Annotated in this window: 61 protein-coding genes and 1 pseudogene (1 of these 62 cut by a window edge); 43 read left to right on the top strand and 19 right to left on the bottom strand. The window is 54.8% G+C overall.

Annotated elements, in window-relative coordinates:
• The 4 genes from ACE4QZ_RS02030 to ACE4QZ_RS02015 all read right to left on the bottom strand — a co-directional run.
• On the bottom strand, positions 1-1,915 hold the 5' portion of the coding sequence (locus tag ACE4QZ_RS02030) for a DDE-type integrase/transposase/recombinase (protein ID WP_011953078.1). 44 nt of this gene lie to the left of the window's left edge; the window shows 1,915 of its 1,959 coding nt (coding positions 1-1,915); its start codon is at positions 1,913-1,915; its stop codon lies off the left edge, out of view.
• Positions 1,896-2,534 (bottom strand): TnsA endonuclease N-terminal domain-containing protein, encoded by a 639-nt coding sequence (locus ACE4QZ_RS02025; protein WP_011953077.1) that lies wholly within the window; start codon positions 2,532-2,534, stop codon positions 1,896-1,898. The genes ACE4QZ_RS02030 and ACE4QZ_RS02025 overlap by 20 nt, the downstream gene beginning before the upstream one ends.
• 1,654 nt (positions 2,535-4,188) lie before the next feature.
• Positions 4,189-4,413: a hypothetical protein gene (locus tag ACE4QZ_RS02020; protein ID WP_186595176.1), complete on the bottom strand. Its 225-nt coding sequence runs from the start codon at positions 4,411-4,413 to the stop codon at positions 4,189-4,191.
• A gap of 130 nt (positions 4,414-4,543) precedes the next feature.
• Entirely contained in the window at positions 4,544-5,569 is a 1,026-nt protein-coding gene (locus ACE4QZ_RS02015) for a hypothetical protein (RefSeq protein WP_410480280.1), read from the bottom strand.
• A 1,187-nt stretch (positions 5,570-6,756) separates the two neighbouring features.
• Here ACE4QZ_RS02015 and ACE4QZ_RS02010 point away from each other — a divergent pair.
• The 4 genes from ACE4QZ_RS02010 (at position 6,757) to ACE4QZ_RS01995 (ending at position 11,351) form a co-directional block, all read left to right on the top strand.
• Positions 6,757-7,158, top strand: a complete 402-nt coding sequence (locus ACE4QZ_RS02010) for a hypothetical protein (protein ID WP_410480279.1) — start codon at positions 6,757-6,759, stop codon at positions 7,156-7,158.
• A 520-nt stretch (positions 7,159-7,678) separates the two neighbouring features.
• Positions 7,679-8,602: a hypothetical protein gene (locus tag ACE4QZ_RS02005; RefSeq protein ID WP_186595170.1), complete on the top strand. Its 924-nt coding sequence runs from the start codon at positions 7,679-7,681 to the stop codon at positions 8,600-8,602.
• A gap of 838 nt (positions 8,603-9,440) precedes the next feature.
• Entirely contained in the window at positions 9,441-9,800 is a 360-nt protein-coding gene (gene tnpB / locus ACE4QZ_RS02000) for an IS66 family insertion sequence element accessory protein TnpB (RefSeq protein WP_009687920.1), read from the top strand.
• Positions 9,801-9,818: 18 nt separating this feature from the next.
• Positions 9,819-11,351 carry an IS66-like element ISPpu15 family transposase gene (locus ACE4QZ_RS01995; protein ID WP_410480278.1) on the top strand — a complete coding sequence of 511 codons (1,533 nt, stop codon included), beginning with the start codon at positions 9,819-9,821 and terminating at the stop codon, positions 11,349-11,351.
• Positions 11,352-11,392: 41 nt separating this feature from the next.
• Here ACE4QZ_RS01995 and ACE4QZ_RS01990 read toward each other — a convergent pair whose 3' ends face one another.
• The 3 genes from ACE4QZ_RS01990 to ACE4QZ_RS01980 form a co-directional block, all read right to left on the bottom strand.
• A complete protein-coding gene (locus tag ACE4QZ_RS01990; RefSeq protein ID WP_410480392.1) occupies positions 11,393-12,235 on the bottom strand; it encodes a hypothetical protein in 843 nt (280 codons plus the stop codon).
• A 125-nt stretch (positions 12,236-12,360) separates the two neighbouring features.
• Positions 12,361-13,140: a hypothetical protein gene (locus ACE4QZ_RS01985; protein ID WP_186595166.1), complete on the bottom strand. Its 780-nt coding sequence runs from the start codon at positions 13,138-13,140 to the stop codon at positions 12,361-12,363.
• Between the two features lie 3 nt (positions 13,141-13,143).
• Complete coding sequence (locus ACE4QZ_RS01980; protein ID WP_410480276.1) at positions 13,144-13,296, bottom strand: hypothetical protein; 153 nt, start codon at positions 13,294-13,296, stop codon at positions 13,144-13,146.
• 76 nt (positions 13,297-13,372) lie between these two features.
• Here ACE4QZ_RS01980 and ACE4QZ_RS01975 point away from each other — a divergent pair, with 76 nt between their 5' ends.
• The 5 genes from ACE4QZ_RS01975 (at position 13,373) to tnpC (ending at position 16,743) form a co-directional block, all read left to right on the top strand.
• Positions 13,373-13,810, top strand: a complete 438-nt coding sequence (locus ACE4QZ_RS01975) for a hypothetical protein (RefSeq protein WP_410480275.1) — start codon at positions 13,373-13,375, stop codon at positions 13,808-13,810.
• Positions 13,811-14,005: 195 nt separating this feature from the next.
• Entirely contained in the window at positions 14,006-14,317 is a 312-nt protein-coding gene (locus tag ACE4QZ_RS01970) for a hypothetical protein (protein ID WP_186595164.1), read from the top strand.
• Positions 14,318-14,481: 164 nt separating this feature from the next.
• Entirely contained in the window at positions 14,482-14,814 is a 333-nt protein-coding gene (tnpA, locus tag ACE4QZ_RS01965) for an IS66-like element accessory protein TnpA (protein ID WP_009684096.1), read from the top strand.
• Entirely contained in the window at positions 14,811-15,146 is a 336-nt protein-coding gene (tnpB, locus tag ACE4QZ_RS01960; protein ID WP_009684097.1) for an IS66 family insertion sequence element accessory protein TnpB, read from the top strand. The genes tnpA and tnpB (ACE4QZ_RS01960) overlap by 4 nt, the downstream gene beginning before the upstream one ends.
• A gap of 61 nt (positions 15,147-15,207) precedes the next feature.
• Positions 15,208-16,743 (top strand): IS66 family transposase, encoded by a 1,536-nt coding sequence (gene tnpC, locus ACE4QZ_RS01955; RefSeq protein WP_009684098.1) that lies wholly within the window; start codon positions 15,208-15,210, stop codon positions 16,741-16,743.
• 33 nt (positions 16,744-16,776) lie between these two features.
• On the opposite strand, the gene ACE4QZ_RS01950 is transcribed toward tnpC, so the two are convergent.
• From ACE4QZ_RS01950 to ACE4QZ_RS01935, 4 genes are all read right to left on the bottom strand, one after another.
• Positions 16,777-17,310: an NUDIX hydrolase gene (locus ACE4QZ_RS01950; RefSeq protein ID WP_009684099.1), complete on the bottom strand. Its 534-nt coding sequence runs from the start codon at positions 17,308-17,310 to the stop codon at positions 16,777-16,779.
• 92 nt (positions 17,311-17,402) lie between these two features.
• A complete protein-coding gene (locus ACE4QZ_RS01945; protein ID WP_012316922.1) occupies positions 17,403-18,254 on the bottom strand; it encodes a universal stress protein in 852 nt (283 codons plus the stop codon).
• 11 nt (positions 18,255-18,265) lie between these two features.
• Entirely contained in the window at positions 18,266-19,753 is a 1,488-nt protein-coding gene (locus ACE4QZ_RS01940; protein ID WP_009684101.1) for a SulP family inorganic anion transporter, read from the bottom strand.
• A gap of 488 nt (positions 19,754-20,241) precedes the next feature.
• Positions 20,242-21,783, bottom strand: coding sequence for an RES family NAD+ phosphorylase (locus ACE4QZ_RS01935; protein WP_410480274.1), 1,542 nt, complete (start codon positions 21,781-21,783; stop codon positions 20,242-20,244).
• A gap of 79 nt (positions 21,784-21,862) precedes the next feature.
• Here ACE4QZ_RS01935 and ACE4QZ_RS01930 point away from each other — a divergent pair, with 79 nt between their 5' ends.
• The 4 genes from ACE4QZ_RS01930 (at position 21,863) to ACE4QZ_RS01915 (ending at position 24,785) form a co-directional block, all read left to right on the top strand.
• Complete coding sequence (locus ACE4QZ_RS01930) at positions 21,863-22,696, top strand: TIGR04255 family protein (protein ID WP_060514600.1); 834 nt, start codon at positions 21,863-21,865, stop codon at positions 22,694-22,696.
• Positions 22,697-22,699: 3 nt separating this feature from the next.
• Entirely contained in the window at positions 22,700-23,380 is a 681-nt protein-coding gene (locus ACE4QZ_RS01925) for a Cro/Cl family transcriptional regulator (RefSeq protein ID WP_186595160.1), read from the top strand.
• Positions 23,381-23,391: 11 nt separating this feature from the next.
• Positions 23,392-24,255, top strand: a complete 864-nt coding sequence (locus ACE4QZ_RS01920; RefSeq protein WP_410480273.1) for a hypothetical protein — start codon at positions 23,392-23,394, stop codon at positions 24,253-24,255.
• A 344-nt stretch (positions 24,256-24,599) separates the two neighbouring features.
• Positions 24,600-24,785 carry a hypothetical protein gene (locus ACE4QZ_RS01915; protein ID WP_186595156.1) on the top strand — a complete coding sequence of 62 codons (186 nt, stop codon included), beginning with the start codon at positions 24,600-24,602 and terminating at the stop codon, positions 24,783-24,785.
• A 78-nt stretch (positions 24,786-24,863) separates the two neighbouring features.
• On the opposite strand, the gene ACE4QZ_RS01910 is transcribed toward ACE4QZ_RS01915, so the two are convergent.
• The 6 genes and pseudogenes from ACE4QZ_RS01910 to ACE4QZ_RS01885 form a co-directional block, all read right to left on the bottom strand.
• Entirely contained in the window at positions 24,864-25,052 is a 189-nt protein-coding gene (locus tag ACE4QZ_RS01910) for a hypothetical protein (protein WP_186595154.1), read from the bottom strand.
• Positions 25,053-25,199: 147 nt separating this feature from the next.
• Positions 25,200-26,690, bottom strand: coding sequence for a helix-turn-helix domain-containing protein (locus tag ACE4QZ_RS01905; protein ID WP_410480472.1), 1,491 nt, complete (start codon positions 26,688-26,690; stop codon positions 25,200-25,202).
• A gap of 105 nt (positions 26,691-26,795) precedes the next feature.
• Positions 26,796-27,077 (bottom strand): annotated as a pseudogene (locus ACE4QZ_RS01900) (TniQ family protein); the annotation flags it as partial.
• Positions 27,078-27,154: 77 nt separating this feature from the next.
• Entirely contained in the window at positions 27,155-28,090 is a 936-nt protein-coding gene (locus ACE4QZ_RS01895; RefSeq protein WP_410480272.1) for a TniB family NTP-binding protein, read from the bottom strand.
• Positions 28,087-30,048: a Mu transposase C-terminal domain-containing protein gene (locus ACE4QZ_RS01890; RefSeq protein ID WP_410480271.1), complete on the bottom strand. Its 1,962-nt coding sequence runs from the start codon at positions 30,046-30,048 to the stop codon at positions 28,087-28,089. Before ACE4QZ_RS01890 ends, ACE4QZ_RS01895 begins: the two co-directional genes overlap by 4 nt.
• Positions 30,029-30,667: a TnsA endonuclease N-terminal domain-containing protein gene (locus ACE4QZ_RS01885; protein ID WP_186595131.1), complete on the bottom strand. Its 639-nt coding sequence runs from the start codon at positions 30,665-30,667 to the stop codon at positions 30,029-30,031. Before ACE4QZ_RS01885 ends, ACE4QZ_RS01890 begins: the two co-directional genes overlap by 20 nt.
• Positions 30,668-31,618: 951 nt before the next feature.
• Between ACE4QZ_RS01885 and ACE4QZ_RS01880 the strand changes: the two genes are divergently transcribed.
• From ACE4QZ_RS01880 to ACE4QZ_RS01755, 26 genes are all read left to right on the top strand, one after another.
• Entirely contained in the window at positions 31,619-31,918 is a 300-nt protein-coding gene (locus ACE4QZ_RS01880) for a hypothetical protein (RefSeq protein WP_225786317.1), read from the top strand.
• Between the two features lie 372 nt (positions 31,919-32,290).
• Positions 32,291-32,665 carry a hypothetical protein gene (locus ACE4QZ_RS01875; protein WP_225786318.1) on the top strand — a complete coding sequence of 125 codons (375 nt, stop codon included), beginning with the start codon at positions 32,291-32,293 and terminating at the stop codon, positions 32,663-32,665.
• Positions 32,666-32,697: 32 nt separating this feature from the next.
• On the top strand, positions 32,698-33,033 hold the full coding sequence (locus ACE4QZ_RS01870) for a hypothetical protein (protein ID WP_181718358.1): 336 nt from the start codon (positions 32,698-32,700) through the stop codon (positions 33,031-33,033).
• A gap of 45 nt (positions 33,034-33,078) precedes the next feature.
• Positions 33,079-33,258: a hypothetical protein gene (locus tag ACE4QZ_RS01865; RefSeq protein ID WP_181718359.1), complete on the top strand. Its 180-nt coding sequence runs from the start codon at positions 33,079-33,081 to the stop codon at positions 33,256-33,258.
• 201 nt (positions 33,259-33,459) lie between these two features.
• The gene (locus tag ACE4QZ_RS01860; protein WP_181718360.1) at positions 33,460-33,990 is read left to right on the top strand and encodes a hypothetical protein; all 531 of its coding nucleotides are present in this window, start codon (positions 33,460-33,462) and stop codon (positions 33,988-33,990) included.
• 220 nt (positions 33,991-34,210) lie between these two features.
• Positions 34,211-34,465 (top strand): hypothetical protein, encoded by a 255-nt coding sequence (locus ACE4QZ_RS01855; RefSeq protein ID WP_181718361.1) that lies wholly within the window; start codon positions 34,211-34,213, stop codon positions 34,463-34,465.
• Between the two features lie 162 nt (positions 34,466-34,627).
• A complete protein-coding gene (dnaB, locus tag ACE4QZ_RS01850) occupies positions 34,628-36,157 on the top strand; it encodes a replicative DNA helicase (RefSeq protein WP_181718362.1) in 1,530 nt (509 codons plus the stop codon).
• A gap of 58 nt (positions 36,158-36,215) precedes the next feature.
• On the top strand, positions 36,216-37,613 hold the full coding sequence (dnaB, locus tag ACE4QZ_RS01845; protein WP_110765360.1) for a replicative DNA helicase: 1,398 nt from the start codon (positions 36,216-36,218) through the stop codon (positions 37,611-37,613).
• A 166-nt stretch (positions 37,614-37,779) separates the two neighbouring features.
• A complete protein-coding gene (locus tag ACE4QZ_RS01840) occupies positions 37,780-38,031 on the top strand; it encodes a hypothetical protein (RefSeq protein WP_110765361.1) in 252 nt (83 codons plus the stop codon).
• A gap of 507 nt (positions 38,032-38,538) precedes the next feature.
• A complete protein-coding gene (locus tag ACE4QZ_RS01835) occupies positions 38,539-38,838 on the top strand; it encodes a hypothetical protein (RefSeq protein WP_110765362.1) in 300 nt (99 codons plus the stop codon).
• A 69-nt stretch (positions 38,839-38,907) separates the two neighbouring features.
• Positions 38,908-39,225 carry a hypothetical protein gene (locus ACE4QZ_RS01830; protein ID WP_232858945.1) on the top strand — a complete coding sequence of 106 codons (318 nt, stop codon included), beginning with the start codon at positions 38,908-38,910 and terminating at the stop codon, positions 39,223-39,225.
• A gap of 101 nt (positions 39,226-39,326) precedes the next feature.
• Entirely contained in the window at positions 39,327-39,692 is a 366-nt protein-coding gene (locus ACE4QZ_RS01825; protein WP_110765364.1) for a hypothetical protein, read from the top strand.
• 13 nt (positions 39,693-39,705) lie between these two features.
• A complete protein-coding gene (locus tag ACE4QZ_RS01820; RefSeq protein ID WP_110765365.1) occupies positions 39,706-40,182 on the top strand; it encodes a hypothetical protein in 477 nt (158 codons plus the stop codon).
• Positions 40,183-40,738: 556 nt separating this feature from the next.
• Positions 40,739-41,767 carry an IS30-like element ISPsp7 family transposase gene (locus tag ACE4QZ_RS01815; protein ID WP_011911495.1) on the top strand — a complete coding sequence of 343 codons (1,029 nt, stop codon included), beginning with the start codon at positions 40,739-40,741 and terminating at the stop codon, positions 41,765-41,767.
• Positions 41,768-41,996: 229 nt separating this feature from the next.
• Complete coding sequence (locus ACE4QZ_RS01810; protein ID WP_110765367.1) at positions 41,997-42,503, top strand: hypothetical protein; 507 nt, start codon at positions 41,997-41,999, stop codon at positions 42,501-42,503.
• Positions 42,504-42,568: 65 nt separating this feature from the next.
• Positions 42,569-42,946, top strand: a complete 378-nt coding sequence (locus ACE4QZ_RS01805) for a hypothetical protein (protein ID WP_110765368.1) — start codon at positions 42,569-42,571, stop codon at positions 42,944-42,946.
• Between the two features lie 107 nt (positions 42,947-43,053).
• Positions 43,054-43,680: a hypothetical protein gene (locus ACE4QZ_RS01800; RefSeq protein ID WP_110765369.1), complete on the top strand. Its 627-nt coding sequence runs from the start codon at positions 43,054-43,056 to the stop codon at positions 43,678-43,680.
• Positions 43,681-43,755: 75 nt separating this feature from the next.
• Positions 43,756-44,169: a hypothetical protein gene (locus ACE4QZ_RS01795; protein ID WP_146226901.1), complete on the top strand. Its 414-nt coding sequence runs from the start codon at positions 43,756-43,758 to the stop codon at positions 44,167-44,169.
• Positions 44,170-44,183: 14 nt separating this feature from the next.
• Positions 44,184-44,420, top strand: coding sequence for a hypothetical protein (locus tag ACE4QZ_RS01790; protein ID WP_110765371.1), 237 nt, complete (start codon positions 44,184-44,186; stop codon positions 44,418-44,420).
• Positions 44,421-44,731: 311 nt separating this feature from the next.
• A complete protein-coding gene (locus tag ACE4QZ_RS01785) occupies positions 44,732-44,962 on the top strand; it encodes a hypothetical protein (protein ID WP_225786320.1) in 231 nt (76 codons plus the stop codon).
• Positions 44,963-45,183: 221 nt separating this feature from the next.
• The gene (locus ACE4QZ_RS01780) at positions 45,184-45,747 is read left to right on the top strand and encodes a hypothetical protein (protein ID WP_181426709.1); all 564 of its coding nucleotides are present in this window, start codon (positions 45,184-45,186) and stop codon (positions 45,745-45,747) included.
• A gap of 263 nt (positions 45,748-46,010) precedes the next feature.
• A complete protein-coding gene (locus tag ACE4QZ_RS01775; RefSeq protein ID WP_410480391.1) occupies positions 46,011-46,487 on the top strand; it encodes a hypothetical protein in 477 nt (158 codons plus the stop codon).
• Positions 46,488-46,538: 51 nt separating this feature from the next.
• A protein-coding gene (locus ACE4QZ_RS01770; protein WP_096010314.1) for an IS3 family transposase occupies positions 46,539-47,701 on the top strand; the annotation gives its coding sequence in 2 pieces (ribosomal slippage) (positions 46,539-46,794 and positions 46,794-47,701; 1,164 coding nt in all).
• Complete coding sequence (locus ACE4QZ_RS01765) at positions 47,643-49,136, top strand: hypothetical protein (RefSeq protein ID WP_410480390.1); 1,494 nt, start codon at positions 47,643-47,645, stop codon at positions 49,134-49,136. The genes ACE4QZ_RS01770 and ACE4QZ_RS01765 overlap by 59 nt, the downstream gene beginning before the upstream one ends.
• A 297-nt stretch (positions 49,137-49,433) precedes the next feature.
• Entirely contained in the window at positions 49,434-50,075 is a 642-nt protein-coding gene (locus ACE4QZ_RS01760) for a hypothetical protein (protein ID WP_225786321.1), read from the top strand.
• Positions 50,072-51,133, top strand: coding sequence for a hypothetical protein (locus tag ACE4QZ_RS01755; protein WP_220037631.1), 1,062 nt, complete (start codon positions 50,072-50,074; stop codon positions 51,131-51,133). The genes ACE4QZ_RS01760 and ACE4QZ_RS01755 overlap by 4 nt, the downstream gene beginning before the upstream one ends.
• Positions 51,134-51,466: 333 nt before the next feature.
• Here the strand turns inward: ACE4QZ_RS01755 and ACE4QZ_RS01750 are convergent, their stop codons facing one another.
• Positions 51,467-52,495: an IS30-like element ISPsp7 family transposase gene (locus ACE4QZ_RS01750; RefSeq protein WP_011911495.1), complete on the bottom strand. Its 1,029-nt coding sequence runs from the start codon at positions 52,493-52,495 to the stop codon at positions 51,467-51,469.
• Between the two features lie 137 nt (positions 52,496-52,632).
• Here ACE4QZ_RS01750 and ACE4QZ_RS01745 point away from each other — a divergent pair, with 137 nt between their 5' ends.
• The 4 genes from ACE4QZ_RS01745 (at position 52,633) to ACE4QZ_RS01730 (ending at position 54,621) form a co-directional block, all read left to right on the top strand.
• Positions 52,633-53,205 (top strand): hypothetical protein, encoded by a 573-nt coding sequence (locus ACE4QZ_RS01745; RefSeq protein WP_410480389.1) that lies wholly within the window; start codon positions 52,633-52,635, stop codon positions 53,203-53,205.
• Between the two features lie 175 nt (positions 53,206-53,380).
• Positions 53,381-53,701: a hypothetical protein gene (locus ACE4QZ_RS01740; RefSeq protein ID WP_110765384.1), complete on the top strand. Its 321-nt coding sequence runs from the start codon at positions 53,381-53,383 to the stop codon at positions 53,699-53,701.
• Positions 53,702-53,736: 35 nt separating this feature from the next.
• Positions 53,737-54,246, top strand: a complete 510-nt coding sequence (locus ACE4QZ_RS01735; protein WP_410480388.1) for a hypothetical protein — start codon at positions 53,737-53,739, stop codon at positions 54,244-54,246.
• A gap of 6 nt (positions 54,247-54,252) precedes the next feature.
• A complete protein-coding gene (locus ACE4QZ_RS01730; RefSeq protein WP_410480387.1) occupies positions 54,253-54,621 on the top strand; it encodes a hypothetical protein in 369 nt (122 codons plus the stop codon).
• A gap of 47 nt (positions 54,622-54,668) precedes the next feature.
• On the opposite strand, the gene ACE4QZ_RS01725 is transcribed toward ACE4QZ_RS01730, so the two are convergent.
• Entirely contained in the window at positions 54,669-55,247 is a 579-nt protein-coding gene (locus ACE4QZ_RS01725) for an N-acetyltransferase (protein ID WP_410480386.1), read from the bottom strand.
• Between the last annotated feature and the right edge of the window lie 252 nt (positions 55,248-55,499).

Here is a 55,499-nt window from a genome sequence, read left to right as displayed (position 1 = left end):
AGGCTGCTGGCGGAATGTTAGGAATAGAGTCACCGGTCCATTCCACTTCAGCGAGTACCTTGGGTGGAGGCGTGCTTTCGGTCACTCGACCCTCCTTGTCGATTTTCGCTATGGCAGCTGCGCGTCGTTTTCTGAGCGTCTGCGAACGGCGGGCCTCGTCTGCATCTTCCATAATTTCCTGGTAGCACCTGTGCGTAGCCTCGAAGCTAGGCTGCTCATTATATTTTTCTCGCAGCGCTTTCTCGGCAGCCTTCCACACCTCCCTGCTCTTACCGGCCATTCGCTCATCTTTGGCGGGCACTTTGAAGAACAAGTTTCTGAAGCGGTCGTGAACCCAAACGTGCCCGGCTTCGTCTCGATAGCGGACGTTTACCTTTTCTCCGTCTGCCAAACGCATACGGAGCTCAGCAAGTTCCGTAGAGTGGTAGCCCACTTTGGCAACCTCGATGCCGTAATGGTGAACCTTCACCGAGGCCCGCTTGGCCAGAATGCACTCCAACGAGTCCAGGTCGACGGGAAGGCTGATGACATGGTTCGCCTCGCTAGTCCCCCAGACTTGAGCCGGTGTTCTGTTGTCCAGCCCCCGATGAGGAGTCTGGTGGTAACCATCGACGATCCATTTCACTACCACCGCCTCCAATTGAGGGAGCGTGAAACATGCATTCTTCTCCGAGTCGTAATCGCCACGCTGCTGGATATTCGAGAAGGTGGTACCCGGGAGGTTGTGGATAAGCCCCAGGTTCTGTGTGCTGAAAAAGCGTTCGACGGCACCTTTCCTTTGAGGGGCCCTTGAAGCGGGATACATGATCTCGATACCCAACTCGTTGAATCCCATGATGAGATCGCCCGCGTGAAATTCCGCTGCGTTGTCTGGGACTATTCGAGCCGGCAGCCCACGTGCCCACCATTCATTTCTCACTTTCGGAAAGCGCTTCAGCAATTCGGCTTTTGGACGGATTGAGCGTTCGATCACACGAAGCACGGTTTCCGTATTTGGCGCCGACAGGTGGAGCAAATATCCCATCACCATTCGAGAGAAGCGGTCGAGGACGATCGTCAGATAGGGGCGCCCAATGCACAGCCCCGAGGTTTCATCCACAAGCTGGACGTCCAACAAGGTGTGATCAATTTCCCAACGTTCCAAAATCTCATGGACACGTAGGACACCCGCCGCAACACGGTGCTTCTTGTCTGCTGCGTGTTTTCCGAGCCTCTCCTTATCCACAAGGTACGGATCCAGCTTGGCGATGTACCTTCGGACAGTCATTCCGCTTGGGATCTTGAGCTGATCCGAAGGCAAACGACTTTTGTTCCTCTCTTTTATCTGATCCTCGAATTCTGAAACGACCACGCTGACCGCTGGAATCGTATCCTGCAGGTAGGTTTTATTAATCACCCCTTCAAGAATAACTTCGAGCTCTCCCTGTATCGCGGCAGCCCGACCCTTTTTGGCATGCTGAGGGATAAGCTTTACTACGTTCTGGCCAATGTATTTGGCTGCCCAACGTCGAATAGTGGAAACCGAGGGTGCGCACGCATCCCCAATCTTTTTGGCGATATCTCTAAGCTTCTTGATCATGTCTTCGTCACCCGGTAGCTTGTATTTACCGCGCTTAGTTAGGTCGTCCAGATACTTGCGTCGACGCAATGCCTCATCTCCATGTTTTTTGGGGAAGCATGAAATATCTGGAGGGACGTTCCGCACATACGGAACCCTCCCAAGGTATGGCTGATCAGCGGAGATCTCGATCTCGCGCTTCTCGTAGGCCTCATAGAACTCCTTCTCGGATAGCTTCGTGGGCTCACCAAGCTCATCGAAAAAGAGCAGCTTCCGGTCAATAAGCCTCTTCTCAAGCACCATCAGTACGCCACGAACGATGACGACCAATTTCACCCTAAGGGAAAAGGTTTGCATGACGGTGCCCCCCTTGCAGGAAGACCGGGGAGTCAGTGTCAATTGACCTATCAAGGTCAATGCCCACCACCCCAAGGCCTAACAAGCGCCAGGCTTTCCCCTCACCAACCACGTAGAGCAGATCTGCAACGGTCATAGGCGGCCATTCGTTGAAGGTCGCCATTACCTCCTCCAACGCCTGATGCGAAAGCTCTGGACCGCGCCGGTGATACATCAGCCTTCTAAGATTGGTAGCCAGGGGTTCAGCTTCAATTAACTTTTCAGTGATCACCGAAAAGTTACGGGCAGTGGCGTTGAAGTAGCGCTCAGCGGCATCCAGTCGCTGCCTGACGCTGGCAATCTTCAGTCGGTCGTGAGGCTTCACTTCAAACCACCACTCGCGCCCATCCGCGAGGAAAACCTGTACGTCTGGGTAATATTTGAAGTAGCCCTGGAGCGATGGAACACGTTCCTCACTGGGCTGCGGGACGTAGCCGATGACCGCAGGAGACAGCTCAAGAAGCCGAAAAAGAGCGCCTTCGAGCTGGGACTCCCAGGGCACAGGCTTTTTATTTTTGAGCGATGGGAAGTAGCCGCGGTAATGGTTGGACCGCCGCGTGACCACCTTTCGTACTGTCATGAAACACCTCCGAAAATCTCGAAACGAGCGCCGACGCTGCGCCAAAAAATCAAGGCGCAGGGCGGGCGAAGTGAGGCCTTTCGACAGGCAACACTGTGCCGTCGAGTAACCTCGCTAAGGTCGAAAAAATGGGAGAGGATTGACAGTCGCTTCGAAAAAGCAGACATTGCGGGTTCTGAGGACGCAAGTCTGCTTCGCTAAGCGCGGTCAGTCCTCTCGGGATTGATCGCGTTTTTCTACATTTTCAGGTCTCCTTTTCTCTCATTGGTCATGACTCTCATGACTGATCAGAATCTAAAGCAATCGGCTTGCTCTCTTTATTTCTAAACGGCCACTTCGTGATCGCTGGAGCAATTTGGATCAGGTCTGAAGCTCTCGCTTCAAACAGCTGATTTGGCTGAAAATCTTCAGTGCAAAGCGGAAAAGTTGGTCATAGATCTTATTCCAACATCCCTTCGAAATCTACAAAAAATCCAAAATGGCAACTTCCACCAAATTCCATTTCCATACTAAATTGTTCAAATTAATACTTAACACGTACGCTTAATTAACTATTAAGGTGTTCAAATATTAGTTTTAAAGTCCTCTCAATCTCTCTGCTGCTCAGATCCGCCCGCCGACCCTCTCAGCACTTCCAGCGCCCCATCAAATCACTTCCTCAAATCCCCCCATCTGCATCATTTTCCAATGAGCGGAGTAGGGCGCCCCGGCAGGAATTCCAGGCAAAAAAAAGCCCGCGAAGGCGGGCTTGATGGTGACCGACAGGGGCCATGGTTGAAGCCCGGCCGGTCATCTATTTGTGAAAGCGTGCAGCTTTTCTGTGAACCTACAACCGGTGTAGGCTCACAAAAAAGCTGACATCTGCGGTCCAGTGTTTTCAGCTAAAGCTGCATCTTTTCTGTGACTCATCAGTAGAAATTTCACAGAAAAAATGAGAATTGCCTAACGCATTCACAAATAAGCTGATGCATCCAAAACGGCGGATCGTCATCTGCAACCTCAGCGTCGATTCTACCTAGCTTGGTACTGGCAGCACTGGCAACAACGAGCGCAAAAAAAGGCACCCGCGGGTGCCCTTCGATATGTCCGAGGAGTAGTCGCAGCGATCCTTTAGCTCCCAGTCTAATGACCTTGGGTTCAGAATCCGACAGGCTAGGCCTGTCGTCACTACTTCAGAGAAACCAGCTTTCTCTGCTGCCAAAAATGCCGGGGGGCCTTTGCTGGTACCCAGTCACGACGAATGCGCGGTTGCAGTCCTCCGCTACGACGTTACCCGAGGAGGTAAGTTCGTTCAATCACATGCGATGAAAGGCTCAGATTCGACAATCCACTGCTCCTATTCAACGACTCACTGACGTTCTCGGAAGGAGACAAAATCATCCGAGTTTTCCCAGGCGGGTCTGAGGTGGCCTAGACGCCATTTCTAGCGGGCCTTAGATGAAGATGTCTCAGCTCACCTCCGATCGCGCTCGACCTAAAGCGCATCGTTTCTACGAGTCCTTGGGCTTAGTGCCCAGCCAGACAGGCTTTAAAAAGAAGCTCCGATCTGAAGCGCAGACTCCAAAAAGCAATGCGGTTTTCGCCACTGGGCAGCGCTATTTCAGCTCATTAGAAGTACGGGCCGTGCGCACAGCGCACGCCCCGTACACTTTATTCACCCGTCGATCCCGATACGCTTGAGGCTTTCCAAGGCCTTGCCGCACTCGGGCGATCCATGCCGCACTCCACTGGACAGGGCGCTTTTGAGGCTCAAGACGCCGGCGACAAAGCCAACTTGCTTACCGACATCAAGCCCATCGGCAAACCCGCCGTCGTACGCTATTTCAGCGAGCGTGCTGATAAGCGACATTGTTTCTTGTTTCTTGGTTGTTGTTCCCATTGTTAACTCCGCGAGCGTTGAGCTCATTTCGCTTGGTTTGATGGCGAAGCCTTCAGGTTTGGGGTAAGCGAAATCCCGCTCCCATAGCCAATCCCTAAAGGGGGGGCATGGCCCCGCCACCGAAGGAAAATCAGCTATTGAGAGCAGGTGTTTCTTCGTCGCCGCTCGTGCTCGACTCTCCGCACAAGCACTGAGTGGGTACCTCCGGATGGGCGCTGTGTTTCTCGATGAACAGCGTTCGGCAGGTGGCGCATCCGTGGATCCGCGGCAGTGACTTCAGTCCCCCCGGCAGCACGTCGTTCAGGGGTTCATCACTCCAGGGAGCACCGTCGAGGATGCTGGAGCGAAGGATATTCCCCAGTCGCCAGGTGTTCCCTTGTGCACGCCAAGACCACATAGGGGCAGAAAGCGAATACTGGGTAAAGGTCTCTACCGACTGCTTGTAGAGCGCCGGGTACTTGGGGCGTGCCCACCCGGAATCGATGATGCTAAACCCCATACCCATCTCTGCGCTTGGATGTCTCTGGTCACCGAAAAAGCGGTCGTGCGTCGCTTGACCGGTAGCTGGGTGGTCACTCGGTGGGAATACCCACAGATAGCACTCACTTCGAGTCACCATACTGACGAGCTCGCTTTCCCCACGCATAGGGAAGCCCGCAGCCAATGCGAAGCGATCCTTCCAGGACATCTTGGGAGGCGGCGCTATACCGGCAGCGATGGCCAGCGTGGCCGTCTTTGGGGCGAATCTATCGCCGGACTCGTTCAGATCCAGATTCTTGCAAAGCGCGTTGAAGGCCTTCTTTCGAATCTTCGAGGTGAAGGACGGATCGAGGAGCAAGCGAACCTGGTTCACTCCGATCTTCGCCGCTCGTAGCACCTCGATGACTTCTTCAGCGACACCGAGCGCTTGCAGATCGGTCAGCCCCAAGCACTTTTTCGCCCGCTCAATCGTCGCGTAGAGGTTGTACTGCCGAGTGTCATTGTCACGGCAGACCTCGATGGGCAGGTTGTCTTTGGACGCGACTTCAGGAGCAACGGAGCCGATGGCAGCGTGGAGGAGCTGGTGGATGACTCGGTGATCGTATAGGCGACCAGAGGCGGAGAACGATGCGTGCAGCTGAGCAGCAAGAGGTTGGAGCAGGTTTTTTGCAGACATGACTATCCCCTAATCATCGACGTTGGGGTTAGCTGCGCTTGTAGGGCCGTTAGACGCGAAGCTGGACGTCGAATCAGGTTCAATCATGAGTAGAAGTCAGGCTTGATTTGCTTGCACGGCCACCATGCAAAGCCTGACACGCCAATGACACCAGAATCGCAGAGTTTTGGCAAGACAATCCACTAGATGAGCGGATGCAATTAGAGGGAGAGGCAAGCTCGCCGATAAGCCACAACAACATATTCCACATGACGGTGGGGATGATGAACCTCCGCCATGTATCGCCCCGCTGCGAATTCTTCTGCCGCGTGCAGCCAGTGACCGGTAGCACCTACTCTGGACTTTAATGCCGGAGGGCTAGATTCACAGGGCTGCCAGGGCTCCTGAGCCGTACTAATTTGACAGTTTTAAGAAGCTGGGCTAACTACATTGCAGTACCCAACGACCCAAGCCATAAAGGGAATCTCGTATGAGCATCAAGCCAGGCCCAAAACGAACGAACGAAGATGGTACTCCGGACAAAAGGCAGCGTGTCACGCCTGAAAAGCAAAAGGATCACCCGGACCTGAAGCCCCATAGGCATAAAAAGGGGGAATAACACATAAAGCAGCTCGGAGGAGCTGCTTTTTATTGTAGAAACAGCGGGCCGGCGCATCGAAGGGAACGTTTCACTAGAAAGCTGAGTAATACCGACCGCTCTCCCTCGATAAATGCCCGTTAGCAAAAGCGTTCGCTATTCTTCAAGTTCGCGCTATGAGCGTTGTTCAGGCTGATTGAATCCGCTGTGAATATGGCTCAAAGAAGAGGCTCCCGTGAGGGGCCTTTTTTATGCCTTGGAAATGACATCGTGAATACTTTGAGCGCATTCGATTAGTTAGCGGCGATTTTACGAAATGGTTTTTAAGCCAATCCAGGCTGCATGATTAACTCTGGGCGTGAGAGAACACATTAAGTAGAGCAAGGCATTTAATTACCGAGTTAACCTGAAACCCGAACGAAAAGGTCATTTATTTAAACCCATCTCAAGGATTCAGAAAGAACGATTCGGTGGTTGAACTGTGTTCTTAAAAGGCCCGTTGACACGCTTAAAACCACCGACTTTCAAAACTGTAAATAATCTTTGCAAAGCGTCGCTTTGTCATTGGCCGCCAAAACAGGCCATACAACATGCAAAGAGAATCCTACCAATGACCACCTACACAAAGAAATCAGCTTCGAAAACCACCCAGCCTTATTGGACTGCGACAAAGTTCCGAAATCTGCTTATCCTTCTGATGGCGCTTCCACGCTTCAGCGTTCCTCTTATCAACATCGATCAAAGCACAGTCATTAACCAATCGTTCTACAATGTCCAAACGAAGCCATTTGCGGAAGCTCCCCCAATGAACAAGCTTGACCCAGAGACAATCCAAGAGCAGCTTGAATTGTGGGAAGCAGCAACCTCGGCGCAGCGGCGGTATGCCGAGGCTCAAGGCACGGCCTCAGCAGAGCGTTTGGAAGAGCTGCGTCAGCAAGCTGAATTTTTGACATCAGCTGCTAGCTCGTACCACCTCGATAGCATGTCGAGCGACAAAAAAATTCGACATTAACTCCACTGGCTGGCAGTGATTCGAAGGCAGCCCTTCCTAAGCCCTTAAAGTCGATGCGTCCAATTTACCTTTTCAATTGGGCGCATCCACACATTCCTTTTACGTGCGAAGAAAACGATCGCTGCGTCCCCAGTGCAGCTTACCAAAAAGGCACCATTGGGGTACCTTTGGGGTATCACGTAACGTGTGGCATCTTATAAATAGGCACCGATCACAGAAAAAATTATTCTATAATGGAGATGATAAAAAACAGGCTCTGCAGAAACGTAAATACGAATGAACGAACCGGCCCTTTGCCTGGCCGTTTTGGCTCAAGCAAACTATGTAAGGCCTATCGGCTGTCGAGAAGCTATCGATCACTGAATGGGAAAGAGTGAGTATCCGGCACCTCAACATCGAGGCCTGCCATTCAATCGCGGCGAGCTTCATCGCTCGAAAATAGACGATAGGCCCAGATCTCAACCGTTTTGACATATTGATAGTGCTCAATTTTTCTAATTTGACAAATCAGGGAAAAGAAATGCCAGCATTCAAAGGAAAAAACCTGCGCTCCGGCGACTTAGCCGAGCAACTGGGAACATTACTTCTGCAAAACCTTGCGCTGGTAGCACCTGTTCCACGTACAGAAGATGTAGGCGTGGATGTGGTCGCTACACTACTCGAAGACTTTGACAACCTCCGGTTCAAAGCAACGAACAGCTTCTATGTCCAAATTAAATCGAGTTCCGTTGACTCAATCGAGTACAAAAACGAAGAAATTGAATGGCTCTTTGCTCTGGAGCTGCCGTTTTTCATTGCAAGGGTGAATAAAAGCCAACTGCGGATCGAGTTATATTGCTGTCACGCCCTGCATGAGGCGTTCGTGGTCAATCAAGGTCGTAAGACTCTGCGAATCGAATTCGGAAATGGCTCGAAAGCCGACGAAATCATGGCCCCGGACGCCGTGGTGAATGTCGGGCCACCAGTGTTCTCTTGGTCCATGGATGACGTCGACAAGGTCACCGATCTACGTAGCAAATTCAGCGCAGTATGCAAGGCCCACATAGAGGTTGCGAAGCTATCCATGGAGTTGCGTCGCGTCGGACGTGTAGAGACTCTTATCTGGAAAGAGAAAGAAATGCCGGTGGTGATGGGGTTCAGGTCAATTGATCCACACACACGTGAAAAGATTCAAGACATCAGTAATATTGCCATCCCATATTTGGTTCCATTTCTGGATCTTTGCGTTCGGTATGAAGATGATTATTGGCTGGATGAGATACTTCGTCTGACGCAAGAGCGCAGGCTGCTGCTATATACGTCTAGAACGAAGCCGGAGTCACCAGATACCGAAGCTCCAATGCCTGAAGAGTTTCAGTTTATTTTGAAGCGCCGGGCGGAAGATGCCGTGATCATCGAACAGTACCTGAAGGAGCACGAGGTAAAGTTTGGTGAAAAGGAATGATGTACGCTCTTCGCTCTAGCTCGTTTAGCACTGAAGAAGGAATTTCTTGAGCACGACTGGCGAACCCGTGCATTGCACCGTTCGCACCAACACACATCGAAGCATGAGAAGCACGGAGAGACTACAGCAGGCTGAAGCTCGCTACCGCGCTGCAACTGAAAGCGGCGGTCGGTACGAAGCTAGGGAGAACGGCCCGGTTATGCGTGCGGTAACAGCCGAGATCAGACTCACCGACCAGAAGCGTGGCGGTGGCGAAACGGCTAGCGCCTCGGGTCAGGTCAACCATGGCCGTCTGGCCAGCGGTTATTTTTTCATTACAGGTCGGTACCACCACGGCCTGAGTCTGCACCTCCCGACTGTAGAATCGGCTAAGATTCCACACAAGAATAGCCCCCGCGCGCGCCGCAGATTTTCATGATCTGCACTGCGTACATGGGGGTTAGTTTTTGTGCTCTCAAGCAGCTATTCTCCTGTCAGAATTTATCCGCCGATGACTAGATCCGCTGCCTCGCCTGCGCGGATCAACCCTGAATTGCTCTGTCGATTAGTCCAAGCACTCTCAAATCTGTGCGATGCGCTAGGCCCCTTGTAAACCACTTTTTTTCACTGTTAACCAACGTGGTTTACAGTGAAAAAAAGTGGTTTACATCGACGTCATGCTCCATGGGCTTACCGCCTTAACAGATCTCCCAGGACCTCCCTGGCAAGCTCTACCCTCGCCATATTTCGGACCGCCCGATCGGCCGGCGTATTGTAAGGGATCCATCATCCCCACATTCCAACCGTCCACCTGATTCCCGATGCTGTGCTCCCGATTTCTTTCTGGAGCCAGCCCACCATGATGCGCCCCGACAGCAAAGTCGAAAAAGTCTACCTCTACCCCAAGCCCGTGGACTTTCGAAAGTCCATCGACGGCCTCACTGCCCTGGTCGAACTGGACATCAAGGTCGCCGTGTTCGACCCGGTACTTTTCGTCTTCCTCAATAAAGCCCGTAACCGCATCAAGGTGTTGTATTGGGAGCGCAACGGCTTCTGCCTTTGGCTCAAGCGCCTCGAAGCCGAGCGTTTCAAAACTTCACCCGACGCGACCGACGAAGCTATCGTACTGACCGTCCAGGAGCTGAATTGGCTACTCGACGGTTTCGATCTCTGGCGCAACCGTCCGCATCAGGTTTTGACTCCTCGTTTCGTCGCCTGAGCGGGTATAATCCGGGCCATGATTTCAGTGCCCGATAACCTTCCTGACGACCCTGTCGCGCTCAAACTACTGCTTGCGCAGTTGTTGGCCGAGCGCACGGTCGACAAAGGTCAGATCGTCGACCTTAAGGAACAGGTCAAGCTGCTGCGTGACCGATTATTCAATCGCAAGTCCGAGCAAACCGTCGAGTCCAACACGCCCCAACTGGCGTTGTTCAATGAACCCGAAAGTCAGTGGGTACCTACCGCTGATGATGCCGACGAAGAAGTTGTTGCGCCAAGCAAGCAGCGCGGCAAACGCAAGCCACTGTCGGCTGACCTGCCACGCATTGAAGTCATTCATGACTTGCCCGAGCACGAACTGACTTGCGCCTGTGGTTGCCGCAAACACGTGATTGGCGAGCAAACCAGCGAACAGCTCGACATCGTGCCGATGCAGATCCGTGTGCTCAAACACGTACGCAAAGTCTATGGCTGCCGTGGCTGCGAAACCGCGCCGGTCACCGCTGACAAGCCGGCCCAATTGATTGAAAAGAGCATGGCCAGCCCCAGCGTGCTGGCGATGTTGCTGACCACCAAGTACGTCGATGGCCTGCCGCTGCACCGCTTCGAGACGGTGCTGAACCGACATGGTATCGAGATCCCCCGGCAAACCCTGGCCCGCTGGGTCATCCAGTGCAGCGAACACTTTCAGCCACTGCTGAACCTGATGCGTGACCGCCTGCTGGAAAGCCCGGTGATCCATTGCGATGAAACTCGCGTGCAGGTGCTCAAAGAGCCGGATCGTGATCCGACCAGTCAATCCTGGATGTGGGTGCAGGCCAGTGGCCCGCCTGATCGACAAGTCGTGCTGTTCGATTACACCACCAGCCGCGCGCAGGAGGTGCCGCTGCGCCTGCTGGAGGGCTATCGCGGTTACGTGATGACCGATGATTACGCCGGTTACAACGCGTTGGCGCTACAGCCGGGCGTTGAACGACTGGCGTGCATGGCGCATGTCCGGCGTAAATTCGTCGAAGCGCAGAAGGTGCAGCCTAAGGGCAAGACCGGTCGCGCCGATGTTGCGCTGACGATGATCAACAAACTGTATGGCATCGAACGCGACCTCAAGGATGCCAGCGATGAACAGCGATTCCTCGGTCGTCAGGAACGAAGCCTGCCGATCCTTGAGCAGTTGAAAAGTTGGCTCGACAAGACGCACTCACAGGTGACACCGCAAAGCGTACTGGGCAAGGCGGTGCTTTACCTGGCAAACAACTGGAACCGCTTGGAGCGGTATGTCGAGGCGGGCCACCTGCCGATCGACAACAACCTGGCAGAGCGGGCCATAAAGCCGTTTGTGATCGGGCGCAAAGCTTGGCTGTTCAGTGACACGCCCAAGGGAGCCACGGCTAGCGCGCAGATCTACAGCTTGGTCGAAACCGCCAAGGTCAACGGCCAAGAGCCCTATACGTGGCTGCGCCACGTCCTGGAGCGACTGCCGCACGCCTCATCGGTAGCAGACTACGAAGCGCTGCTGCCATGGAACTGTTCGCCAGAGATGCCACGGTAGCCTTGGCTTCCACCTTGTGGAAGGTGGGGTTCATGGATCGGTTACGGCGTATTGATGAGGCGCTCGAATCCATCCGGGTCGAACTGGATTTCTTGCCGATAGATTTCGACTGGGCCACTCCGTCGCTTTTGCGACAGCACTAATCTCATGCTCTCGCTCAAGCCTGATGTCTCACTGCCCCGGATGATTCGGTGCTTGATAAAGCTCATCTCAAGGTCGAGATAGCCGCCCCTGGCCCCTGCAGATGCGCATGGGAACAATCGCCCGTCCTCGTTGATCGCCGCCTCTGGCACATGGGTCTTGATAGCGTTGGCCAGTTCAAGATTCTTGCTCACCCTCTGGGCAAAAAGGGGAGTCGCGTCCGACATGTAGGCAAAAATCCAGGGAACATTGCGTAATGTCGCGCCAGTGTAGAGATACCCCTGTTCAGCCTTATAACGCTCCAGCATGCCGCCCAAAGCCTTCTTGGAAAGCACCACTTGGGTTTGCTTCTCTAGGATGTAAACGACGCGGTCAAATTGCTCAATCAAGAGGTGGACAATTTTCCGCGGAACCCCATCAAACCTTGCTTTACGGTCCGTTTTCTCGTGCTGGCGTGGATTGAAATAAGGGCAGTTGTCACGGGCCTCGGTATCAATCGGACCAATCCCATGGATACCGGACGTAGTGTGCCTCCCAAACGGATTCTTAACGTTGGGCGGTAACTGGTATAGCCCCATCAGCTGAATTGGATTGTCGCACCGAGGGCAAACCGCGAATTGCGCGAGCTTGTCGCCACTCCCTGGTTGATACCAAGGCGCCCTTCGGAGGGTATCTAACTCGAATGCATCCTTGTCGATGGGTTTACCGCCCGTGTCTTGGGCGTGGAGCTTGTACTCGTTCATTGCCGTTGGGCCTCTCTAAATCAAGCCTCCCAGATGGTACTTACCCCTGGCTCGCGTGGACAGTCCGCCGACAGCAAGCTCAGCCTGAATGGTCCTGTGGTGACGATACCGGGTAGAGGACATGATCAGCCTCTAATCGCGACGAATTCGTTAGCGGCCGCAACCTTTGCTTTGCTCGCCTTGGTAGGCTTTCCAGCTAGCCTCTCAGGGTTAAACGCTGGCCATCTATCGCCAAGCCCTCGGACCAAATAACGATTGGTCCGATCCTGTTCCGTGTTCCCAGGTTCGTAGTAATCAGCTTGTTTGTACGAAATCAGCTCCAAGTGATACAGGCGATTCAACGAGCCTGGGATCTGATGCATAGGCACGCCAGCCAACCTTGAGATGGTTGAGTAGTTGATGGTGGCGATGTTGAAATTGTCTTTGCTTCTGAACGCACAGATGACCAGGAAAACCTTCAACGCATACAGGCTCAGCGCGCTGAACTCGAACTGGTGCAGCACCAGTAGCTGAGTCTTGCTTCCATCGTAAAGCCTAGATTTGGGCAGCTTCCCATGAAAGCGCTCCTCCCAGCCTGCCATCTGCAAAATCGTCCCTTCGCGTAGAGGCTTGTCATATTTCTCAAGCAGCCCCGCTTCTACCAGGCGTTTGAGTGATCGAGCAACGATCGGCCTCGACAACCCGGATAGAGCAATCAATTTTGGGTATGTCGTTTTCACCTGCCCCGTGTAGTAGTCCGCAATCATGCACAAGCTGATGAAGAGCCTGAGGGCGCCAAGGCTCTTGTTTTGCTCCAGCTGACAGCGTTCACCATCTCCCAACCGGCTATCGAAGACGGCGACACCACCGCTTTGAATCCACTTGATGGGGAGCCGAGCAAAGTCAGCCTTGACTTGAGTCCTCATATATCAGCTCCGTTTCCATACGACGGCGACGACTGCCACCGAAAGGGTGATCACTGCACAAAGTGCCAAGTTAAGGGGATCCGCTGTGAGTGCGGCCGAAAAAATGGTGCTGAATGAATCCATGATGGTGGGCTCCGAAACCAGTTCAGAATCCATTTCACATCCTTCCCCCAACAGCATCTAGATGATCCATTATTGAAAAATCTCAAGCAAGGCCTTGTGATTCAAGGCCTTGAGCGATTTCTTATTAGTTAATTTCAGCATGCCTTACCTGCAAAAAACCGCCTTCAAAAGCGCTAAAATGAATCAAAATCGTCGAATTGAAAGGTGCTGTATGGTTGGTTTCATTGAGCAAGATCTGGGGGAGAGGCTTAGAGCTCCCAAAGCGGTTCCTTACGTCAGGCGAATAGCTGGCGGCTACTTTGTCTTGGAGATTTCAACACCTGACGGGGTGCATATCCTGCAGCGGCAACGAGGCGGTGATCGGGTCTTCAAGACTTTTGAAACGCTCCTTGGCCTACTCGCCACGCAAGGCGTCATAGAGTTCGCCATTGTGCTGGACGACGCAAAAGTCATTCCAGGAGGGCCACCGCCCCCCTGGCTGGCACGTTCCCAGCATGATCAGACGTCTCACGCATCTTGGCGGCATGATTTCGATATACCTTTTTGAGCTCTCTGCTTATTAGGCTGCGTAGAAAAGGTGTTTCAGTGCAGACAGCAGTGGAGCGTGAAAAATCATAACCTCGGGGCTCGGTCCGAAAAGCACAGCGAAAAAGGACGCACGGTTTTGGGTCGCGGCGACATCTTCGTTGTGCTTTGATGCCTAAGTGCTATGTCGCATGACTCCCGATGCAGGACCGAGACAATGGATGCAAAGGCAAGACTGGCTGTAAGCGCTGTGGGGATTTCACTCCTGATTGGATCAGTGCTGTGCGCCCACTCCACTATCAGCTTGATTCTTTTCGCTTGGGACATGACTGGTGAGCTTGGCTTCCGAGAAGTCTTTGGCTACCTGGTCGCCACTACTGTAGCGAGCGGCTTGTCATTTCTGACAATTCTCACGTTCATCGTAGTCGGCGCTTTGATAGCAGTAGCACCATGGGTTGAGCTCGATACCGGCGACGCATGCGCGGTCGCCAAGAATCAATATCCAGAGGCGTCAGCAAAGAAAATTTAGACCATCCTGCTCACCCAGGTACTGGGTCAATAGCTGTAACGCCCCCTTTCGGGGGCTTACAGTAACCGTCCGGCCAACTCACCTTCCTGACCCCGACGCCAAAGGCGATGGTGTCCACCTAATTTAAGTGGACACCATTTCTAGCCTTTTAAGCGGGTCTTTCCATGCAGTCACAACGCCGTTCCTATTCAAAATCCTTCAAGGCCCAAGTTGTCCAAGAGTGCGCCCAGCCCGGCGCATCGATTGCCAGCGTCGCGCAGAAGCACAGCCTTAACGCGAACCTCGTACATAAATGGATTAGGGTACTCACGAACAAAACTATGGCGCTGCAACCTGCTTTCATTCCAGTGCCCTTGCCGCTAGCCGGAGGACATTCGCAGGCAGCTTCATCAAGTATCTGCATTGAAATCCAGCACCCGCGTGGCACCGTCAAAGTGAACTGGCCGACCGAAAGCGCTGTCGCCTGTGCCACCTTTCTGCGAGACCTGTTGGAATGATTCGGATCGATGCCATCTGGCTTGCCACCGAGCCTATGGACATGCGCGCCGGTACCGAGACCGCGCTGGCCAGGGTGATCGCGGTGTTCGGTGTGGCGAAGCCGCACTGCGCATACCTCTTCGCTAATCGCCGTGCCAACCGAATGAAAGTCTTGGTGCATGACGGTGTGGGCATTTGGCTGGCAGCGCGACGATTGAACCAAGGCAAGTTTCATTGGCCCGGCATCCGTCACGGATCGGAAGTCGAACTCGATAACGAGCAACTTCAAGCCTTGGTACTGGGTTTGCCGTGGCAGCGGGTCGGCGCAGGCAGCGCGATCACAGTGCTTTAGCCCCTGCCATTAGCCCATCGGTTTATCGCTGTTGACGACCTGCTCTGACACAATCAGCGGCATGACTTCCTCGCCCAATCTCGACCAGATGACACCGGAACAGCTGCGCGGCTTGGCCGAACAGGCTATGCAGTTGCTGTCCCAGGTCGACTCCATGAGCCAGAAAATCCAACGCCTCGAAACGGTCAACGAGCAACTGGCTCATGAAATCGCCATCCTCAAGCGACACAAGTTCGCCAAGCGCAGCGAGCAACTGAGCCCCGACCAAGGCAGTCTGCTTGATGATCTGCTCGATACCGATATCGCAGCTATCGAAGCCGAGCTGAAGGCAGCCAATCCGCCGGCCGCACCGGCCGAGCCACGTCATAAGCCCAAGCGTGCACCACTGCCGCCGCAGTTTCCGCGAACCGTGATCCGTCACGAACCAGAGAATACTCAGTGCGTGTGCGGCTGCCAGCTTCAGCGAATCGGCGAAGACGTCAGCGAGAAGCTCGATTACACTCCGGGCGTGTTCACAGTTGAGCGGCATGTGCGTGGAAAATGGACGTGCCGTCAGTGTGAAACACTGATCCAGGCGCCTGTACCGGCCCAAGTGATCGACAAGGGCATCCCGACCGCAGGCCTTTTGGCCCACGTGATGGTGGCGAAGTTCGCCGACCATTTACCGCTGTACCGGCAGGAGAAGATTTTTGGTCGGGCCGGACTGCCCATCGCCCGTTCGACACTGGCGCAATGGATCGGACAGACCGGTGTGCAGCTCCAGCCTCTGGTCGATGCGCTGCGTGAGCATGTGTTGGCCCAGGGCGTGATCCACGCCGATGAGACCCCGGTTCAGATGCTCGCACCAGGCGAAAAGAAAACCCACCGCGCTTACGTGTGGGCCTATAGCACCACGCCTTTCTCGGCCCTAAAGGCCGTGGTCTACGACTTCAGCCCCAGCCGTGCCGGCGAACATGCGCGTAACTTCCTGGGCACGTGGAACGGTAAGCTGGTCTGCGATGACTTCGCCGGCTACAAGGCCAGCTTCGAGCTGGGCATCACCGAAATCGGCTGCATGGCCCATGCACGCCGCAAATTCTTCGACCTGCATGCAGCCAATAAAAGCCAGTTGGCGGAGCAGGCGCTTCACTCGATTGGCGGGTTGTATGAAGTCGAGCGACACGCCAAGGAAATGAGCGACGAAGCCCGCTGGCGATTACGTCAGGAAACAGCGGTGCCCATCGCTGAAAAACTGCATGAGTGGATGTTGGCCCAACGCGAACTTGTGCCCGAGGGTTCGGCCACGGCCAAGGCCCTGGATTACAGCCTTAAACGCTGGGTAGCGCTGACGCGCTACCTGGAAGATGGTGCTGTGCCCATCGACAATAACCAGATCGAGAATTTGATCCGGCCGTGGGCGCTTGGGCGCTCGAACTGGTTATTTGCCGGGTCGCTGCGCAGTGGAAAAAGGGCGGCGGCAATCATGAGCCTGATCCAGTCGGCGCGTATGAATGGGCACGATCCGTATGCCTATCTCAAGGATGTACTGATGCGGCTTCCGACACAGCGGGCGAGCGAAATCACGCAATTACTCCCGCAGCATTGGATGCTTGCCTGAGGCAGGCTAAGTGGACTTCGCCAAATAGTCAGCTCAAAGGCTGATTGGCATCAACAATTCGGAAGCGACTTTTCTCAGCATGTAGGTTTCGCGCAGAATTGACTGCCCCATCGAAGACTCGTGACGCTGCATGACGGCTTCATTGTGTGCGATGGCTTCATGCAGGTTGATCCAGACAGGCCGCATACCATTAGCGATTTCGTGGCTTTCCATTCTCACCGGCTCTAGCTGGGGCGCTACTTCGCATTGATAAAAATGCGAGGTCATGTGCATCAGATCGTACTGTGGCTTTTGGTAGGGCCGGTACTCCTCGATGTAACCGTAGTGCTGGAGCACCTGTATTTCACGAGCACCAGTCTCTTCCTCAAGCTCACGCTTCAGGCCTGCGACAATGTCCTCGTCACCATCAAGGCCGCCTCCAGGAAAGCTGAAATCGTTATAGCGCTCGGTGAACAGCAACAGGATCTGTTCACCCCGCATCACGATGCCGCGAGCTGCATGTCGACGGAATACTCTGCCCTGCTTGGATTTCAGCTCGGGGTGAACAATTTCAGTTATGAGTTGCATGTGGTCTCGTAGCGGCAAGATCAGTTAGTCATCGTCCAGGGTGGCCACGGTATTTCCTCAGTTCTGGAAATACTGTGGCCAGTGGAACTGGCTCAGCGAAGCAGCAATAAGGGTACAGTGGATGTACGCAGCATCGTCGTGGTCGTGCTGCCTATCAGAAACTGCCTGATGCGTGAGTGCCCGTACGCCCCCATGACCAAGAGGTCAATGCCGTGCTCTGCCTGATACGCATGCAGTGTGGACTCTACTTCGCCTGGGCGGATCTCGGAATGCACCAGCGAGCCGGAAGACGCAAGCGTGGTTCGTGCCTTCTCCAGCGCGTTCTGGTTGTCTTCAGAATCCGTTCCAACCATGACGATATGAATTGGCAGGCCTTCGCACAGCGGGCTTGAAGCAAGCATCTGTAAGGTCTTGTGGCCTGTTGCGCTGCCGTCAAATGCCACCATGACCGTTTCAGGTTTCCTGAAATGGCTGGTTGTAATCAGGGTGGGGCGGTGGATAGTTCGGACTATCGCTTCAATCTGGCTGCCAAGACTTTGGGCACTGCGCGTGCTGTCCTCACCGACTCTTCCAATCACCAGTAACCGAATATCGTCTTGGAGATCGCTCAGGCTCTCGACGAGATGGCCATGGCGCTGCTTCATATCAGGTGACATGGCGCCAGAGTGAACTGTTCGCTCGCGAGCTTTTTCAAGCATGTGCTGCCCATGCTCCAACGCCAGTTTTGCCCGCTGCGCATCCAGCATGGCCAACTCTTCCAGCAGATGTTCTCTGCTACCGAGACCGATATTGCCGCTGAGGTCAGCGGATGCAGGATATTTCTCCTTATCCAGCACATGAAGCAAGGTCAGGGGAGCGCTGAGTCGTTGCGAGGCCCATGCTGCGTAATCGCAGACCGCCAATGAGGATTGTGAGTTATCAATGCATGCCATTACGCGGGTCATTGTCGTTCTCCTTAGTGGCTCATGAGCTTGTCGATGGCACCGGGTTTGTCATGCACGCCGAAGCGGTCAACGATTGTCGCGCTGGCTTCATTGAGACCGAGCACTTCAACCTCAGCGCCTTCGCGTCGGAACTTGATCACGACCTTATCCAGCGCTGCGACGGCGGTGATATCCCAGAAATGCGCCTGTGTGAGATCGATGGTGACCTTGTTGAGCGCCTCCTTGAAGTCAAAAACCTCAGTGAACTTGTCCGCAGAGCTAAAGAACACCTGGCCCACGACGCGGTAAGTCCGATGCGATTTCGTCTCTTCAAGAGTGCTCTTGATATCCAGGTAGTGCCCGACCTTGTTTGCGAAGAACAGGGAGGCCAGCAGCACACCTACCAGTACGCCGTAAGCCAGATTGTGAGTGGCCACGACGACCACGACGGTCGCCACCATGACGAGGTTGGTCGACAGCGGATGCTCTTTCAGATTACGCAAGGAATCCCAGCTAAAGGTGCCGATGGACACCATGATCATCACAGCCACGAGTGCCGCCATAGGGATTTTGGAGAGCCATTCGCCAAGAAATACCACCATCAGCAGCAGGAAAACGCCGGCACACAATGTCGAGAGACGGGTGCGGCCACCAGATTTCACGTTGATGATCGACTGGCCGATCATGGCGCAACCTGCCATGCCGCCAAGCATGCCGGCAGCGATGTTGGCCACACCCTGGCCTTTGCACTCGCGGTTTTTGTTGCTGGTGGTGTCGGTAAGGTCGTCGACGATGGTCGCGGTCATCATTGATTCGAGTAGACCCACTACTGCCAACGCAGCCGAGTACGGGAAAATGATGCGCAGGGTTTCAAAATTCAGCGGAACTTCAGGCCAGAGGAAGATCGGGAGCGTATCAGGCAGTTGGCCCATGTCACCGACGGTGCGGATATCCAAACCGAGGTAAATGGCGATGGCAGTCAGCGTCAGAATGCACACCAATGGAGAGGGAATCACCTTGCCGATTTTCGGTACATACGGGAACAGGTAGATGATTCCCAGGCCCGCAGCGGTCATGGCATAGACATGCCAGGTGACATTGGTCAGCTCAGGCAATTGCGCCATAAAAATCAGAATCGCTAATGCGTTTACGAAGCCGGTGACTACCGAGCGTGAAACAAAGCGCATCAACGAGCCGAGCTTCAGGTAGCCGGCAAGGATTTGAAGTACGCCACATAGTAGCGTCGCGGCCAGCAGGTACTGGAGTCCATGCTCTTTTACCAGCGTAACCATCAGCAGTGCCATGGCGCCTGTCGCCGCCGAGATCATTCCGGGGCGCCCGCCGACAAAGGCGATGACAGCACAGATACAGAAGGAGGCGTAGAGACCGACTTTGGGATCTACCCCGGCGATGATGGAAAAGGCGATGGCTTCCGGGATCAGCGCGAGTGCGACCACCAGCCCCGCGAGCACGTCGGCACGGACGTTGGAAAACCACGTTTGTCTAAGTTTTTGCAGCATATAAATATCCAAGGCAAAGCATCGCGCACGCCAAGGGAGTGGCGAGCGAATCGATACAAATTCAAATTTTGAGGATTTTTTGCTGTGTGCTTAAGGTGTAAAACCAGGCGTACAGCAGTGAGCACCCGCGAGCGAGGCTAGCGGAAGCAGGTTGTTGCGAGGGGGCGTAGCGCTAAGGCGGCGTAGGCTGCCAGTAGATCGTTTGGAGTACAGTCATGCTGATGTTCCTGTAGCTCAAGGGGTATGCGGAGCCGAAGTATACAATGAAGCCATCGTCGATTGCGACCCGCTGGCAGGCTCTGCATGACCTACGTCAGATACAGGCTTATTCAATGGGTATACCTGCGGGCAAGGCTTTGTTTTCCACCCGTTCTTGTCCGAGCTGGTCTGTGTGCTGAGGGGTGAGTTGGCCAGACGGTTACGGCTTACAGTTCAGTCTCGCATACGAATATTTATGTGGCAGAAGCCAGCGCCTTCCGCCCTCGATTTCAATCGAAAATTGGTCCGAGCCGCTTGCGATTTAACTCGCTCATAAACAATCCATAGATGTGGTCGTATTCCTTGGCCTTCGTTTCGATCGCAGTAACCTTGTGGAACCGGAAGGATTTAGCAACGACGACGAGCCTAGCCGATGGTCCAAATGGGTTGTGAGCAAGCGTTTCCCTCCCGACAGGACCGTCTGCTGGGTCAGGATTCTCCGGAGGCACATAGGAAAGTAGGCTGGATTCGGGGAAAAGAACCACGTTTGTCCCTACCTCGCCCGTTTGGACAGAGGGGAACACCAGTCCATCCACGTACTTACCAAAACGCAACCGGAGGTATTCGAAAACAACCTGCGTGGACAGATAGCTCAACTCGTCGTTTCGTGCTTTAGGGCGAGACATCTTCTTGACCAAAGAGCCAAGGAAAGCCTTCCGATGCAGCGAGTCGCGGTATCCCTCATCCAACATCGTAAGCTCTGGAGGCTCCACTCGATCCAGTACGGTGAGGTCCAACAGCTTCAGTTCGCTAATAGGGGTCAGGGCAGCGCTGACCACGTGGTCGCCAGTGATAGAGCGGATTTCGCTGAGGCAGGTTTCCCGCTCAAACGCGCAGTACAGTGCAGAAATTCCGTTCGGGGTCATACGCTGACTGCTAGCAAGGCTCTTAGGCGTGGGGCCAAATTCTCCGGCTGGATCACCAATAATTTTCTCTGCCTGCTCCTGGTCCCGGGCAAGACGTGCCCGGTAAAGGAACTGCCCCTCAGCAATGGTGCGAATCACTGCAGGTTTGAGCTCGCCGCTGTCGGTCACCAGCAGTGAAAAGACGGAGTCGAGAAACTCGCCAGCCCCCGTATTGAAATAGCGGTGTTTGTAGTGAACATCGTTCACGAACGCCTTCCAGCGCTCCTCGTAAAAATTCTGCTCCAATGTTCCGTCATCGCTATAGAAATGCGTTTCGTTGGCTTGATCATCAATGTTGAATTCACTCGGAACACCACCACACAGATCTTCAAAGTAGGGCTCTTCACCAAGATCAAACCACTCCGACAGAACGACACCGATATCTGAAACGTTGATGAAGTCCGATCCACAGTGGTACAGCAGGCCGAGCTCGTAGTCGGATAGGTCATCCTTGGTAGCGACGTTCTCTGCGACGCGTTCATACACGTAGTCGAACAACCGCTGTGACTCGATGACTTGCCCATGACGGCTGCAGTACCTGCAGTTGGCTTCAGCCCCGGACGAGTCAAACAGCTTTTTCAGTGGAGCCGGTTTTACACAATCAACACAAATCATAGGTGCTACCTGAGCCTTCTTTTCTAAGCCGTCTGCAGCTACAGCGGCGCTTTTTATCCGGTGGCAGATGCCGTGAATCTTGACCTTTGAACCGCTGGTAGAAGCACCTTTCCGCTCTGACGCTCCCTTCAAGGTCGAAAATGAAGGCGACGAACGGTCACTCCCTGTGCTGACTGTAGCCAGATGGCGATTTGCGTGGGCATCAGCCGAATCCACGCTCTCATCAGCAGACAGCATTAGCTCGAACCGCATTTCGCAGCCCACCAGTCGTTTGCCAGTGTGTAAACCTACCTGTAAACTGTCAATCAAAGTGTCAAGCTGAGTAATCGAGATGGGAACGAAATACGCAAACGCCCCGGTCTACTTCACCATCGGCCAGGTGCGTCACAACACCCTGCTGTCGCTGAAGTCCTACCTACCGGCGATCCAGGAGCGCATGCGAAAGGCTGGTTATCCTGATTTCAACAGCGCCCAGCAGATGCAGTTCTCTTTTGGCGCAGTTACTGGTGGTGATGACACGCAACCTTTCAAGCCGGGCGTTCAGCAGATCGAAAGCTATACGTTCTCCAATCTCGAAGGCACCCAGGGCTTTCTGCTGGAACCGAGTGCGCTATCGTTCCGCTGCACCGAATACGAGACCTTTCCGGAATTCTATGCCGAGCTGGAACGAGGCCTGAAGATCTTGGAGGAAGCGGTGGATGGCCTGGCTTATTTTGAGCGCTTAGGCCTGAGATACCTTGATGCGGTTGTACCTGCAGAAGGGGAAACCTTGCAGCAGTATCTTGCTCGTGAGGTGTGGGGTACTCCTGCCTCACTTGACCTGGGACAGGTATACCAGTTCGAAGGACAGCCGCTGACGTATAACCACTCGTTTGCCGAGTCGTCGGCCACCATTCCTAACATTGGGCAGGTAGTGTCGCGGGTGATTGTCCAGAACAGCGAGCTGCGCTTCCCACCAGATCTATTGCCCGCCCCGCTCAAGATCGGTCATCGCTTCAGCGAGCTCAATGGACAGCATGCAACCGTCGACGTCGACGCCAGTTTTTCTGAGCGCCGAAAATACGATTCGGCTGAAATTAGAGATAGGTTCCAACACCTTCACGACCTCGTTAAGTTGTTCTTTAACGCGACCGTGACGGACCACGCACGGACAGCATGGAGTTAACCTATGAACACGATGTATGCACCATCCCCAAGCCCGGGGCTGGCAGAGCGATCCTTCAATGTGGCGAGTCGGCATCTCGAAGCTGAACGCGAGAAAGCCAAGAGTTCAACAGGAAGCACTGCGTTAGCTTGGGGCTATGGACTGACCGTGGCCTTCGCGTTGTGCATTGGCACCTTGGCACCGCAACCTCAGCCTCGTGAGAGCCGTGAAAGCAGGGAATTCAGAACATCAATTCAAGGCAACGCCAAGCTTGAATCCGCAGTTGCTCCGAGGACAGCTGCAGAAGCGTTGTCTTATGTGCGCACCACTTTGAAACCAGCGGTGACTGAATTGGCATCGATCTTCGGAGTTTCGAGGCAGGCTATCTACAACTGGCAAGCCGGTGAGCACATCTCAGAGGGCAACGAAGCTCTGCTCTACGAACTGGCCGCGGCCGCCGATCGTATCGTGGCCCATCCGCTCGCAGGACAAGTGAGCGCCAAGCGGAAGCTCCCTGGCGGTAGATCTCTATTTGAAGCCGTTGCCGGCGGCATGTCAGGTGTAGAGGCTGCTGGAAAACTCATCGCCATGGCTGAAAAGGAAGGCGCACAGCGCGCAGCCATGGATTCGAGACTGAAGAACCGAAATCGGGCCGCCGTAGACCTCGCGTCGGTCGGCTCGCCGCATTTGAAAGACAGAGCATGAGGTAGCAGTTGATGGTGAGCTGGAGTCGATCTACCCCGTGGCGACAAGGATACATTGTCGATAGCCAAACACTCGCCCAGCTCGGCATCATCATCGACGGCGATGGCCAGGAAAAAGTCATCGCCGTTGTTGCTACACACGACTGTGACCTTGCACAGGAAGCTGCAGGCGAGCCGGAAGTGGAACTGATCTTAGGCAGAATCCTGGCTGAGAAGCTTGATGGCAATTACACACACTGTAAAACCGCCAGGCGGCTACACCTAGAGCTGACTGGAACAGATCAGCACCTCCTCTGTGAGTTCGATGCGAGCAAACGGGTTCGAGTCTCCAAGGAGCACCAGGAGCCGTCCAAAGCCTTTGTCTCCTATGAGCCGGCTCGTACCTTTCTGATGAACGGACAGGAACGAAGCATCTTCCAGCGCTGGCTGGCTGCAAGGTATCGCCGCTCTTCATTTCCAGATGAATTTGATCGCCGCCTGAGAGACACCAAGGTAGCTGAGCGCCTCGCCAAACTTTTCAAAGACTCCGGCAACCACATCCCGGCCGTATTCTTCGACGTTGATCAAGGTATGGAGAGGACCAGAGACGGATCAGATGATCTCTACGAGCTCTCGATCCTGGTTCTCTACAAGACTGACGAAGACCCTGAGATTGCTGAAGAGGCAGCTCAAGCTGCAGTAAAAGCTATCGAGGAGCTTTTCCAGAACCGGTGCAGAACCGGGGAAGACAAGAGTTGGAAGTGGATTGAGCTCATTGAAATCGATGTGATTTCAGATGAAGCGCTGACATACAGTCAATCGCTCAATCTGACACGCTGGCAGGCTGACTATGTGAGCCTGAGAAGCGACCCGGAACAGCCAATTCTTGACGATTGAGCCACATCTCCTGATTTTTTCGGCCAAGAGACTGAAAATCAAAGGAAAAAATAGGGGGAGGGGTTGACACCAGAATGATATGACGAGATACTTATAATTGCCGATAGTTATTTCTGTCGACAAAAAAGCCCACCAATGTTTGCAGCATTGGCAGGCTCTTTGAACCGTGCACTGGATGTTTTTGCAGAACTCCAAAGCACAATTAGAAAACAAACCCGGAGGTCAGGTTTCCACACTCGGAAAGAGATTCTACGTACATCTTTATCTCTTTACAACACCTGCTTGACTAGCGGCATTTGCAGATGCCGCAGGTATCTCCGGGTTCTCTCATTAGGAGATCCCGTATGACCATGATTTGCAGACCCTTCATTACCCTCCGCAACGGCAAACGCCTCTTTGCACACGAGGTTGGTAAAACCGCGTTCTGCTTTGAGGTAGATGAAGTTCGGAAGGCTAAGCCGCCTGAAGGGGCCGGTGAGCAAGGTACGCTCGACCTTGGGGATGATGACGTACCTTCCAAGCCTCACTGATGTAACAAGAAGCCCGGTAAGCGTCAGCTTACCGGGCTTTTTTTTGCGCATCGAATTCAGCGGCTGATCGTTCGAGCGTCAATGCATTTTTATGGAGAGCTTCACAGAGAGCTCCAGGTCTGTGCTTATCTCAGCGGCAGGCGCCACCGCAGAGGGCACGGCATGATCAGCAGCATTCGGTAGCGCTTGGTTTATCCACAGAAGCACGACACCGCTGAGAATACGTGCGAGGGTGCTCTTTGAAATTGTGACGAAGGCTTTGTGCATTTGGAGGTCCATTTCAGAAGTGGACACCCATTAAATAGCTCTCGAGGCCGTGCCACCACCACCCTGCGAAAATATGCTCAAGTCCCAGACTGGGACTTGAGGATTATCCACATAGATCCATCGACATCCTTTCCAGAGCCCGAGCTATTAGGCCTGGACGGACGCCTGTGTAGCATCTGCGTCACTACCGTGAGCGGTCCTCCACACAAGGTAGTCGGCCAATTTCTTGCTTCGCGACCATACGTATTGTCGGCAGGAAGCATTCACCATTGTCGGGCCGGCAACGGGCCTGAAACGGATGTCCCATAGATGCCTGAGTGAGTCTCTCGGGGACATCCCCAAGTAAGCAGCAATCTCGGGGCCAAGGATGTACCTCTGCCTGAACGTTTCAATCGCCTTCGGAGTAACTCGGTGCTGAGTGCAACGGCCAATTTTCGCAGGATTACTTTTAAGCAGCCCCAAGCGGACACACGCGTAGGCGACCTCCTCCTTGACCCCCAGTATCGCTGCTGCTTGGGAAACCGATAATCCGGAGAATTCAAAATCGCTTTCTCGGAAACGCTCCTGCATCCACAGTGCGAGATCAGTTGACCTCACTAACAACTGACCCAAGGCCGCTGACTCATCTTTATTGCTACGATAAGCCTGTAGGGCGCCGGATTTGATTGCCTGGAGCAATTCGACGAGACCTCCGCCTGCGGGCAGATAATGTTTGGCAGTGAAATTGATCGTTAGCAACCCCGATTCAGTTACCAGGTCGACATCACCCGGCATCAACTCATCAAGCGAATCTCTAGACACCAACCATGGGCTGCGACCCACCTGGTGCTCGCCAAAGAATTCGAGAAGGCCGCCCGAAAGGAGTTGGCGGACGCGCGTCATGCTGAGACCGAGGATCTTAGAAGCCCCACTCAACGTGACCGCCGCATGTCTGTGATAAGACACCTCTTGAAGCTGCCCAAGGTGGACCACCCTCAGTAACCGCGAACCTCTCTTTTCCTCTCGGTGATCAACGAGCCCGCGCTGGCAAAGAGTCACCAGTGCGGCTCTCGATAGCCCCATCGCTTTAGCCCCGGTTTGAAGGGGTACCCATAGATGGTTTTCGACCGTCTGGTGGCTGAGGTATCGATTTCGATTCGACAACGGTGCCGCCCATTCTTCCAGCAGATAAGACTCAAATTCGTCGCGGACGAAGCTGAAGCAAGGGGAACTCAAACTATGATGGATATCTCGATAGATGGGACCAAAAGCGCTTGTCACTTTCCACTCTCCGGAACTGGAGTGAGCATGCTTGAGGTCGCCGAGCAACTGCCTGAATGCGCTGGGCCAGTCCATGAGAATCCTGGCTGCTGCATCTGCCAACGTCCTTGAGACGCCTACCGAGGAAATTTCTGGAACCTTCAGTTGCATCAAGGTTTGAGCTCGCGTGCGCCGAACAGCTAAACGCGCCGCAAGCTCATGCAGATCGTTGAAGGGTAGTCCTGAAAGTCCGCCAGCATTCGGCAAGGGCGGTGAGTAGAACGCATTCTCCAGCGCCGAGGACAGCCACTGGCACGGTTCGCTAGCTAACCGTGTGTATTCCTCAGCGCCGGGGCTAGCAAGCGAAAACCCGCATGCTTTGCATCTGTTATCGAGCATCGAGTTATGACAGGTTTTCAAACTGCAATGTGGGCAGCAGTTTAAGAGTTCCGTTCGGTGGGAAGTACACGAGGTGACCAAAGTGATTTCCCAAGTTTCCTTCCAGTAGCCTCCCTCAGCCAGGCACTGCGCGCAGAACCTGACACTGCGCACTGACCAAATCTTAAAAGGCCTGGTTATGGGTGAGCGAAGCTCCACTGCCGCCTCATGCCAACTCCGCGGTGTACCACAATGGCGGATCCACTCCTTAACGTCACAGTCATCCGCCTGCTTGAAAGCCCTGAGCGCGTCGTTACTGGTGAGCCCGTTAGCCAGGGCGAGCCGTTGCAAGTAGCCTGAGAGGCTTTCGTCGTGATGAGGTCGAGGGTTAATTAGAAGACCAAACATTCCTACACATCCATGAAATCGAAGACATAAAGATCAGAGGAGTAGGGCCGGGCTACACCCAGCCCTCATCATGAGCACTAGTCCTCTTCAACTTTCGCGAACGGCTCGTTCATCCCAATCAGTGGCTGGAAATTGAAACTCCCACTGAAGGGGTTACGTTCCTCTGTGGCTCTGCTCCATACCTCATCCTCGAACGCCTCTGCGAGTACGGGTAGCTCAATTCCTGCTAAGCCACGACTTACGGCCAGCCAGACGGCTCGATCCACGATCTTGATGAGGTAATCAATCAAGCCATAGGAGGCTAGGTGAAAGCGTTTGATCATTGTTGGCTCAGTGAAACTCACCGCAGGAACAGGCAGTTCGCCCTGAATCGCCCCAAGAAGCATCACGAACTGGACTGAGGATTTGCCGGTCAAGGTGAAGCGGTCATAATCCACCGTGGCCGAAAACCTGCGGCGCAGTTGCTCGTTCGCTTTAAGTAAACGCTCAGTACGCTTCAGACCAAGCAAAACGAACGTGATGCTCGTATCGTTCATCAAGCTCTTGATCCAGTCTGCTGTCTCATAAGCACCATGTCGGTGATAGTCGACCAGGTGCTGTACCTCATCGAGCGCTACCACCTCCACACCGAGATTCTTCAAGAGCAGGACCACACGGGCAAATTTCACCTCGCCAGAATGTCCCCGCGCTGTTGCGAATGGATCCTTAAGCGCTGTAAGCATCGCTGCCGCGAGACTCTTCTTGGTGGGCGACGAAGGTATCTCTACAAACAAAACAGTCCGCTTTTCTGAATCAATGCTGCCGGCATCCTCTAATGACCGAATGTATTCCATGATCAGAGTGCTTTTGCCTACGCCACTAGGGCCCTGGATCAGTAAACCGTTACTCGTCCCGGCGCGCCGACTATCGGCGTGCACCTCGCTGAGACGGGTCAACGCTCGTACCGCCTGGGAGCTGTGGATAAACCTGTGTCGTAGCGAGAAGGTGAGCTTTGGCGACTCAGAGACATTCATGGTTTGTTACTCCCTGCAGGCGAACGGACCGAAACTTTGAAAGCAGCAGCGGGTGGTATGTGATCAATGGAATCGTCGGTCCATTCCATTTCGCCGAGTACTTTAGGGGGAGGCGCGATCTCGCTCTTGCGGCCTTCTTTATCAATTTTGGCTCGTGCAGCTTCGCGTCTCTGCCTGAGCTTCTGCGAAAGGCGAGCCTCTTCGACATCTTCCATGATTTCCTGATAACACCGGTGAGTTGCTTCGAAGCTGGGTTGCTCACCGTTTTTTTCCCGCAGCGCATTTTCTGCAGCCCTCCACAGCTCCCGGCTCTTGCCAACCATGCGCTCGTCTTTCGCTGGTACTTGAAAGAACAAGTTTCTGAAGCGATCGTGCACCCAAACGTGTCCGGCCTCGTCGCGATAACGAACGTTAACCTTCTCACCCTCTGCCAGACGCATGCGCAGTTCCGCGAGCTCCGTGGAGTGATAGAACAACTTTCCAACCTCGACTCCGTAATGGTGAACCTTCACCGAGCTGCGCTTGGCCAAGATGCATTCCAACGAATCTAGGTCGACGGGGAGAGAGATGACGTGATTCGCCTCGCTGGTCGCCCAGACCTTGGCAGGAGTCCGCATCGCTAGTCCCCGGTGCGGCGTTTGGTGATAACCATCCACGATCCATTTCACCAGCACCGCTTCCAGTTGGGGCAGAGTGAAGCAAGCATTCTTCTCGGAGTCGTAGTCACCACGTTGTTGAATATTCGAGAAGGTGGTTCCAGGTAGGTTATGAATCAGCCCCAGGTTCTGGGTACTGAAAAAACGTTCTACCGCACCTTTCTTCTGAGGAGCCCTGGAAGCGGGATACATAATCTCAATACCCAGTTCGTTGAACCCCATGATGAGATCACCAGCGTGAAATTCAGCTGCGTTGTCCGGAACGATCCGTGTCGGTAAGCCTCGGGCCCACCATTCATTCCGCACCTTAGGAAAGCGCGTGAGCAGCTCGGCTTTGGGACGAATAGCGCGCTCAATGACCCGAAGAACGGTCTCTGTGTTCGGCGCCGAGAGGTGAAGCAGATAGCCCATCACCATCCGGGAGAATCGATCCATGACAATCGTCAGGTAGGGGCGTCCGATACAGAGTCCCGTGGTTTCATCCACCAGCTGTACGTCTAGTTGAGTGTGATCAATCTCCCACCGCTCCAAGATCTCATGAACGCGCAGCATACCTATGGCCGTGCGGTGTTTTTGCTTAGCGGCGTGTTTCCCTAGCCTAGCTTCATCAACTAAGTACGGATCCAGAGCTGCGATATACCTACGGACAGTCATCGCAGATGGAATTCTGAGCTGATTGGAGGGCAATCGGGATAAGTTTTCCTCCTCTACTTTGGTTTTGAACAGAGCCGCGACCTTACTAACGCCAGGCAGCACGTCCTTGAGGTAGCTGTCGTTGATCACACCATCGAGTATCTCCTTGAGCTCTCCCTGGATCGCAGGAGTCCGCCCTTTTTTGGCATGCTGAGGGATAAGCTTTGTGACATTGTCTCCTATGTATTTGGAAGCCCAACGTCGGATCGTTGATATGGAAGGTGCACAGGCATCCCCAATTTTCTTGGCGATTCTCTTAATATCTACAATCATGTCTTCTTCACTCGGCAGCTTGTTTTTACCGCGCTCAGTTAACGCGTTCAGATACTCGCGTCGACGCAAGGCCTCACCCCTGTGCTTTTCCGGGAAGCATGAAATGTCTGGAGGGATGTTCCGGACATACGGAACCCTCCCGAGGTAAGGCTGATCAGCAGCGACCTCAATCTCACGCCTCTCATAGCCCTGATAAAACTCTTTCTCGGACAGCTTCGTGGGTTCGCCGAGCTCATCGAAAAAGAGCAACCTCCGGTCGATGAGCCTCTTCTCAAGGACCATCAGGACGCCACGCACAATGACGACCAATTTCACCTTAAGGGAAAAGGTCTGCATGACGGTGCCCTCCCTGAAGGAAAATCGGGGAGTCAGTGTCGAGGGGCTTATTGAGTTCGATACCCACAATGCCCAACCCAAGCAGACGCCAGCCCGGCCTCTCACCCACAGCTAACAAAAGATCGGAAACAGTCTTGGGGACCTGGTCATTGAGGACCGTCAGCACCTCCTCAAGCTTCTTACCCGAAAGCACTGGACCACGCCGATGAGACATCAATCGACGAAGGTTGCTAGCAAGGGGCTCTTCTTCAATCAGCTTGTCAGTGACTACCGAAAAGTTACGGCCGGTAGATATGAAATGGCGTTCAGCTGTTTCCAGCCGATCTCTGACTCTAGCTATGTTTAGGCGTTCTTCCGGCTTCACCTCAAACCACCAGTCCCGCCCATCTGAGAGGAAAACTCGTAGGTCGGGGTAGTATTTGAAATACCCCTGAGCTGAGGGAACACGCTCCTCACTGGGCTGAACGACGTAACTGATGACGGCAGGCGACAGCTCAAGAAGCCGAAAGAAAGCTCCCTCCAGCTGGGATTCCCAGGGCACAGGCTTTTGATTTTTCAGCGATGGAAAATACCCGCGGAAATGGTTAGACCGACGTGTGACTACCTTTCTCACCGTCATGAAGCACCTCCAAAAATCTCGAAACGAGCGCCGCCGCTGCACCAAAAAACTGAGGCGCAGGGCAGGCTAAGGGAGGCCTTTCGACAGGCAACACTGTGCCGTCGAGTGGCCTCGCTAAGGTCGAAAAGATGGGAGAGGATTGACAGGGGCTTCGAAAAAGCAGACATTGCGGTTTCTCACGTCGCAAGTCCGCTTCGCTAAGCGCGGTCAGAACCTCTCAGTTTTGGTCGCGTTTTTCTACATTTGGGCCTCCATTTTCTGCTGGAGTGGTCTGGATTTGATGACTAATCAGAATTTCCAGAGATCGCCTTGATCTCTTTCTTTCTAAGCAAGACGCTTGTCACCGCACCAGCAGTTTCAATTTGATCTTAGGTTTTTGCTTCAACTGTCTGATTGGCATAAACATCCAATCTGGAAGCTAGAAAATGCGGTCCTAGATCTTATTCCAACACTCCATTGAAATCTACAGTTAATCCAACTAGCCAATTTGGTGTTTCTTACAGTCGCCTGTTATCTGTATTAAATTAATACAAGCAGATTTAATTAATCTGCTTGTATTCCGGTGCATTATTAAAACCTTTCTGGATTCGCTACTTCCTTCCAGATTCATCCGCCGAGCCCTTCGGCCTGATTCTCCTTTCCACATCCGTACGCAGACGGCCAGCCTCAGACCAGCCGTTGGGGGCAGGGTGCCCGCAGGAATTGGAAGCAAAAAAAGCCCGCTAATGCGGGCTTGATGTTGACCGGCGGAGACCAAGATTTGGGCCCGGCCGGTCATCTATTTGTGAAAGCGTGCAGCTTTTCTGTGAACCTACATCATTTCTGTTTGGTGTCCTTTCGTCTGTGGCCTTGTGGCCTGGGCGTCGGATGATATCAATACTGGTTAATTATCTGTACGCGTTGTGTGTTACTTTTCATTCCGGCAAGCGAGCCATGTCCGGGAGATCCTTGGTGAGTTCAGAAAAAAACACCCGCAAGCGTGCGGTTTTCTGGGGCGTAGCGTTGCTCGCTCTGATCGGAGGACCGCTGGCCTACAACGGCCTGGGGTTGAGCAAGCTGAGAACTGGTTTTTCCTCTGCGACACCTGATGAAATTCAGGCGGTGGCCCGTGATTCGAGATGTGCGACTCGGCTCCTGGTGAATGCCAACCGAAGTGCGCAGGACATTCGGGTTAGAGATCTGGAGTGGGTGAAGGAGCGCTGCGCGCTAGTCGAGCGTCAGGCCGAAGCTTTCGAGGGGACTGCACCATGATTTCGTCAGGCCAGCAGCCCGCCAAACAACAAATTCGGCGCAACTACGTGGTTGGCGCCATCTGCATCGCAGCTTTTTCGGCGAGCTCATTCGCATACACGTTGCCCGGGCTTACCGCTAAGGCGGCATCGCTTGTGGTCGGGTACTGGGCGGCACTGCCGTTTGTGCACCTGGCCACAGGGCATGGGTTCGGATTCAAGAAGAAGCGGACAGGAGCCACAGGCTGCTCTGGCGTTGATGTCCAGCGGTGTGATGCTGGAAGTGCAGTTGAGCAGTTCTCCCAAGCGCAAATTGAGGTTGCACCAGGCGTTGATGCGGTTTCTGCCTCGCGCACTCCCTCCAGTCCAAGCAATTAGTGCAGGTTGAGTCGATATGAAAAGAAAATACAAGAACGGTAATTCTGGCTGGAAGACAAACTGGCTCGGCGTTTGTGAGCGCCCTCGGTTCTTCACCCTTGTCACGCTCAAAGCCCTGGTAATGTTTGTTGTCCTAACTGTTTTGAGTTTATTGCGCTCTGCAGTGGTTTTATTAGTTATTGCCTTGATTGTTTCAATGGTCGGCAAGATGTTTGCATCTACTGAGGCCTTTGATGTGCGAAGGCTTGCTGTCTTGGATGGGGCGCCAGACTATTTTACTCTGATAGTCTTGATTTTGGTTTGGCACGGGATGGTGTGCGATGTATTTGCAGCGCTGCGAAAATGGCGGCAAAAGCGAATTCGGAGCCGGAACGAAATTAAAATGAGCTGATACCTGCAGCTGTGGTTAAGGAATGAGATTATATGATATTCAGAACATGGAAAGATTTAGATTATCGGGTAAGAGATACTCTGGTCATTGCTCCAGCTTTGTTGTTGGCCCTGGGGGCAGTTACAGGGGGGGTCTTCTATTTTGCTCCAGAGACCGTTACTCGGCCTGCCGGGGAGGTTAAATCACTGCTGCTGCACCATTCTTCTTTCTCGACCATTACGACCTTGGAAACTACTGAGGGTTGGTACCAGCTTGAAGGGGCAGTGTCCGGAGCTAGGGGCGACATCGTGAGTATTCAGACAACTGCCGGTTATCAGAAAGCGTGCCTTAAGTCCAAGGACAGTAAAGCTTGCTACGATTTTCGTTGACGCAAGGGTGAACGTCTGTGGTGGCACATGAATAGGAGCTCCATAATGCCAGAACAAAATACAACCCAAAGTGATAAAGGCTCCTTTGTCGGCGAGTGGGGTGGGGTAATCTTGGTTGTTTTAATGGTCAGTGCGATTCTGATTCTCAGTGTGCTCGCTTCTAAGGCCGGTTACGACAAGCCGTTCTCAAATAAGTTTGTCGCGCCCCTCGATAAACGCCTTTGAGGGAGTATCCCAGAATTGTTATTTAGAGTAGTGCTGGCAGCCTTCAAATACGAAGGGCCCTTTGCCTCTCTCTCTGGGGTGTGGCGCCCTAGGATGCGAAATCGGTAGTGAGTCTTGTGTGGTATTCAGTCAGAATTCAGCGGCATTTGCCGGGTGAGGAAGCTCGGCCCCCTACGAGAGCAGTACCAGGAGCTGAGACACTTGAACACCCAGGAGCAACTGCGTTACTACGAGGCTGCGATCATCGCTGCACCGCGGCGTGTATTGGCTGGCGATGACGACTGGAAAAAGGACATCACACGTGACGCTGGGGTTTACGTGATATGGCAGGAGAAAATTCCAATCTACGTCGGCGAAACCTCGGCACTTCGCGCCAGGATGGGTGATCTCACAGTCTTTGAGCACCATACCTTTGCGCGCAGAACCTGCGATTTGTTCGGACTTGGCGCTAGGGACAGAAAGGGCCTGATCAGCGTATATTCAAGCAACTACGAACTGTCCTTCTGCGCGGTCCCGTTTGGGCGCAAGGAGGTCGAGGAATACTTGATTTTGCGCTGGCGCTCAAGCCTGTCGAACAAAGTCGCAGCACGGCTGCTGTCGGGCCACCAATACAACTGGGTTGTGCCTGCTGCACCAGTCTTCGATACCGGTGCCGGCAGTGCTTCGGACATCCAGGGGCTGCCGGGCAACCGGGCGAAGGAACCCGATGTCGTAGCGGTCGCAGAGCTTTAGATCCTCCCTTGTTCTGTATTTCAGTCGGTCTAGAATGTCTTCATGATTTCACTGAAAATATAGGATATTCAGTAGCTTACAGGTCGTGTCCTTGACCTTATATGCCGTTTGACATTCGGTAAATCTTTCAGGATTATAGTTACGTGTTACGGTCTTGCGATCGTAATCCGCGACTGCGCATCAGCTCAGGCGGAGTCTTGGCCCCATCTGGAGAGTTTGAATGTCGATCCCAAAACCGAGTGCCGAAACTTCCGGCCAGGCCGGCGATGATGCTGGCTTGGAGGCGGCGCTGCAGGAATTCCGCGATAAGATCCAGGCCGCTACTGGTCGATCAGTGCTCCCGCTTGAGTTGGCGGCATTCCGCGCCCAGGTCGCTACTTGCATCGCTCACCGGCAGCCGCGGCTCGTGCAGTTTGGCCTTTGCGACTTTCAAACCCGCACCGGGCGGGCAACGTTGATCCAAGTGACGTTCTGATCCGGCCGGCCACCCAGCGCGTGGTAGTTGCGTTCTAGGCCCCCAAACAACGAACATCGTGACCAAACCCCAGCTGTCAGCGCAGGTCAGGACCACCTATGGGTACTGATTGCAGCTGGCAGCCCGATCCACACCAGCATTTCGACGAGTAAGGCCTGAGGCTTGAACGACCATATCCATCTAGCGGCTGAATACGATCAGACCCCCAGTCGGGAGCTGCCGCATTCTGTTGAAGCCGAGCAGGCCATTCTAGGCGGATTGCTGAACGAGCCACGTGCCTGGGTGCGTGTCTCGGACCTGGTGGTCGAATCTGATTTCTTCCGCGCAGACCACAGGCTCATTTTCAAGGCTATTGCCAGGCTGCTTGAAGAGGGGCGGGCGCTTGATGTCGTCACGGCACAGGAGGCTTTGGAACGTGCAGGTGAGCTCTCGAATGCAGGTGGCTTGGCCTATCTGAAAGAGCTTTCCGATAACACCCCGTCCGTCGCCAACATCGCGTCCTTTGCTCGCGTAGTCAGCGAGCGCTCGCAGTTCCGGAAGATCATTGGTGTGTGCGAGGAGATCGAGCAGAGCGCCAACTCCCCAGCCGGCCGCTCCGTGGAAGATCTGGTGCATGATGCCGAAGCGAAAATGCTGTCTGTGGCCGGTCAACGGCCGAAGGAGGGCGGTCCGGTTGGCATCGAAACCCTGCTCAGAAAGGCCGTCGATAAGATCGAAACCGCCCATGAGTCAGGGCTTGCGTCCCTGGGCCTATCGACAGGTTTCGTCGACCTCGATAGCAAACTGAGCCTGTTGCGTCCTGCTGACCTGGTCATCGTGGCTGGCCGGCCATCCATGGGCAAAACCACTTTTGCCATGAACATTGTGGAAGAGGCCGTTCTGCGGTCGGATAAAGTGGTCGTGGTCTACTCCATGGAGATGCCAGGCGATGCACTGCTAACGCGCATGCTCTCCTCGATGGGTAGCATTGACCAGTCGCGAGTCCGATCCGGGAAGCTGTTGAATGAGGACTGGACCAAGCTGACCAAGGCTGCCAACGCGCTCAACAAAAACGATCGCTTCTTCATTGACGACACTCCGGCGCTGAGCCCATCGGAGATGCGTAGCCGCACGCGGAGACTTCGACGTGTGCACGGCGAGATAGGACTGATCATGGTGGACTACCTGCAGCTGATGCAGATCCCCGGATACGGCGGTCTCAACCGGACCAACGAGATTTCGGCCATCTCCAGGTCACTCAAGGCTTTGGCCAAGGAATTTGATTGCCCCGTGATTGCACTCTCGCAGCTCAATCGCTCGGTGGAACAGCGCAAGGACAAGCGCCCGGTGAACTCCGATCTGCGCGAGTCCGGCGCCATCGAGCAAGACGCTGATGTGATCATGTTCGTGTACCGGGATGAGGTGTACAACCCCGACTCCCGGTTTGCTGGCACCGCCGAGATCATAATCGGCAAGCAGCGAGAAGGACCCACCGGTTTCGTCCGGCTTGGCTTCGAGGGGCGATACACACGCTTTGTTAATTTGGAGCCGGGTACCCACGACTTCACCGATCAAGAAATGGGGGTTGAGAGAATTGACCCCAACCCGCGACTTGGCCGTATGCCTGTCCAGAAGCTCGTAGAAGGGGCTGCGAAGAAGGTTGAGGGCAAGGGCAGGGGGCGGCGCCGAAAGGGCGTAAGAAAGCCCCCGTGAAGCCTCCTGTTACCTCGCCACTCGATAGCGCCCCCAACTTACGGAGTCAGATGCCCACATGAACGACGATTACGCTCCAGAGCAGCTCGACCTACAGACATCCTCGCTGAAGGTGCCACCGCACTCGATCGAGGCAGAGCAGTCCGTGCTCGGTGGTCTCATGCTCGATAACAACGCCTGGGAGCGCGTGCTCGATCAGGTCTCCGACGGCGATTTCTACCGGCATGATCACCGGCTGATTTTCCGCGCCATCGCTAAGCTGGCGGACCTGAACGAACCTTTCGACATCGTGACGCTGCACGAGCGTCTGGACAAGGAAGGCCTAAGCAGCCAGGTCGGCGGGCTGGCCTATCTGGCGGAGCTGGCAAAGAACACCCCATCCGTTGCCAACATCAAGGCCTACGCTGCGATCATCCGGGAGCGGGCGACCCTGCGCCAGCTGATCAGTATTAGCACCGACATCGCGGACAGTGCCTTCAACCCAGAAGGCAGGAACGCTGCGGAGATCCTCGACGAGGCCGAACGGCAGATTTTCCAGATCGCTGAAGCCCGGCCGAAAACCGGCGGCCCGGTGGGTGTCAAAGACCTGCTGACCATGGCCATTGACCGCATCGACACGTTATTCAATTCCGACAGCGACATTACCGGTGTGTCGACGGGCTTCACTGACCTTGATGAGAAGACCAGCGGCCTCCAGCCGGCCGATCTGATCATCGTGGCCGGCCGGCCATCGATGGGCAAGACCACCTTTGCCATGAACCTGGTGGAGAACGCGGTGCTTCGGTCCGAGAAGGCGGTGCTGGTGTTCTCGCTCGAAATGCCAGGTGAGTCGCTGATCATGCGTATGCTGTCGTCGCTCGGCCGCATCGACCAGACCAAGGTGCGATCCGGCCAGCTGGATGATGATGACTGGCCGCGGCTAACATCAGCGGTGAATCTGCTAAACAACCGCAAACTGTTCATCGACGACACCGCCGGCATCAGCCCCTCGGAAATGCGGGCACGCACACGCCGCCTGGCCCGTGAGCACGGCGAGATTGGCATGATCATGGTCGACTACCTGCAGCTGATGCAAATCCCGGGCTCTGCCGGCGACAACCGGACCAATGAAATCTCCGAGATCTCTCGTTCCCTCAAGGCCCTGGCCAAGGAATTCAACTGCCCTGTCATCGCCCTGTCGCAGCTGAACCGCTCCCTGGAGCAGCGCCCGAACAAACGCCCGGTGAACTCCGACTTGCGTGAATCCGGTGCGATCGAGCAGGACGCTGACGTCATCATGTTCGTGTACCGGGATGAGGTTTATCACCCCGAGACCGAGCACAAGGGTGTGGCGGAGATCATCATCGGCAAGCAACGTAACGGCCCGATCGGCTTTGTGCGGCTGGCGTTCATCGGCAAGTACACTCGCTTCGAGAACTTGGCGCCGGGCATGTACAACTTCGACGATGATGAGTGATGACTCCCTGATCGGTTAGTGTCGGCCGCTATCTCCCAGGCCCCGCCCTATGGTCGCGATGATCGCAGTAAGTTGGCAGGGCGGCGGATCATCATGCCCCACTGCTTTCATGCTCAATGTTGAGCATCTCCTGGATACGAAGCCTACATCCTCCTGGAGATGCCACATGCACAACCTGAACGTATCTGAACTGACCTGGCCCCAACAGGTAGCTCTCGACGACTACGTCATCTACACGCAGCGCCTTTCTTGCCAAGCTGTCGCCGCTGAGCAGTGGTTGGAACGGAAGCGAAAAGACTTTATCGCGCACATCATGCACATCAACGAGCAGGCCAGTTACACCGCCTTCCTTGCCCGCCTGATCAAAGAAACTCCCTCGCCCGCCGCCCGCCGAGCTGAACTGGAATCACGCCAATGAAGCCTCGGCTGCAGGTCCTGGTCTTGATCAAAGGAAAACCCCGGCTGACTGATGTCCAGGGTCTTTTCCGCTTAGCCATCACCGCACGCAGCTCTGACGAGTACCCCTGTTGCGTGGTCAGCTTTCAGTAAACGCTTCACCCACCCCGGCCAAGGCTGGGGTTTTCTATTGTATGGCGATATCCTCTGGTTCCTCGGATTGGAGCTTGGGCTGGCAGTCCGCTAATTGCGCGAGGAGCGGCTATTGTGTGAAAACGCAACCCACTCCGTACGCGATGCGATTTCATCTGAGCCATCATCATTTACCAGTATTATGCGTACGTGTTACGATTCATTTGCGAGAATCTCGCACAACATTCTGCGCGCTTGCTGATACCGAGTGACTGATCAACTTGGCATCACGCAAATGCATAAGAAAAATGTTGAATCGCCAGCCCGCCAAGCGGGCTTTCACGGTAGGGGGCGGGGGTTTCGCGACCCCGACCATCACCGGAAAGGAACTGTGCCGATGAGTACCCTGTACGACTATTCCGAAGCGGACCTGGACACCGAAATCTCGGTGAAGCTGACCCTGCGCGACTTGCTAATTTTGAGCTGGGGGCATGAGAGCGTTTCCTTCGTGCCTGGGGAAGCGTCCGACAAAGAATTCAAAGCTGCTGAACTGAAGATCGACACTGCCCTTGACCAGCTTCGTGTACAGATCTCCCGGGCAGAGCAGCCAAAGCTCATGTTTGATGAGGGGCTGAGGGCGCAGCAACTCAGTGCTGATGCCATCCAAACCGTTTTGGAAACGAACACCAGGAACTGATCACGTAAATCGGCGACCTGCGAGAACTCGCAGCCTGTTTGGAAAGTCTGGAACAGCTAGGAAAACCGTATGCCTTGGTTACAAGCGAAGGACGTCACCACCGATCCAGTTGAAGGCGAAGTCAGCAGCGCTGTAGCAGCCTACAAAATGGCCTTGGTGATGACCCATCATCGAAATTGGACACATCGCTTCGCTTGCTGGGCACGGGATCAGAAAGCGCTTCAGCGTGAAGCAGTTTTAAAAGGCGCGAAGCTACGTGCTCAAGAAGTGCTTGGCAAGTCTCCAGCGCATCGCGCAGTGCTGGAGAAAATCGTCAAATCGCAGCCGAGTGATATTGCCGAAAAGGACAATCTGCTTTCGCTTTTGTCCAGCACCTTGGAAACATAGGAATTCGCACCAGGTACACAATATGCCCCGGCCCTCAAAAGCTGGGGCCGCGGACGTAGAAATAGGGCATTTCGGCCTATGGAACCAATCAGGGAAACGATATGGCAATTTTGAACGATGCATTACGGGAGCAAGTCGAGGCGCTGGGCTGGAAGGTGCCAAAGGGCGTGGAAATGCGTTTGCACGTTGTGCCTGTCGGGCAACTGCCGGGCCAGCGTGCATCGATCACCGTCATTGCCGAGAAAGGCGCTGTTCCTGATTTGAGTTTTCTCCAAGAACCGGGATTCTCGATCATGGCGAATGACGCGGCTGTGGCCGCTATCCAGTTCGCCCTGCACGATGACGATGGCATGCAGTTCCTGCGGCTTTGGAACCAGGGCGATTTCGATGTGATTCGCCGCGAGTGGCCCGAGGCTCCCGAGGAAGTTTTCATCGGTGCCGATCCGTTGCACAAACCGTCGAAGTAAGCAGGAAAACGCCATGAACCTACGAGTGATAAAGGGCGGCAAGCAGCCGGGGCAAGCTCCGGATACAGCCAAGCGCCGCAAGCAGTTGGGCCGTATTCGAGCCTGCTCGCGTTTCTTCTTTGAACGCCCTTCGATCGGCCCACGCATGGCACTTGCGTTGGCGGCTGGAATGGTATCTGGAGGCCTCACCATATGGGCCATAGGTTCCGGTTGGCCGTCAGCGTTGGTGACGTGTGCAACATTTGCAGCAGTGCTTTGCTACGGGCGTGCAGCAACAACGTGGGGAGCCAGGATGGATACCTATTTGGCTGAGTACGACCCTCTAGACAAAGAAGCTTACAGGCGGTTGCAGGCTGCTACCGAGGTGGAAGGATTATCCCCGTGGTCGCTGGATGAGTGGCTAAGCCGCGAATACGATGCCCTCGATATTGCTGATGGTATTCAACCCGCATCCGCTCGCCGGGGGCGGTTCCTGCGAAAAAAGGTTTAGAAAATCGCTCAGCTGCACCCCAAGCCCCGGGCTGATAAACCGGGGGTGAGGCCGTAAAGGCAGGTGTGATTTCCGCGCCCGCGTAACCGTAAAGGACCTGTATGAGTAGAGCAATGGATTCAAGCCGTCCAGTGACGAGAAATCGCGTTCTTTCGTTTTTCGGTGCGGCCGTGATCTGGTTCATCCTAATAGCGCTTGACAGCAGATCTGAGTACATCAGCGCTCTCCTATTCTATGTCTTGGCGTCATACATGGCCCGCAGCATTTCGGGAATCAGCCCCACAAGCGCTGTGTGTGACACTGACGCAGAAATTCGGGCCAAGCTAGATGCGAACAACCAGCGTAGCAAGCTGGGTTAAGTAGGAGCGTCGGCCTATGAATATGTTATGCCCAGGAAATGGAGGCGAATGAAGCGAAGTTACATTTTACTTTTGTTCGCGTGTTTCACCGAATTATCTATTTGCTTTCACGATGACCGCATTTGGGCAGAGGGAAATCCCCGGCGGCGGCAAAAACTGAGTGCAACACCTGACCTTTCCGGTACGGTGCTGCCCCTATGTCTTATACCGAACTCAGCGTTGAAGAGCGCGCCACCATTCAAATCGGTCGTACCCAAGGCTTCAGCCTGCGCAGGATTGCCTGCTTGATCAACCGATCCCCTTCGACCATCAGCCGTGAGCTGCGCCGTAACCGAGGTGCTTGCGGTGGCTACTCGGCCCGCCTGGCCCAGCAGCAAATGCAGGCCCGCCGCCAGGTTTGTCGACCGATGCGAAAACTGTTGCCGGGTAGCGAGCGCTTCGAACTGGTGACCCATATGCTGCGTGAGCGTTTGTCTCCCGAGCAGATTGCCGGCAAGCTGCGCAGCATGAACATACCCAACCTGCGAGATGCCTACGTCTGTCGCGAGACGATCTACAACGCGATCTATGCCCTGCCAGTGGGTGAGCTGCGTAAGGAGCTGATCATCTGTCTGCGCCAAGGCAAGACGACGCGCCGGCCGCGCTCTGGTGGCGTGGATCGGCGCGGCCAGATCCCCGAGATGGTCAGTATTCATGTGCGCCCGCCGGAGATTGAAGACAGGCTGATGCCGGGGCATTGGGAAGGCGACCTCATCAAGGGTAAGGCCAACGCCTCGTCCGTCGGTACGCTGGTGGAACGCACCAGTGGCTACCTGATGTTGGTGAAGATGAACGACGCGACGGCGACTTCGGCGCTGGAAGGCTTCAGCGCCGCGCTCAATAGCATGCCGCTGGAGATGCGCAAGAGCATGACTTACGACCAGGGCCGGGAGATGGCGCGACACGCCGAGATCACCCAAAGAACCGGCGTGGCGATCTACTTCTGCGACCCGCACAGCCCCTGGCAGCGCGGCAGCAACGAAAACATCAACGGCCTGATTCGCCAGTACTTGCCCAAGGGCACAGACCTGTCGGTACATAGCCAGGAGGAGCTGGACGCCATTGCGCTGCAACTGAACATGCGACCGCGCAAGCGCTTCGACTTCAAATGCCCCATCGAGGTGATGGGAGAGGTCATGCAAAATGCCATGGCAATGCGGCATGATGCTCCGGTTTCAATTCAATAACCGTGTTGCACTCAGCTCCTGCAACCGCCCCCTCTATATGTCGTGGCAACGGTTAGCTTCATGTCATTTATAACAGGCTTGGCCTTTTGGGGCGTCGAACACTCCCGTGGAGCGTAGTCCTGACTGTTCGAGCAAACGCACTAGTTGCATCTAAGCCCCGCCTTATCCGTGGGGCCGTAGCCGTAGGAGAGCGGCAACTTTGTCCGCTATCGAGCAGGAGAACGAGTCCATGACCGAGAAGACTTACCGCATTTTTCATAACTACGACCGGGGCGACCAGTCGGAGTACTTGGCTTCATCGATTGACCCAACACGGGCAGCGATCTACTGTCAGTTTCTGGCTGAGGACCAGCTGGACGAATCGGCTTCGGTACGGAACAGTGGTATTGCAAAAGCCTTGGTGCAATTTTACGGCTGTACTCCCGTCGAGAAGACGCTTTCAGCGATCGACATTGATCTGTATTTCGCGAGGGAAGGTCTGTGCGGCGACTACGAGCAGCTGATGGCCGACCAGTCGTTGAAACGTGAAGGCATCATTGATGTGATCCGACCTTATACGGACTGGGTCGATAAAAATCAAAAAAGCGTTGCGGTCGCTGCCGACATCAAAGACTTGCAAAGCTTGTCTCCAGCGACGGCAGAAGCAATCATCTCTAATTGTCGCGTACACGTCGAGCTTGTACCCAAGAATGAACAGCAGCTGGAAGCTGATCGACTCAAGCAGAATCGGGCGTAATTTCCACTCGGGGGTGTAAGATAGGCAGATTTCACCCTTGTTAAACCTATCAGTGAGGTAGCAGGATGCGAGCGTTAGAAGAGATCGTTACAGAGTTCTTTCAAAACTGGGACCAAAAACACATCAGCGAACCAGCTCTTGGAGGTTTGCGAGAGCTGGCGAAAGATGGTCGCTTTGATGAAATGACGGTCCTGCTGCAGGCCTGCGTTGAGCTGCACGGGCGCGGTGCCATGGCCTTTGTTTTGAAACATGTGCCAGGGGTCCTGCTCAATAATTACGTTTATCGGCAGGTCGAAGCGTCTGCTTCGATTGTTGACGACTATTGGCGCGACGAGGCTGTTGGCACCACAATCAGAGACGCTGCGCTTAATTCCGGTCAATTATCTGTGGTCGTTTCGAAGATCCTCAGTGACCTTCGAGAAATCGCCGGGACGACCTGCTGACCATAGAAACCCGCTGCTCCCGACCTTGGGCGGTCGTTGGCAGGGCAAGCAGTGTACAAAGGCGCATTTTTCTCGCCTCAACATTGGACCGCTACAGGAGGCATGCTATGACATTACCGCCGAAAGCAGATTCTTCGGAGCGCTCGCCAACAGCCGACGAGGCGGCGGGTATGGCATGGTGGAACTGCATGCCCGACGGCGAACGTAGCCAATGGCTTGCTGCTTCTGGTACCGGATCAGTGGCAGACGCTTGGGCGGCGCGAAAGGCTGCCCGGGCGCAGGAGTCCGCCGACGCAGCGGTCTACCACAACCATCTGTACTGGTTCGATGAGCTCGCCAGAAGGCGCGAGGCAGCTGACGCTGCGCCTGATAATGTGGACGCCACCGCAGCGCTGCAGAGTGTTGAAGAACTGCTGAGGTTGGAGGAGTCGGAGCGCCACATGCCGCTGCGTGCCTGGTACATCGGCGATGAGTACGTGGTCGTCGCTCGTTCGGTTGAGCAGGCGTTGGCCGTGGTCGAGGCCGAAGGGGGCGAGTTCCCAGGCGGGTGGGCCGATCCCCGGCTGGTGAAAGAACACATTCCCGACCCTGCGAGCTCGCGGCGCACAAGTTTTGAGGATGCGCCGGACGTCAAATTGACGTTCGCTGAAATGCTTCCGCGATTTCGGTTCCCCAGGGTTATTTGGGTGAACCCATTTGGCAACGAATGGACCTATCCCGAGGACGATGAATGAGCGGTACCGCACACGGAAAAAGCCACCAACCGCATCACAGGGTTGGGCGTGGCCGTCGAGACATTAAGGTGACGTATGAAGTTGGATCGCATCACAGGAAATACTGAGAACTTCGGGCATCACCTGCAAGGGTTCTGCACCAATCCGGCTTGTGAATCCGGTGCGCTTGGTCGGCAAGTAGCTGAGCAGCCACAAGGCTGCCATCAGCTGCCTGACGATGTGTACCTGTATGAGTGCTGCCTTTGTAGGCATCGCTTCGAGGTTCAAGAACAATCATCAGCGCGAGCAGAAGTAGCCCCTGTGATTTCACCTGGTCTTTCGAGCATTACCGTGCCATGTCCATGGTGTGGTCACCGCAACGAATACAAAGCAGAGTTGTGGCCGTTGGTGAATAGCGACGGCTTATTTGCTATTTCACCCATCACAGCCTTTGGGGTGTATTGCAACGAGTGCCATGCTGCCTACACGCTTCGTCCGAAAGCTGAATAGCTACGGGAAATGCCATGTTGAATGTCGTAACCGAACAGCGCCCAGGTGAGCCGGACGTACTTTCTGCAGTGAAGTACGAGGCTTTTGAAATCCGTTCTCTCGCCGGAGATGTGCTCAAAGCTTTTGCTGCACCTGCAGCGGGCTGGACGCACCAGCAGCTGATGACTGTTGCGTACGAGCATGAGCCAATCACCCGCGACGGCGCCGATGGCTACCTCGGTGGCGAGTGGATCGGCAGTAGCGAAATTTGACCAGAAAGTCGCTCCATTGCACCGGCATCCAGTAACGGACACCCCGTAATTTGACTAAGGAACGTTATGCTTGATTCACCTTTCTCTTGCAGCAATTCAATAGTTTGGTTCTGTGGAATTGCGATTTTTATTTTTGTTCTCCAGTTCGTTAGGCCGAAAGCTTGGGCAAAACCTTTCGCAATAGTGGGGCTTTGCCTGATGATGGTGGATTTTGCGGCGTTTGGGCAGATACCTTTGCGATATGCCTTCGCTGATAAACTCGAACACTGCCGGCCTTATGGTCTCTGAGGCGCGTTTCACGGAGCGAAAGCATGGCTACAGAAACGAATGCTAGCGAGCGGATCAGCCGGGCTGAAAAGCACGTCAATGAGCAGTTGAGCTACGGCGGAATTTTTCCTGACACCGGGCCTTTCGGCGGCACGCTTGAGTATCGCTATCTGGATGGGGATTTGGCAGACGAAATTGGCCAGATGCGGCGCCTTGCTGATGCGTTCAGCCAGCTCGCTGATGCACTGGAGTCGGACTCCAGGTTGAGTTCATAGAATTCCTTACTATCGGACTGGGGCTGACAAGTCTGTCTGCACCGTCAGCCCGCTCCGTCACGGTTTCTTGCAGTCGCGTGTCTTTCCGATCTAAGCACATCCATTCCTCTCCTTGCGGCCAAACTGCCAACCCTTTAGGCTCAGTACCCGCCCGCAGTCTGCGCGCTGCGAGCATGTGATCACCAAGAAAATAATCAGTTTTATGCTAGGGATTCTGGGGTATGAGGCGGCAAAAAGCAGATCCGCGCAATGCGCACATGGCTAGCTACGAGCAGTTTGCCTGGCAGGATGCACTGGCGTTGGCAACTTGGTTGAAGAGTGCCTTCGACCTGGTGCAGGTAAAAGAGGCCTTCGATGCCCTTTCAGTTGAGCAACTTCATGCGTTCGAATCAGAATCGGAAGTCTTCATCCGGGAGCTGTTGGCCAAACCTGTGAGTCAGCGGCCAGCCTACTTGCGCAAGGTCGGCAAGAACGTAGGTGCAATGACCCAAGCCATGCTAATTGTCCTGTCGATCATTGCCCAGGTCCGGGTTATGGAGGTTATTGAAATTCGTGACCGGTTTCGATACTCGCTGTATCCAGGCAGCGGAAATCGGGTCACCTGCGCCAGCATCTACGCATTTAACAACGAGATGAGGGATGTCACCTTCATGGATTGGCCTACGCGTGTGTTCGAGGTGCTTGCTGAGCAGGAAGCCGAGCACAAGGCTTTCTTGGCGACGCATGGGGACATTCTTGAGCAGTGGGCGGCTGCAGTTCGCCCTCGCCCCCCCGAGGCAGACTGATCGAATACCTCAACGGCTTTATTTTTGCCTCCAGTCAACAGCTAGTGACCTGAGGTCAGTGAAACAGACCCATCGGTTTTGTGCGGCCTGTTTTCATAGCAAATCCCCCCCGAAAGACTGGCACCGGGCATGTACAACGTCAACGATGATGATAGAGGCTCCTAAGGCTGTTGGGTGGGGGGCGATGTCATCAAGTTCAAGAATCATGCTCGGTGTTGAGCATCCCCAGGATACGAAGCCTACTTCCTCCTGGAGATGCCAACATGAATCAGATGCTTGTACCCGAACTGATCGCCGTAAACGACTACACCCACGCAGTTCCTGCCTTGGGCAGTGCTGGTCGCTATGCCCGGATCGTTGCGCGGGCGGAAGCCTGCATTGCGCACATCGACCAGATCATCGATCAAGGATTCACATGTAGCTCGGCAACCTCGTTCGGTAAAGACAGCACTGTCGTGCTGGTACTGATGCTGGAGGCCATCCGGCGCCGTGTCGAGGCTGGGTTGTACGTGCCGGCGGCTTTTGTCAGTCATGCTCAGACCACTGTAGAGAATCCAGCAATGGAAACTTACGCCGAGGCGATGATCACTGAGCTGGAGGCGTACTGCACCAGGCTCGGACTGCCAATCACAGTTGTCAAAGTGCAGCCCTCGATGACCTCGACATTTGCCTATGCCACCCTGGGTCGCGGCAAACTCCCGGTTTTCGCTGGTGCCTCTCGAAGCTGTGTAGTGGTCTAATGAAACCGGACACCCATTTAGGCGACAATGCTCGCCACAGAGAGGTGTCTGATGACCAAGCAACGTCGTACCTTTACTCCTGAATTCAAGCGGGAAGCTGCCTGCCTGGTGCTCGACCAAGGCTACAGCCACGCCGAAGCCGCCCGCTCGCTCGGCTTGGTCGAGTCAGCCCTACGCCGTTGGGTTAACCAGCTTCAGCAGGAGCGCGGCGGCATCACGCCGGCGAGCAAAGCGTTGACCCCAGAGCAGCAAAAGATCCAGGAGCTGGAAGCACGGATCACGCGCCTGGAGCGCGAGAAGTCGATACTAAAAAAGGCTACCGCGCTCTTGATGTCGGAAGATCTCGAGCGCATACGCTGATTCGTCAGCTTAGCGCCCATGAACCCGTTGATTTCCTGTGCGAAGTGTTTGAAATCACTCGCTCAACTTATTACGCGCATCGCCACAAAAGGCGGACGCCTGACGTTGAGCGCCTGAAGTTGCGCAGTCGAGTGAATGAGCTATTCACTCGAAGTCGAGGTGCACCCGGCAGCCGCAGCATCAAGTCAATGCTGCAAGATGAAGGTGAGAAAATCGGACGATTCAAGGTGCGCAGCCTGATGCGTGAGCTGTCGCTGGTCAGCAAACAGCCAGGGTCACACGCTTACAAGAAAGCAACGGTGGAGCGGCCGGACATTCCGAATGTGTTGAACCGAGCGTTTGATGTCGACGCGCCAAATCAGGTCTGGTGTGGCGACATCACCTACATTTGGGCGCAGGGTAAATGGCACTATCTGGCGGTTGTCCTCGATCTCTATGCGCGGCGCGTGGTGGGCTGGGCTTTGTCAGAAAGACCGGATGCAGATTTGGTCATCAGGGCGCTGGACGTAGCGTACGAACAACGTGGAAAGCCCCATGGGCTGCTATTTCACTCCGATCAGGGATCGCAATATGGTAGCCGTCAGTTCCGCCAGCGGTTGTGGCGCTACCGCATGCGCCAGAGCATGAGCCGCCGAGGCAACTGCTGGGATAATGCGCCGATGGAGCGGGTGTTTCGCAGCTTGAAAACAGAGTGGATGCCGGTCACGGGCTACCTGACCGGACAGCAAGCTCAGCGAGATATTAGCCAGTACCTGATGGATCATTACAACTGGATAAGACCCCATCAGTTCAACGATGGGCTGGCTCCGGCCAAAGCTGAGGAAAAACTCAAAACTGTGTCCGGGATTAGTTGACCACTACAGCTGCTCGGTCGACTGGAAGCTGCGCCCGCAGCAGAAAGCGCTCAAGCACCTTCTTTCGACCCTGCAGTCTCCTGGTGAGCTGGTGACCTTCGTGGGCACTCGTTTGTCGGAGTCGGCAACCCGTGCCGCTAACATGCGCGAACGAGGTGAGGAGGAGGCCGGGCGGCTGGTGCTCAATGAGCATGGCTCGTACAACTGCTCGATCATCGCCGACTGGGAGATGGAGGAGGTGTGGGAGTTCCTCATGGCTTGCGAGGCGAAGCGAGGTGGTCCTTATCGAACCTTCGTCGACAGCTTCGACTGGTGCCTGGAGCTCTACAAGGAAGCCAATGAAGGCACGTGCGCGATCATCACCGGCGACGGTGGTAACAAGGCGGCGTGCGGCTCTCGCTTTGGCTGTGCCTGGTGCACGGTCACCGGTGAGCGCGACAAATCGATGGAAGCAATGATTGCGTCTGCGCCCGAGAAACACGGCCACATGGCGGGCATAAATCGCTTCAGGAACCATCTGATCAACACCCGCTGGGATATGGGGCGTCGAGACTGGATTGGGCGCACAACCTCGGACGCCGGCTACATCAACGTCACAGGAACAGCCTACAACGCAGAGATGCGCCGTGAGCTGTTGCGGTACCTGCTGACTCTGGATGTGCTGGAGGAAGAGCGGGCAGAGGAGCACGATGCGCGGATGTTCCGCAGCGAACTGGAAAGGACGGAGTCCAACGAAATCCTTCGTGGGAGCACCTTCCAATTCATCACCGCGAAGAATCTGCTGGCCATCGATTTCGCCTGGTCACTGAGCTACGGCTTCGACCATGCCTTCCCTGCTTTGTCGGAGTGGTACGAGATCCGTGTCTTAGGGAAGCGCTACCTGATCGATGATGTCACTTCCACGGAGAAGGGCATCATCCCAGAGCAGCGCTGGTTCAAGTTTGACGACTGGCAGAGCCCGGCGCAGGAGATGGGCTTACAGGACGCTTACCTCGAAGCCACCAACAAACACCGATACCCTGAACGTCCGGCGATGCGAACGATCCGAGACCGCTTTGAGGGCAAGGATCGCAATATCGTCTACTTCGAAGAAGCCGACGAGATGGAAATCGACCCGGCAGATGCAATGTGCTTCGTACACGCCTTCGATGATGCGTTCTACGCGATGGCAAAAGGCCTGGCTCCAACTGACAGCGCCAAGTTCTACTTGAACAGAGGGATGGTCAAATTGGCCAAGGGAAAGGCTGCTGAGTACGATGCAATGGCCCGCCGAGCGCAATTCTGGCGACGCATGGAGCGTGATCTGGCCGGTACCGATCTGCGTTCCTACATACGCTATCATTCGATCAGTAACGCCGAGCACGAACAGATCCTGGACTCGATGAAGGTTGATGCCTCAAGTCAAAATTCGGCGATCTCGGATCTATTTGCTTAACTCATCAAAGGCTACCTCTTACGGGGTGGCCTTTTTTTATGATGACGCGAACACCTGGTTCGCATTGCATCCGTCACCGGCCGCAACCTTGAGCGTTACTTTGACAGGTCCGTGGTACCAAGGACGCGAGTGACGCGGGTTGCGCCCTGATTGATAACAGCCCATCACACAAGGGGCAAGCATCCCCGCTGTCCCAGCAGGCCGCCCCGTCGTCGCAGAAGGGGCTTTCCAGTCTATACGCATCCATGTAGCGTATGCATACGCGTTATGAATCAATCTAGCGAGGAGTGTATGGGTTTGGATTGCAATGCCGATGGATCATCAGCCACGCGCTTAAATGTCGAGCGTTCTGCGGTGACCAAGTTAGTAATCACTGGGGGGGTGAACCTCGACCCCATCACCGTATTTCTGGAGGATCTTGGAAGCCGGGCGTCTCCACGTAGCGAGGCCCCAGATCACATTTCCGGTCAGGGTAATCTGACCATCCGTTGTGCTGGCGAGAGCTGGACTTCCTACTGGGGCGGCATGGGTACAAGGACGGTGACTGAATTTGTTGCCAAGTGCAGTGATGAGTACATCCTGAATTGCCTAAGCCGCGGCCTGAGCAGCACTCGATTCAGCGCAAAGGCTCTTAAACAGCTCTCAGCACGGTGCATCATCGATCGCCGGCGCGAGCGGAGCGGTACCGATTGGGAACTGGGGTATCTCGACGCAGAGGATGCTCGCTCGCTGTACAGGCGGCTCGATGAGCTTCGCGATGTTGAGTCGTTACGGGACTGCTGGAGTCATTCCGAGCTCCTATCCCTTCTGTTCGGTGATGAATGGCATTACCCCGTCGATCGAGCTACCGAACCAAACCCGGACTACACGTACCTGCTACGGATCGTTCAAGCAGTCCAACAAGCGCTCACACAACCGGTCGAGGCGGCGGCAGCATGAACGGTTCTGGACAGCTGGCAGGCTTGCCGCCCTTCGCTAACTTGGTGATCCGAAAACTGCAGCGCTTCGACGAATGCGCCGGCGATGGCCAGGGCGCTGACATCGGGGCCCAGTGGTTTGATGTTCTCACCCAGTTGGGGTTGCTCAAGCGCGTTCAGCGAAGCCCAGCCCTATGGCAGATCACAGAACAAGGGGAGCGGCTCCTGGAGTTCCGGTCTGGCGCAAAGAGCGAGGATGCGGTGCGGGTTGAAGCCGTCGCCGTGACACGGGCTGATGTGGATGGGTTGCGGCTTGAGTGGCTGCTTGAGGGCGGCATTGCAGCGCTGGAGCATGCGGACCAGGTACTACTGATTGCTCATGGCTCGATCACGGACGAGGAGGGTGGTGGCGAGGTCTATCTGAAGGCTCCGGCCGTGCCGACTGCAGAGCAGCGCGACATGGCTCGCGTGTACGATGTGATTGGCCTGCACCATGGGCAACCTGTGGGCGTTCTGCTGACGAACCTTGGTAACATCAAGCGCTTTTCTGAATACCTGGGTGCAGTGGAGCGCGCATTCTTCATGGTTCCAGGTGAGCCGTCTGATGAAGCCGAAGATGGAGGCGCACCCATCGACGACGAATGCCTGTTGAATAAATTCCCGGCAGCCAGCACTGAGCATTACGTTGATCAGTTCCGCGAGGCGCTGATCACGATCGGGGCGTTACAGCGTCATGAACCTGATACTTCGACCGTCGCTGAGCTCAGGAGCGAATGCAACTTGTTGAGAGCCCAGCTGGCTGAGTTGCCGGCGTACATCGCTGTGCTTGAAAAATTCCAGGCCGAGGACGGCAATTATGTCCGCCTTGCCGATGTGCTTGCAGCACTTATCGCCTGTGCCGACCGGACACAGGCAACCGGTTATCGCCTATTGGCGCCAGGCGAGAAGATGCGTGCGGATGACCAGTTTTTGGCTGATGACGCAACTACCTGGCGCCAGCTTGCAGAAAGCCCTGTGTTTATTGGTATGCCCTATTCACGCGGCATGGTCCCGGTGCGCCGGGAAGCTTCTACGGCATAAGGCATCACCGACCTTCAACCCGGCCTGGCCGGGTTTTTTATGGGTCGAATCCGGGGTCGCAACAGGGTGACGCCGCTGTTCATTCTTCCGGCACCAGGGCCGGAGGCAGATCTTCATGCTGGGTGTGGTTCATCTCATTGGCACAAGGACAACGTCGAGGTATGCCATGACCTGTTTCATCGCGGTTAAAACCAGCTGCACCATTCCTGAGAAAATGCATGCTCAATCCGTTCTCAAAGAGCAAGGCCTCATCGGTGATCGTTATCCCAGGATAATGGAGCAAGTACCTCGCTCAGTTCGCGAGGGCGGTTGCAGGAGCTGAGTGCAACACGGTTATTGAATTGAAACCGGAGCATCATGCCGCATTGCCATGGCATTTTGCATGACCTCTCCCATCACCTCGATGGGGCATTTGAAGTCGAAGCGCTTGCGCGGTCGCATGTTCAGTTGCAGCGCAATGGCGTCCAGCTCCTCCTGGCTATGTACCGACAGGTCTGTGCCCTTGGGCAAGTACTGGCGAATCAGGCCGTTGATGTTTTCGTTGCTGCCGCGCTGCCAGGGGCTGTGCGGGTCGCAGAAGTAGATCGCCACGCCGGTTCTTTGGGTGATCTCGGCGTGTCGCGCCATCTCCCGGCCCTGGTCGTAAGTCATGCTCTTGCGCATCTCCAGCGGCATGCTATTGAGCGCGGCGCTGAAGCCTTCCAGCGCCGAAGTCGCCGTCGCGTCGTTCATCTTCACCAACATCAGGTAGCCACTGGTGCGTTCCACCAGCGTACCGACGGACGAGGCGTTGGCCTTACCCTTGATGAGGTCGCCTTCCCAATGCCCCGGCATCAGCCTGTCTTCAATCTCCGGCGGGCGCACATGAATACTGACCATCTCGGGGATCTGGCCGCGCCGATCCACGCCACCAGAGCGCGGCCGGCGCGTCGTCTTGCCTTGGCGCAGACAGATGATCAGCTCCTTACGCAGCTCACCCACTGGCAGGGCATAGATCGCGTTGTAGATCGTCTCGCGACAGACGTAGGCATCTCGCAGGTTGGGTATGTTCATGCTGCGCAGCTTGCCGGCAATCTGCTCGGGAGACAAACGCTCACGCAGCATATGGGTCACCAGTTCGAAGCGCTCGCTACCCGGCAACAGTTTTCGCATCGGTCGACAAACCTGGCGGCGGGCCTGCATTTGCTGCTGGGCCAGGCGGGCCGAGTAGCCACCGCAAGCACCTCGGTTACGGCGCAGCTCACGGCTGATGGTCGAAGGGGATCGGTTGATCAAGCAGGCAATCCTGCGCAGGCTGAAGCCTTGGGTACGACCGATTTGAATGGTGGCGCGCTCTTCAACGCTGAGTTCGGTATAAGACATAGGGGCAGCACCGTACCGGAAAGGTCAGGTGTTGCACTCAGTTTTTGCCGCCGCCCCTGCTTTCGATGCCGGACAAACCGACGATCTCCATTACGCCATTTTCGACATGCCTTACCTGAATGGAGCGGACTTGCGTGGTGAGCCGCTTGAGCTGCGTCGCCAGGCTCTTGAGGCATTGCTGGATTACTGCCCCCTCGAACAAATCCGTTTCAGTCCATCGCTCGATGCTGATCCACTGCAGCTTCTTGCCAACTGTGCTCGCATGCAAGGGCATCGTTGGAAAGCGCGATGGCAGCCTCTACACGGGAGAGCGGGACGGTACCTGGATTAAACTCAAGTGCTGGAATAGGGCCGAGTTTGTGATTGTCGGTCTGACCAGATCGGCTGCTGGTATCAGCTCCTTATTGCTGGGTGTTCATGATGATGATGGGCGGTTGGTGTATGCCGGCCGTGTGAGTTCTGGCATCGACAGAATCAGCGCCCTAATCCTTAGCGCCTCCCTTGTGCATCTGCCGCGAGAGGGTTCTGCATTGTGTAATCCGCCACAACTGGGCAGGAATGTAGTTTGGCTGGAGCCGCTGCAGGTCTGTGAAGTGCAATTTGCCGAGTTCACCCCTGCCGGTAAGGTCCGGCACCCGGTGTTCATCGGGCTTCGCGATGACAAGCCTGCCGCAGGAATCAGCCTGGAGACGGACACAGATCTTCCTTGAGCAGGCAGGGAGGTCGACGTGTATGACGAGACGAGTACTTCGGGGTCGTGATTCTGTTTGGTGTGTGACTGTATTTTTCAGTATTATACGTACGCGTTATGGATTAGTATGCGTCGGTCTGTGGTCTGCCGACCCTGGCCAGCTGCTCAGTGAAAATTGAAAAGGAAGGTTAGATATGGGGATGCTAGTTGGCCTACTGATGGTTTTCATCTTTGGCCCCGCAATTGCAATTGTTCTGTTTTTCGTAGCGATGCGTGACCTCGCTGTGTACTACGGGGGCTGGCTTTTTCCCGCGATGTTTGGGTTGATATCTGGAATCCAATTGCAGCTCATTCCTTCGTCTGACCCAAATATTCCATTTGAAAGTCTTGTAGAGGTTATTGCTGGATCGCACCTAGTAGGCGTGCCGACTCCATTTGTATTAATCTCTGTCGGTGTCTTTTCCATTCTGGCTAAGCCAGTTTTCACCCTCATGAATGTAAAAAATAAGGCATAGGTGGTGGTCAGGAAATTCACATAGGAAATAGTATGATGAATGAACAACTCAAGGTTGATGAAAGTCAGGCTCCTAGCGTTATTGCAGCTATGGGGTCATCTGTAGTTTACGTTCTGATTGGACTAGGAGTATTGGCGGGTATCGCCGGGATTGTCGCGTTGATGATTGCTGTACCCACGGTTTGGTACGCCTGGGCGCGAATTATCACACATAACTACACAGATACTACTCCGGCGTTTTGGATCAACTGCATTTCTTTGGTCGCCGCGGCTTGGTCTCTCGGTGTGAGCTATAAGTTAGGGAATGATGCATTTCGAGCATCAGCATGGTTTGCGGGCTTGATGGTTGCAACCCTCGTTTTTCTGACTATACCGGCTGCATGTGCAGTGATGGCTGCGTGCGAAAATCTAATATTTCCACTGGATAGCAGCGTGTCATTGCTAGATAGGATTGCCGTAGGGACCGCATGTGTCACCTTCGTAGTTCTAGGTTTAGGGGTTGCGATTTTAATTGTCGGGTCAATTTGCACTATCTCAAATGAATAAAGCATCATGAGCGAAACAAAAGTAACCTCCTTAGCCTATGTTCTGGCAGCAAGTTCTTACGTTACTGGCATGCATATTGTCACGTCTTTGCTGGGTGATGACAATATCCTGATGGGTACAATAGGTAATCTAATTGCTGCTGTTGTTGCTGTATGCTTGGAAAGAGTTCAAGCTCGCTGGATTGCATCGGTAGTCTATATACTTCCCGCAATATTGCTGCCGTTGCTTATTTCGTCTGCTCTAAAGGGCATGTATGGAGACAAGGTATTTGTGCTTTTGTGCGCTATTGTTATTAGTGGGTTCATGCTTCCAGTCGCGAGGCTCATAATCCCAATTTTTGCCACGCTGGCGCAACGAAAGATCATCGCAAAATAGCTGCACCTTCGGCCCCGAGTCTACGCTCACACTTGTGTAAACTATATTCACAATTGTGAGCGGGGTCTGTCTTCCCCGTGTGGGCCGTACTCCGCATCAAACCGCGCCTTTATGGATGGCCACTCGGGTGAGGCCATCACTTCACGCATGGTCCGTTCGAACTCACACTCTGGAACCAGATGCTTCCATCGCTGCTGCTCGCCGGGCTGGTGCGCGGTGCTGATGTTAGGGGTCAATTCGACCCCAGCGGCGGCAAAACGCTTGCGTGCTTTGGCCCAGAACCCAATGGACGAGCCCTTTTCGTGCATAGGGGACAGGGGGACCTGGTACTGCTGCCAGAGCTTCCATAGGGTTGCCTGACCCAGACCACGGCGTTGCTGATCGTAGGCAACTTCAAATTCGCAGATGTATACCCGGTCATTCAGCGGGCTAACGCAGTAGCGAATCCAGCCAAATTTTTGCCCGTGCTGCTCGATGGCTGCCACTATGCTCAATCCTGGGAAAACGAAGTGTCCGCGAGTTGATTCGCTGCGCAGAGTGCTTAGCTGCAGTCCAATCGCCTGCGCATCGAGGCGGGCGATTTTTCTCCGCTGGAGGTAGTGACGAAGACTGTCAATCAAAGGCATGGCCAGGTCCAGGTGGGTAGCTTTAGGAGGAAAGGGGTATTGGTCACGTAGGCACCGGTGGCGAACGGCGATGCTTCCAGAGCCTTAAATCAATCATTGCACACCAGGCGCCAGCTAGGCGCCCGGAGACATGTTCTGCTTTTACCCATTCCCAGTTCTTGAGAGCGTTATGCTTGATTGTCACGGCGGTCTGCAATAGCCTCTGGAGCATGGCTACTTGCTGCCTGCCCCCTCCGCCAACTGGCACGGTGA

The organism is Pseudomonas sp. DCA-1 (genome assembly GCF_046523955.1).
Classification (GTDB): Bacteria; Pseudomonadota; Gammaproteobacteria; order Pseudomonadales; family Pseudomonadaceae; genus Aquipseudomonas; species Aquipseudomonas putida_Y.
Note: the sequence above shows the minus strand (reverse complement) of the source record. Positions and strands in the feature narration are given on the sequence as shown.

Coding starts and splice junctions, on each gene's coding strand:
- ACE4QZ_RS02025 (WP_011953077.1), bottom strand. CDS start 2,534: ATGACAGTACGAAAGGTGGTCACGCGGCGGTCCAACCATTACCGCGGC.
- ACE4QZ_RS02020 (WP_186595176.1), bottom strand. CDS start 4,413: ATGGGAACAACAACCAAGAAACAAGAAACAATGTCGCTTATCAGCACG.
- ACE4QZ_RS02015 (WP_410480280.1), bottom strand. CDS start 5,569: ATGTCTGCAAAAAACCTGCTCCAACCTCTTGCTGCTCAGCTGCACGCA.
- ACE4QZ_RS02010 (WP_410480279.1), top strand. CDS start 6,757: ATGACCACCTACACAAAGAAATCAGCTTCGAAAACCACCCAGCCTTAT.
- ACE4QZ_RS02005 (WP_186595170.1), top strand. CDS start 7,679: ATGCCAGCATTCAAAGGAAAAAACCTGCGCTCCGGCGACTTAGCCGAG.
- tnpB (WP_009687920.1), top strand. CDS start 9,441: ATGATGCGCCCCGACAGCAAAGTCGAAAAAGTCTACCTCTACCCCAAG.
- ACE4QZ_RS01995 (WP_410480278.1), top strand. CDS start 9,819: ATGATTTCAGTGCCCGATAACCTTCCTGACGACCCTGTCGCGCTCAAA.
- ACE4QZ_RS01990 (WP_410480392.1), bottom strand. CDS start 12,235: ATGAACGAGTACAAGCTCCACGCCCAAGACACGGGCGGTAAACCCATC.
- ACE4QZ_RS01985 (WP_186595166.1), bottom strand. CDS start 13,140: ATGAGGACTCAAGTCAAGGCTGACTTTGCTCGGCTCCCCATCAAGTGG.
- ACE4QZ_RS01980 (WP_410480276.1), bottom strand. CDS start 13,296: ATGGATTCTGAACTGGTTTCGGAGCCCACCATCATGGATTCATTCAGC.
- ACE4QZ_RS01970 (WP_186595164.1), top strand. CDS start 14,006: ATGGATGCAAAGGCAAGACTGGCTGTAAGCGCTGTGGGGATTTCACTC.
- tnpA (WP_009684096.1), top strand. CDS start 14,482: ATGCAGTCACAACGCCGTTCCTATTCAAAATCCTTCAAGGCCCAAGTT.
- tnpB (WP_009684097.1), top strand. CDS start 14,811: ATGATTCGGATCGATGCCATCTGGCTTGCCACCGAGCCTATGGACATG.
- tnpC (WP_009684098.1), top strand. CDS start 15,208: ATGACTTCCTCGCCCAATCTCGACCAGATGACACCGGAACAGCTGCGC.
- ACE4QZ_RS01950 (WP_009684099.1), bottom strand. CDS start 17,310: ATGCAACTCATAACTGAAATTGTTCACCCCGAGCTGAAATCCAAGCAG.
- ACE4QZ_RS01945 (WP_012316922.1), bottom strand. CDS start 18,254: ATGACCCGCGTAATGGCATGCATTGATAACTCACAATCCTCATTGGCG.
- ACE4QZ_RS01940 (WP_009684101.1), bottom strand. CDS start 19,753: ATGCTGCAAAAACTTAGACAAACGTGGTTTTCCAACGTCCGTGCCGAC.
- ACE4QZ_RS01935 (WP_410480274.1), bottom strand. CDS start 21,783: ATGCGGTTCGAGCTAATGCTGTCTGCTGATGAGAGCGTGGATTCGGCT.
- ACE4QZ_RS01930 (WP_060514600.1), top strand. CDS start 21,863: ATGGGAACGAAATACGCAAACGCCCCGGTCTACTTCACCATCGGCCAG.
- ACE4QZ_RS01925 (WP_186595160.1), top strand. CDS start 22,700: ATGAACACGATGTATGCACCATCCCCAAGCCCGGGGCTGGCAGAGCGA.
- ACE4QZ_RS01920 (WP_410480273.1), top strand. CDS start 23,392: ATGGTGAGCTGGAGTCGATCTACCCCGTGGCGACAAGGATACATTGTC.
- ACE4QZ_RS01915 (WP_186595156.1), top strand. CDS start 24,600: ATGACCATGATTTGCAGACCCTTCATTACCCTCCGCAACGGCAAACGC.
- ACE4QZ_RS01910 (WP_186595154.1), bottom strand. CDS start 25,052: ATGCACAAAGCCTTCGTCACAATTTCAAAGAGCACCCTCGCACGTATT.
- ACE4QZ_RS01905 (WP_410480472.1), bottom strand. CDS start 26,690: ATGCTCGATAACAGATGCAAAGCATGCGGGTTTTCGCTTGCTAGCCCC.
- ACE4QZ_RS01895 (WP_410480272.1), bottom strand. CDS start 28,090: ATGAATGTCTCTGAGTCGCCAAAGCTCACCTTCTCGCTACGACACAGG.
- ACE4QZ_RS01890 (WP_410480271.1), bottom strand. CDS start 30,048: ATGCAGACCTTTTCCCTTAAGGTGAAATTGGTCGTCATTGTGCGTGGC.
- ACE4QZ_RS01885 (WP_186595131.1), bottom strand. CDS start 30,667: ATGACGGTGAGAAAGGTAGTCACACGTCGGTCTAACCATTTCCGCGGG.
- ACE4QZ_RS01875 (WP_225786318.1), top strand. CDS start 32,291: ATGAAAAGAAAATACAAGAACGGTAATTCTGGCTGGAAGACAAACTGG.
- ACE4QZ_RS01870 (WP_181718358.1), top strand. CDS start 32,698: ATGATATTCAGAACATGGAAAGATTTAGATTATCGGGTAAGAGATACT.
- ACE4QZ_RS01865 (WP_181718359.1), top strand. CDS start 33,079: ATGCCAGAACAAAATACAACCCAAAGTGATAAAGGCTCCTTTGTCGGC.
- ACE4QZ_RS01855 (WP_181718361.1), top strand. CDS start 34,211: ATGTCGATCCCAAAACCGAGTGCCGAAACTTCCGGCCAGGCCGGCGAT.
- dnaB (WP_110765360.1), top strand. CDS start 36,216: ATGAACGACGATTACGCTCCAGAGCAGCTCGACCTACAGACATCCTCG.
- ACE4QZ_RS01840 (WP_110765361.1), top strand. CDS start 37,780: ATGCACAACCTGAACGTATCTGAACTGACCTGGCCCCAACAGGTAGCT.
- ACE4QZ_RS01835 (WP_110765362.1), top strand. CDS start 38,539: ATGAGTACCCTGTACGACTATTCCGAAGCGGACCTGGACACCGAAATC.
- ACE4QZ_RS01830 (WP_232858945.1), top strand. CDS start 38,908: ATGCCTTGGTTACAAGCGAAGGACGTCACCACCGATCCAGTTGAAGGC.
- ACE4QZ_RS01825 (WP_110765364.1), top strand. CDS start 39,327: ATGGCAATTTTGAACGATGCATTACGGGAGCAAGTCGAGGCGCTGGGC.
- ACE4QZ_RS01820 (WP_110765365.1), top strand. CDS start 39,706: ATGAACCTACGAGTGATAAAGGGCGGCAAGCAGCCGGGGCAAGCTCCG.
- ACE4QZ_RS01815 (WP_011911495.1), top strand. CDS start 40,739: ATGTCTTATACCGAACTCAGCGTTGAAGAGCGCGCCACCATTCAAATC.
- ACE4QZ_RS01810 (WP_110765367.1), top strand. CDS start 41,997: ATGACCGAGAAGACTTACCGCATTTTTCATAACTACGACCGGGGCGAC.
- ACE4QZ_RS01805 (WP_110765368.1), top strand. CDS start 42,569: ATGCGAGCGTTAGAAGAGATCGTTACAGAGTTCTTTCAAAACTGGGAC.
- ACE4QZ_RS01800 (WP_110765369.1), top strand. CDS start 43,054: ATGACATTACCGCCGAAAGCAGATTCTTCGGAGCGCTCGCCAACAGCC.
- ACE4QZ_RS01795 (WP_146226901.1), top strand. CDS start 43,756: ATGAAGTTGGATCGCATCACAGGAAATACTGAGAACTTCGGGCATCAC.
- ACE4QZ_RS01790 (WP_110765371.1), top strand. CDS start 44,184: ATGTTGAATGTCGTAACCGAACAGCGCCCAGGTGAGCCGGACGTACTT.
- ACE4QZ_RS01785 (WP_225786320.1), top strand. CDS start 44,732: ATGGCTACAGAAACGAATGCTAGCGAGCGGATCAGCCGGGCTGAAAAG.
- ACE4QZ_RS01780 (WP_181426709.1), top strand. CDS start 45,184: ATGAGGCGGCAAAAAGCAGATCCGCGCAATGCGCACATGGCTAGCTAC.
- ACE4QZ_RS01775 (WP_410480391.1), top strand. CDS start 46,011: ATGAATCAGATGCTTGTACCCGAACTGATCGCCGTAAACGACTACACC.
- ACE4QZ_RS01765 (WP_410480390.1), top strand. CDS start 47,643: ATGGGCTGGCTCCGGCCAAAGCTGAGGAAAAACTCAAAACTGTGTCCG.
- ACE4QZ_RS01755 (WP_220037631.1), top strand. CDS start 50,072: ATGAACGGTTCTGGACAGCTGGCAGGCTTGCCGCCCTTCGCTAACTTG.
- ACE4QZ_RS01750 (WP_011911495.1), bottom strand. CDS start 52,495: ATGTCTTATACCGAACTCAGCGTTGAAGAGCGCGCCACCATTCAAATC.
- ACE4QZ_RS01740 (WP_110765384.1), top strand. CDS start 53,381: ATGGGGATGCTAGTTGGCCTACTGATGGTTTTCATCTTTGGCCCCGCA.
- ACE4QZ_RS01735 (WP_410480388.1), top strand. CDS start 53,737: ATGAATGAACAACTCAAGGTTGATGAAAGTCAGGCTCCTAGCGTTATT.
- ACE4QZ_RS01730 (WP_410480387.1), top strand. CDS start 54,253: ATGAGCGAAACAAAAGTAACCTCCTTAGCCTATGTTCTGGCAGCAAGT.
- ACE4QZ_RS01725 (WP_410480386.1), bottom strand. CDS start 55,247: ATGCCTTTGATTGACAGTCTTCGTCACTACCTCCAGCGGAGAAAAATC.